At 38.0% G+C, this 57,671-nt stretch carries 47 protein-coding genes and 1 riboswitch; of the genes, 10 read left to right on the top strand and 37 right to left on the bottom strand.

Annotated features, from left to right (window positions below):
- Nucleotides 1-128 precede the first annotated feature (128 nt).
- Both FC19_RS06485 and FC19_RS06480 read right to left on the bottom strand, forming a co-directional pair.
- A complete protein-coding gene (locus FC19_RS06485) occupies nt 129-1,052 on the bottom strand; it encodes a CPBP family intramembrane glutamic endopeptidase (RefSeq protein ID WP_157061278.1) in 924 nt (307 codons plus the stop codon).
- A gap of 130 nt (nt 1,053-1,182) precedes the next feature.
- Nucleotides 1,183-1,917: a deoxynucleoside kinase gene (locus FC19_RS06480; protein ID WP_057876220.1), complete on the bottom strand. Its 735-nt coding sequence runs from the start codon at nt 1,915-1,917 to the stop codon at nt 1,183-1,185.
- 183 nt (nt 1,918-2,100) lie between these two features.
- Between FC19_RS06480 and FC19_RS06475 the strand changes: the two genes are divergently transcribed.
- The gene (locus FC19_RS06475; RefSeq protein WP_083488391.1) at nt 2,101-2,574 is read left to right on the top strand and encodes a nucleoside 2-deoxyribosyltransferase; all 474 of its coding nucleotides are present in this window, start codon (nt 2,101-2,103) and stop codon (nt 2,572-2,574) included.
- A 148-nt stretch (nt 2,575-2,722) separates the two neighbouring features.
- Here FC19_RS06475 and FC19_RS06470 read toward each other — a convergent pair whose 3' ends face one another.
- Nucleotides 2,723-4,852, bottom strand: a complete 2,130-nt coding sequence (locus tag FC19_RS06470) for a putative ornithine decarboxylase (RefSeq protein ID WP_057876173.1) — start codon at nt 4,850-4,852, stop codon at nt 2,723-2,725.
- A gap of 262 nt (nt 4,853-5,114) precedes the next feature.
- Here FC19_RS06470 and FC19_RS06465 point away from each other — a divergent pair, with 262 nt between their 5' ends.
- Complete coding sequence (locus tag FC19_RS06465; protein ID WP_057876172.1) at nt 5,115-6,560, top strand: APC family permease; 1,446 nt, start codon at nt 5,115-5,117, stop codon at nt 6,558-6,560.
- A gap of 370 nt (nt 6,561-6,930) precedes the next feature.
- The gene (locus tag FC19_RS11815) at nt 6,931-7,413 is read left to right on the top strand and encodes a PTS sugar transporter subunit IIB (protein WP_057876171.1); all 483 of its coding nucleotides are present in this window, start codon (nt 6,931-6,933) and stop codon (nt 7,411-7,413) included.
- Nucleotides 7,414-7,540: 127 nt separating this feature from the next.
- Here the strand turns inward: FC19_RS11815 and FC19_RS06455 are convergent, their stop codons facing one another.
- The 17 genes from FC19_RS06455 to FC19_RS06385 form a co-directional block, all read right to left on the bottom strand.
- A complete protein-coding gene (locus tag FC19_RS06455) occupies nt 7,541-8,662 on the bottom strand; it encodes a PQQ-dependent sugar dehydrogenase (RefSeq protein ID WP_057876170.1) in 1,122 nt (373 codons plus the stop codon).
- A gap of 528 nt (nt 8,663-9,190) precedes the next feature.
- The gene (locus FC19_RS06450) at nt 9,191-10,021 is read right to left on the bottom strand and encodes a hypothetical protein (RefSeq protein ID WP_235809336.1); all 831 of its coding nucleotides are present in this window, start codon (nt 10,019-10,021) and stop codon (nt 9,191-9,193) included.
- The gene (locus FC19_RS11810) at nt 10,002-10,325 is read right to left on the bottom strand and encodes a hypothetical protein (RefSeq protein WP_235809335.1); all 324 of its coding nucleotides are present in this window, start codon (nt 10,323-10,325) and stop codon (nt 10,002-10,004) included. The genes FC19_RS06450 and FC19_RS11810 overlap by 20 nt, the downstream gene beginning before the upstream one ends.
- A gap of 466 nt (nt 10,326-10,791) precedes the next feature.
- Nucleotides 10,792-11,793 carry an FAD:protein FMN transferase gene (locus FC19_RS06445; RefSeq protein ID WP_235809334.1) on the bottom strand — a complete coding sequence of 334 codons (1,002 nt, stop codon included), beginning with the start codon at nt 11,791-11,793 and terminating at the stop codon, nt 10,792-10,794.
- Entirely contained in the window at nt 11,744-12,874 is a 1,131-nt protein-coding gene (locus FC19_RS06440; RefSeq protein ID WP_057876169.1) for an NAD(P)H-dependent oxidoreductase, read from the bottom strand. Before FC19_RS06440 ends, FC19_RS06445 begins: the two co-directional genes overlap by 50 nt.
- A gap of 34 nt (nt 12,875-12,908) precedes the next feature.
- Nucleotides 12,909-15,317: an FAD-dependent oxidoreductase gene (locus tag FC19_RS06435; protein WP_057876168.1), complete on the bottom strand. Its 2,409-nt coding sequence runs from the start codon at nt 15,315-15,317 to the stop codon at nt 12,909-12,911.
- A gap of 492 nt (nt 15,318-15,809) precedes the next feature.
- The gene (ade, locus tag FC19_RS06430; protein ID WP_057876219.1) at nt 15,810-17,486 is read right to left on the bottom strand and encodes an adenine deaminase; all 1,677 of its coding nucleotides are present in this window, start codon (nt 17,484-17,486) and stop codon (nt 15,810-15,812) included.
- 172 nt (nt 17,487-17,658) lie between these two features.
- Nucleotides 17,659-18,081, bottom strand: a complete 423-nt coding sequence (locus FC19_RS11805; protein ID WP_235809333.1) for a solute carrier family 23 protein — start codon at nt 18,079-18,081, stop codon at nt 17,659-17,661.
- Nucleotides 17,987-18,367, bottom strand: a complete 381-nt coding sequence (locus FC19_RS11800; protein ID WP_235809332.1) for a hypothetical protein — start codon at nt 18,365-18,367, stop codon at nt 17,987-17,989. The genes FC19_RS11805 and FC19_RS11800 overlap by 95 nt, the downstream gene beginning before the upstream one ends.
- A 690-nt stretch (nt 18,368-19,057) precedes the next feature.
- The gene (locus tag FC19_RS06420; RefSeq protein ID WP_057876218.1) at nt 19,058-20,047 is read right to left on the bottom strand and encodes a LacI family DNA-binding transcriptional regulator; all 990 of its coding nucleotides are present in this window, start codon (nt 20,045-20,047) and stop codon (nt 19,058-19,060) included.
- 148 nt (nt 20,048-20,195) lie between these two features.
- Complete coding sequence (locus FC19_RS06415; RefSeq protein WP_057876167.1) at nt 20,196-20,438, bottom strand: hypothetical protein; 243 nt, start codon at nt 20,436-20,438, stop codon at nt 20,196-20,198.
- Nucleotides 20,439-20,472: 34 nt separating this feature from the next.
- Nucleotides 20,473-21,864 carry a glycoside-pentoside-hexuronide (GPH):cation symporter gene (locus FC19_RS06410; RefSeq protein ID WP_057876166.1) on the bottom strand — a complete coding sequence of 464 codons (1,392 nt, stop codon included), beginning with the start codon at nt 21,862-21,864 and terminating at the stop codon, nt 20,473-20,475.
- A gap of 89 nt (nt 21,865-21,953) precedes the next feature.
- Nucleotides 21,954-23,636: a glycoside hydrolase family 13 protein gene (locus FC19_RS06405; RefSeq protein ID WP_057876165.1), complete on the bottom strand. Its 1,683-nt coding sequence runs from the start codon at nt 23,634-23,636 to the stop codon at nt 21,954-21,956.
- Nucleotides 23,637-23,986: 350 nt separating this feature from the next.
- Nucleotides 23,987-24,862 carry a substrate-binding periplasmic protein gene (locus FC19_RS06400; RefSeq protein ID WP_057876164.1) on the bottom strand — a complete coding sequence of 292 codons (876 nt, stop codon included), beginning with the start codon at nt 24,860-24,862 and terminating at the stop codon, nt 23,987-23,989.
- 44 nt (nt 24,863-24,906) lie between these two features.
- Nucleotides 24,907-25,602 (bottom strand): amino acid ABC transporter permease, encoded by a 696-nt coding sequence (locus tag FC19_RS06395; RefSeq protein ID WP_057876163.1) that lies wholly within the window; start codon nt 25,600-25,602, stop codon nt 24,907-24,909.
- 16 nt (nt 25,603-25,618) lie between these two features.
- Nucleotides 25,619-26,362 carry an amino acid ABC transporter ATP-binding protein gene (locus FC19_RS06390; protein WP_275453145.1) on the bottom strand — a complete coding sequence of 248 codons (744 nt, stop codon included), beginning with the start codon at nt 26,360-26,362 and terminating at the stop codon, nt 25,619-25,621.
- A gap of 156 nt (nt 26,363-26,518) precedes the next feature.
- Entirely contained in the window at nt 26,519-27,874 is a 1,356-nt protein-coding gene (locus FC19_RS06385) for an aspartate aminotransferase family protein (protein WP_057876162.1), read from the bottom strand.
- Between the two features lie 85 nt (nt 27,875-27,959).
- On the opposite strand from FC19_RS06385, the gene FC19_RS06380 reads away from it, so the two are divergent.
- Nucleotides 27,960-29,126, top strand: coding sequence for a PucR family transcriptional regulator (locus FC19_RS06380; RefSeq protein ID WP_057876161.1), 1,167 nt, complete (start codon nt 27,960-27,962; stop codon nt 29,124-29,126).
- Between the two features lie 472 nt (nt 29,127-29,598).
- Here the strand turns inward: FC19_RS06380 and FC19_RS06375 are convergent, their stop codons facing one another.
- The 11 genes from FC19_RS06375 to FC19_RS06325 all read right to left on the bottom strand — a co-directional run bounded on the left by FC19_RS06375 (nt 29,599) and on the right by FC19_RS06325 (nt 44,658).
- On the bottom strand, nt 29,599-30,465 hold the full coding sequence (locus FC19_RS06375; RefSeq protein ID WP_235809331.1) for an alpha/beta hydrolase: 867 nt from the start codon (nt 30,463-30,465) through the stop codon (nt 29,599-29,601).
- Between the two features lie 507 nt (nt 30,466-30,972).
- Complete coding sequence (locus tag FC19_RS06370; protein ID WP_157061277.1) at nt 30,973-32,079, bottom strand: GGDEF domain-containing protein; 1,107 nt, start codon at nt 32,077-32,079, stop codon at nt 30,973-30,975.
- A 17-nt stretch (nt 32,080-32,096) separates the two neighbouring features.
- Nucleotides 32,097-32,837 (bottom strand): EAL domain-containing protein, encoded by a 741-nt coding sequence (locus FC19_RS06365; protein ID WP_057876159.1) that lies wholly within the window; start codon nt 32,835-32,837, stop codon nt 32,097-32,099.
- Between the two features lie 504 nt (nt 32,838-33,341).
- A complete protein-coding gene (locus tag FC19_RS06360) occupies nt 33,342-35,324 on the bottom strand; it encodes an ABC transporter ATP-binding protein/permease (RefSeq protein WP_057876158.1) in 1,983 nt (660 codons plus the stop codon).
- A 310-nt stretch (nt 35,325-35,634) separates the two neighbouring features.
- Nucleotides 35,635-36,099 (bottom strand): 6,7-dimethyl-8-ribityllumazine synthase, encoded by a 465-nt coding sequence (ribH, locus tag FC19_RS06355; protein WP_057876157.1) that lies wholly within the window; start codon nt 36,097-36,099, stop codon nt 35,635-35,637.
- Nucleotides 36,100-36,115: 16 nt separating this feature from the next.
- Nucleotides 36,116-37,318 carry a bifunctional 3,4-dihydroxy-2-butanone-4-phosphate synthase/GTP cyclohydrolase II gene (locus tag FC19_RS06350; protein WP_057876156.1) on the bottom strand — a complete coding sequence of 401 codons (1,203 nt, stop codon included), beginning with the start codon at nt 37,316-37,318 and terminating at the stop codon, nt 36,116-36,118.
- Nucleotides 37,319-37,332: 14 nt separating this feature from the next.
- Entirely contained in the window at nt 37,333-37,932 is a 600-nt protein-coding gene (locus FC19_RS06345; RefSeq protein ID WP_057876155.1) for a riboflavin synthase, read from the bottom strand.
- A 3-nt stretch (nt 37,933-37,935) separates the two neighbouring features.
- Nucleotides 37,936-38,976, bottom strand: coding sequence for a bifunctional diaminohydroxyphosphoribosylaminopyrimidine deaminase/5-amino-6-(5-phosphoribosylamino)uracil reductase RibD (gene ribD, locus FC19_RS06340; protein ID WP_057876154.1), 1,041 nt, complete (start codon nt 38,974-38,976; stop codon nt 37,936-37,938).
- 169 nt (nt 38,977-39,145) lie between these two features.
- A riboswitch (FMN riboswitch) is annotated at nt 39,146-39,281 on the bottom strand.
- Nucleotides 39,282-39,414: 133 nt separating this feature from the next.
- A complete protein-coding gene (ppdK, locus tag FC19_RS06335; protein ID WP_057876153.1) occupies nt 39,415-42,066 on the bottom strand; it encodes a pyruvate, phosphate dikinase in 2,652 nt (883 codons plus the stop codon).
- A 69-nt stretch (nt 42,067-42,135) separates the two neighbouring features.
- Nucleotides 42,136-43,308: an NAD(P)-dependent malic enzyme gene (locus tag FC19_RS06330; protein ID WP_057876152.1), complete on the bottom strand. Its 1,173-nt coding sequence runs from the start codon at nt 43,306-43,308 to the stop codon at nt 42,136-42,138.
- A gap of 21 nt (nt 43,309-43,329) precedes the next feature.
- Complete coding sequence (locus FC19_RS06325; protein WP_057876151.1) at nt 43,330-44,658, bottom strand: 2-hydroxycarboxylate transporter family protein; 1,329 nt, start codon at nt 44,656-44,658, stop codon at nt 43,330-43,332.
- A gap of 164 nt (nt 44,659-44,822) precedes the next feature.
- On the opposite strand from FC19_RS06325, the gene FC19_RS06320 reads away from it, so the two are divergent.
- Nucleotides 44,823-46,370 carry a Spo0B domain-containing protein gene (locus tag FC19_RS06320; protein ID WP_057876150.1) on the top strand — a complete coding sequence of 516 codons (1,548 nt, stop codon included), beginning with the start codon at nt 44,823-44,825 and terminating at the stop codon, nt 46,368-46,370.
- Nucleotides 46,348-47,019 carry a response regulator gene (locus FC19_RS06315; RefSeq protein WP_057876215.1) on the top strand — a complete coding sequence of 224 codons (672 nt, stop codon included), beginning with the start codon at nt 46,348-46,350 and terminating at the stop codon, nt 47,017-47,019. The genes FC19_RS06320 and FC19_RS06315 overlap by 23 nt, the downstream gene beginning before the upstream one ends.
- A gap of 72 nt (nt 47,020-47,091) precedes the next feature.
- On the opposite strand, the gene FC19_RS06310 is transcribed toward FC19_RS06315, so the two are convergent.
- Entirely contained in the window at nt 47,092-48,447 is a 1,356-nt protein-coding gene (locus tag FC19_RS06310) for a threonine/serine exporter family protein (protein ID WP_057876149.1), read from the bottom strand.
- Between the two features lie 268 nt (nt 48,448-48,715).
- Here FC19_RS06310 and FC19_RS06305 point away from each other — a divergent pair, with 268 nt between their 5' ends.
- Nucleotides 48,716-49,339: a Type 1 glutamine amidotransferase-like domain-containing protein gene (locus FC19_RS06305; RefSeq protein ID WP_057876148.1), complete on the top strand. Its 624-nt coding sequence runs from the start codon at nt 48,716-48,718 to the stop codon at nt 49,337-49,339.
- Nucleotides 49,340-49,440: 101 nt separating this feature from the next.
- Here the strand turns inward: FC19_RS06305 and FC19_RS06300 are convergent, their stop codons facing one another.
- From FC19_RS06300 to FC19_RS06290, 3 genes are all read right to left on the bottom strand, one after another.
- On the bottom strand, nt 49,441-49,686 hold the full coding sequence (locus tag FC19_RS06300; protein ID WP_057876147.1) for a hypothetical protein: 246 nt from the start codon (nt 49,684-49,686) through the stop codon (nt 49,441-49,443).
- Nucleotides 49,687-49,832: 146 nt separating this feature from the next.
- Complete coding sequence (locus FC19_RS06295) at nt 49,833-51,086, bottom strand: chloride channel protein (RefSeq protein ID WP_057876146.1); 1,254 nt, start codon at nt 51,084-51,086, stop codon at nt 49,833-49,835.
- A 176-nt stretch (nt 51,087-51,262) separates the two neighbouring features.
- Nucleotides 51,263-51,841: a TetR/AcrR family transcriptional regulator gene (locus FC19_RS06290; RefSeq protein WP_057876145.1), complete on the bottom strand. Its 579-nt coding sequence runs from the start codon at nt 51,839-51,841 to the stop codon at nt 51,263-51,265.
- Between the two features lie 163 nt (nt 51,842-52,004).
- On the opposite strand from FC19_RS06290, the gene FC19_RS06285 reads away from it, so the two are divergent.
- The 3 genes from FC19_RS06285 (at nt 52,005) to FC19_RS06275 (ending at nt 55,643) form a co-directional block, all read left to right on the top strand.
- Nucleotides 52,005-52,877 (top strand): carotenoid biosynthesis protein, encoded by an 873-nt coding sequence (locus FC19_RS06285; protein WP_057876144.1) that lies wholly within the window; start codon nt 52,005-52,007, stop codon nt 52,875-52,877.
- Nucleotides 52,878-53,590: 713 nt separating this feature from the next.
- Complete coding sequence (locus tag FC19_RS06280) at nt 53,591-54,499, top strand: AraC family transcriptional regulator (RefSeq protein ID WP_057876143.1); 909 nt, start codon at nt 53,591-53,593, stop codon at nt 54,497-54,499.
- A 253-nt stretch (nt 54,500-54,752) separates the two neighbouring features.
- Nucleotides 54,753-55,643 (top strand): SDR family oxidoreductase, encoded by an 891-nt coding sequence (locus tag FC19_RS06275; protein WP_057876142.1) that lies wholly within the window; start codon nt 54,753-54,755, stop codon nt 55,641-55,643.
- A gap of 526 nt (nt 55,644-56,169) precedes the next feature.
- Here the strand turns inward: FC19_RS06275 and FC19_RS06270 are convergent.
- Both FC19_RS06270 and FC19_RS11795 read right to left on the bottom strand, forming a co-directional pair.
- Nucleotides 56,170-56,871, bottom strand: a complete 702-nt coding sequence (locus FC19_RS06270; protein WP_057876141.1) for a CPBP family intramembrane glutamic endopeptidase — start codon at nt 56,869-56,871, stop codon at nt 56,170-56,172.
- Between the two features lie 436 nt (nt 56,872-57,307).
- The coding region (locus FC19_RS11795) for a DDE-type integrase/transposase/recombinase (RefSeq protein WP_235809330.1) at nt 57,308-57,671 on the bottom strand (364 nt) is incomplete at its 5' end.

Genomic DNA, 57,671 nt, shown 5'->3' with positions numbered 1-57,671 from the left:
CTAATCACCCCATCTTTTACAAACTAAAGACTTCCACGCTCACCGTTCTTCCAACAATGAAAGTGCCGCAATAAACAGCAAATAGCGCTTCCGTTTGTCTCTATTATAGCATTGAGACACTGACTGCTTCAAAGTTTTTCCAATCCCATACATGCTAAAACAAAGACCACCACAGTTATTACAACATTATATCGTCCAAAAAAGGTTCTCTTCAGATATGACTGATCTCCTTGCTGGGCTTTTAACCAAGCCTTGATTTCATTCCGCTTTTTCCATAATACCCACACGCCCATCAGGCCGCCAAAGAGAAGAATCATTCCGCTGATACTCTCGGCTTGATGGGTAGGTACATTACGTAATATATAAATCAAAAAATCTCCTAAAATAAAATTGTTAAAAACATGAAGTGCAAAGGACCACTTCAAACCGTAAGTCAGTGCCGTATATCCGAGCACGAGGCCTAGAAGAAAAGCAAATGGGCTTTGAATAAGGTTGGCATGGTATAAACCAAACATATAGGCTGAAATAATAATTGTAAACTTTTTCCCGTATGGTTCAAGACTTCTAAGCAAAAAGCCTCTAAAAACAATCTCCTCACTCAAAGGGCCAAGAAGGCTTGCATACATCAACATTGAAAAGGTCTGACTATGTGCAGTTGCCGCCTGCATTTGGGCGGTTGCACTGTATCCAAAAAGATTAAGGAAAGATTCAAGAGCCGACCCATACACACTCGAAACTATCTGCCCGCTCATCATAACCGCCAGTAAACACAGAAAAACACCTGTTGTCATCTTAATATTCGTTTCCATAAATATTTTTCTTTTCAATCGAGGTGAAGAAACAGCAACTATAACCAACATACCGCATGCAAGCGCAACAAAATATGGAACACCGCTTTTCTCTAATGCGGCAATTGAATAGCTAGACCCATTCTTGTGCAGCATCATCACGATACTGGCTGCCGTTGCCGTTATTTGAAATACGATAAAATAAATTGCTGTTATCACTAAAATTTTGCCGATTTTCTTATTAACTACTTTTCTTTCGCTCATTTTTTCCTTATCTCTGTTAAATAAATTCACACATTTCACCTCGAAGTTGTTTCCTCAAGTATACTTTGTTTGAAACAACCTTGTAAACAAGAGACCTCAGCACAAGCCTTCCATCAATGAGCTTACTTCATTAAAATGGCTGTGTGTGTCTTTTCTCTATCTCCGCAGCCTCGCTGGAAGTCAATTTATTTAATTCCAACAACCGTTCCTCAATCGTTTTAAGAACAGTAATCCGATCGTCCGCATTACCGATGAAGTCATATTTATCCCCATCAATAATCAATAGTGGCGAAACATCATACTGCTTCATCCACTCGTCATAATAGCCTAAGAGTTTCTTATAATAGTCTGCTAATGAAGGATCATTTTGAATCAGCTCATACTCGCGCCCACGTTTAGTAATTCGCTTAATCATCGTTTCGTACGAGACCTTGATCGTAATCATCAAGTCTGGTGATTTTTTCTTGGCAGCATAAGGCAACTCTTCCATCATGTTTTTCAACAAACTTTTATATATCTGATACTCAACTTGAGTTGCATTTCCCATGTCTGTGTTCATTTTCATGAATAGCTCGTCTTCATAGATCGATCGATCCAAAATGTTATTATCGTCTTTCATCGCTTCTTTTATCATTTTAAAGCGACGATTTAAAAAAAAGGTCTGCAGCAAGTATGCATAGGGATTAGTTGCCTCTTTGTCCCCTGCAGCTCTTTTATTTGCAGCAATTTCATTTCCCTTATAAAAAAGCGGTAAAACAGGGTTATCTTTAACTGGCTCAAAAAAAGCCTTAGTCCCCAGCTCATTTGCCAAAATTGCAGTTAAACTCGATTTCCCGGAACCGATAATACCTGATAATGTAATCAAAATAATCAATACACCCTTTCTCTGCCAATCAGTATTCCGACCATGCCAAATTAGTGACCACCAATCATCATACTCGGTCTCATCCTAAAAATAAAGGATTGCATTTACATAATATAGTGTATATCATGTAGATATCTACTGTATATTGTATCTATGCAGACTATAAAAAGCGAGGTCAAGCCATTGAACAAAGTCTATCTTGCAGCACCCTTTTTTAGTAACCATCAAAAAGAACGAATTCAAAAAGTTAAAGATACATTACTTTCCAATAACACCATTGATTCGCACAATATTTTTTTACCTCAAGAACATCAGTTCGAAGAAGAAAAATTTGGCAGTCGCGCTTGGCAGCAATATGTTTTTGCTTCAGACATCCGCCAAGTGCATCGTGCTGACATTCTAGTTGCTATCATGGACTACAAAGCTGAAGAAAGTGATAACGAACCTGATTCTGGAACAATGTTTGAGATCGGTGCTGCCTTCCAATCCGACATACCTATTGCAGTCGTCCAATTTGATCCTGCAAAAGAACTAAACTTGATGATTGCGCAAAGTTTAACAGCTTATTTTGATGCAAGTCGAAATGGCTTAGACGAATTAGCTAAATATGATTTTGATGAACTTAGATCTAAGCCATCGAAACGAAATGTTTTTTGATTTTTGTGTAAAATAACTGCTAAATAAAGACGGATGCTTGTCATTGGCAGACAAAACAAAGGGACAGATCAAAACATAAGTTTTGAATTGCCCCTTTTTGTGCAACCACTTCATTCATACATTCTCAAAATCACTTTTCTTAATTATATTATCTGTTCTGTGCGTAATTGGCGGCTAAAACTTCACCAGAAACAGAAAGTTTATGCAAGTCATTTTCTCGATAATATACACCTTGGATTTCGGGAACAAAACCTGCAAAACGCTCCATTGCTCCGATCAAGATTCCAAAATAATCACGATCAAGTTCACTCCACCGTTCACCAGGAGCGACAATGAAAATCCCTGGCGGATATGGCAAAGCACCTTCTAATGAAATTCTTCCAACAATATTATTCAGATTGCAAAGCTCTCCTTGATTGCGTCTAAAAGCTAGGTCTGCGTCTTGCGGTGTAAATTCGTAAGGCTGCATTTTTTCTTTTTCGAATAATCTCTGCTGTAATCTGAAAGTTTGTTTCTCTTTATAATATAGATGCATTTCTTGGCAAAGTTGTTTAAGAGTATAGCCGCTATAACGTTTTTCATAACGTCGATACAATCGTGGCAGGACCCGACTAAGGGGAGCATCTGTTAAATAATAGCTTTCAAACTCCAGTAAAGCAGATATTAAGATTTGCAGATCAGCATCAGTATCCCCTGGAGTAAGTAGAAACAGCAAGGAGTTTAAGTCAGCTTTCCCACGAATAATTCGTTTCTCAGTCAAAAACTCTGCTACGATTGGTCCTGGTATCCCCAACTGCTCATATTTACTATTTATAATATCGACACCAGGTGTGACGATTGTCAGTTTGAAAGGATCCAACAAAGCTTGCTGTTGCACAACCTTTTTAAAACCATGCCACTTATCGTTAGGAGTTAGATTCCAATATTTCGGATCTGTAGCTAACTTCTCAGTTGGAATATCTTGCCACAACGTGCCCTGAACAGTTTGAGGAACTAAGGGCTTGAACAGTTTAGCACTTCTCAAAAGCTGCTTGCGCCATTCAATACTGCGTTCAAGTAAACTCTGCCACCACAAATTTTTCCCTTTGCCAGAAACCAGATAAGCGTTAACTGCCAAAGATGCATACAAAGGATATGAATAACTGGACGTCACATATTTTAAGTATGCGTTATTAAAATGCTTATGATCAATATACCTTTTTTGACCTTTTAGATGCCGATCCTTTTTCAATATCTGCGAAACCTGACCTAAGCCGGCTTGTTGTTTATGGATCGACTGGGTTACAAGAATGCCTGGGTCATCTTTTTGATAAGTGTATGCAAGTGGTGAAAGGCTCTGCATTAGTGGGACAAACTGCTCATATCCTCCCCAAGCACAATCAAAGAGGATATAATCACAAAGCCCTCCAATCTTATCTAGAATCCAACGAGCATTGTAGAAAACACCATCATATGTTTCTAATTGTACAACCGCCAAACGAAAAGGCCGTTTCTCCTGCGCTTTCTCCGGTGAAACTCTGGCAACTTTCTTGCGCAGCTTTGCCTCCTCCAAATCCTTAGGATCCATCTCGCCTATCATTCCCAACGGGTTACGATCTGCCGAAACATATATTGGTTTTGCCCCGTTCATAACCAGTGCACTGTTATAAAGAGATTTATGATTGTTGCGATCAAACAACACAAGATCCCCGGGAGTCAATGCTGCACTAGCACAAATCGTGTTTGCACTAGTCGTTCCATTTGTACAAAAATATACCTTATCAGCATTGTAGGCTTTGGCTGCACGTTGTTCAGCCAGCAGCGGTGTGCCTTCATGCGTCATCGTATCTCCCAACTCTGCTACAGTGTCGCTCGTGTCCGCATATAACATGTTTGAACCAAAAAAACGGTTAAAGACAACTCCCGCTGGATGCTTTTCATAATATTGCCCATTATGATGTCCCGGAGTCGTGAAGCTTACTGGATGGGCATTAGCAAAATCAACTAAATCCGTTAAGAAAGGTGGAACGGTTTTTATCGTATACCTCTGAGCTTCTTCACCGATTTTCATTTTCACTGTTTCGACGTTATCATTCTGAGAAACTGTAATTACGGGAATCTCCAATCCCGAAACTGTGCATAGGCTCTCGGCAAGCTTTTTTTGAAAATCATCATTTTCACTGACCACAATCGCTGCTAATTCTGAGCTCTGCAAAGAGGTGTTCAATTCAACATGTCTCCACGTTGAAGGAAGATAAGCAAATAATTCTTTAGAAGCCGCTATTTTCAAAATTTTCATAATCATTATCCTTACTTTTTTACATTTTTAAATTAAGTCTAGTCAATATGCTACTTTTGTCTTACAATTATTTGGTGGATAAAAAGTTTGAAGCTCTTCTTGAATTCTCATTTTGTTTTAAATCTAACATTTCAATTATAATAATTATATGCTGAGGTACACGACAAGTGAAACGGTTAAGCTTAGGCTTCATTCATAAGCCTCCTAATTGGGTGTTTTTTATAATCTAAAACACTATTTTTAATTAACGAAGGAGAAAAAAATGAATGAATTAGAGCCTAAAAAACACTATATGCGTTGGCCGGTTATTGCCCTACTGGACTTCGTTACAATTATCAGTTTTGAAAATATCTTTTATCCTTTTCAAAACCAGGGGCTTTCTGTTGTTATTTCTTGGATTTTCTTACTTTTTGCTTATGTCATTCCCTATGAATTAATTGTCAGTCAAATGGGGCTGACCTTTCAAACTCAAAGTGGCGGTTTGGCCTCATGGGTCAGGCGCAGCAGTAATGATACGCTGGGTTACTGGACATCTTGGATGTATTGGATTCAAAGCATTCCCTATATCGTTGATGTTTCCAACTCTGTCATCGTTTCTTTCAGCTGGATGATTCTCGGTGACAATTCCTTAGGCTCCAGAATGTCAACCTTTCAATTTGGATTATTAACCTTCGGTATTATTTTAGCATTCATTCTTTTAGAAAATGTCTTCAAAAACTCACTTGAGATTCTTTCTCTCATTGGCGGCGGAGCAATGTTTATCATGTCAGCTCTCTTTATCCTGCTGGCAGGCTATGCCGTGATGCATGGAACACATATGGCAACACAACCTTTCAATTTTCATGCTTTCATGCCTAATTTCAGTCTGAAATATTTTTCAACGACTGGTTTATTGATTTTCGCCATGTCCGGAGCTGAATTAGCCGCACCTTATCTTGTCCAGATGCGTGATCCTAAACATGAATTTCCTAAAGCGATGTGGCTGCTTGCTATCATGACAGCTATCTTAACCGTCTTAGGCACCTTATCATTGGCTGTCTTCTTTGATGCTAATAATATACCACATGATTTCAAAATGAATGGTCCCTACTATGCCTTCCAGATGTTAGGACAGGAAATGGGACTTGGAAAAATTCTGATGTACCTCTTTGCCGTCGTTCAAGCAATTTTCATGATGGCCCAGCTAGCCGTCTTGCTTGATGCTTCAAGTCGTGTTTTTGCGGGCGATGTTGCTGATAGATTTATGCCGCACTGGATGACTAAAAAGAACAAAAACGGGCGTCCAATTCATTCTTATCTGATGACCACTGGATTAAGCTTGTTCCTGCTCCTGTTAACCGGCACGTTGCCTAATATCAACACAATTTATAATTGGCTGCTTAATATCAATGGAATCATTTCGCCCTACAAGACCTGCTGGGTTTTCTTCGCCTTTGTTGCTGTTCGCTGGCAGCAAAACAAATTTCAGTCTGATTATATCTTCATCAAGAATCGAATCGGTGCACTGCTCGTGGGAGGATGGTGTTTAGCTTTCACTTTCATCTGTGCAACACTTGGTTTTATTCCGCAAGAAGCTGAATTCGGCACCAGATCATTCAATCACCAATTATTACTCAATATCATTACTGTTTTCGTCTTATTCGGTTTAGGATTCGTTATGCCGATGCTACGTAAACATGAGCTACGTGAACAAGAATTGCGCAAATAGTTTCTTGCAGCTTTTGCATACTTTTGAGAATCTTCAGTTCTTTCTCTCAATTTACCTACGATTGCTAAAAATCTCATTATACAAAAAAACATCTTCTGAACTTGAATAAAGTTTAGGAGATTTTTTTCTATTCATCCACATAACGACTTTAGATAATAATATCGAGGCATTTAGAACAGACCCCTCTCAAAAAATCCCCCCAGTTTTCTTTTGCTCATTTTATTAGATAACTTATACGTCAGGGAAAATTCCCAGACTCATGGCGCTTTTCCCAAGAGTGGCATTGCACTTCCCCAAAGCCATGCTAACCATTGTAAACGTTTTATTGCAACCGTATACTTTTGTTATCAACTAACAAGGAGAGATTATTATGAGTTTGGTATTAGCACGTATTGATCAACGTTTGATTCACGGAATCGTCGTCACACAGTGGGCTGGACATACAAACGCAAAACGCTTAATGGTGGTTGATGATTTTGTCAGTAAAGAATTTGCCAATGACTTATTCATATCAGGACGAACAAATTTTTTAATCGCGGGAGAGTCCAATTTAAAAATTATTTCAAATAAACTTACTTCGCAAGATCTGGTAATAGTTACCTCGTTGAGCGGAAATACTCCTGGAATACGAGATGCTATAAAAACATTAAAAATTAGCAATGTCCCCATATGTTCTGTTACTTCATTCGGGACTAACTATTTGACTGAACATGCTGATTATTCTTTGTATTACGAAGCAGGTTTGTTGCCAAATGTTAACGGGCAAGAGCCTATCTATTCCATGACTTGTTTAAATTTGATTTTATCTATTTTAAGTAGAAAATATAAAGAATTCATTTTATTTGATGAATGATTATTATTCTAGCCGTACCACTTAAAGAAAGAAGAGCTTACCATCTTAATATGGCAAGCTCTTCTTTGTACCATAAAGACTTCTGGTTCTGAATCAATTCACCCTCGGGCTTTTCTTTATAGGCAAACTACTTTTTAATTGAAACTGACATCACACGATCATCTCTGGTCCCAGGGTTCCCTCGGCCATCTGTATTGTTGGTGATAAACCACAATTCATTTTTAGGTGAAATCACGACATCTCGAATACGTCCATATTTCCCTGAAAAATATTCAAGCGATTCTTGCAATGCAGAAGTCGCAACTGCACGCAAAACCGTCCCGCGTAGGTTTGCAATAAATAACACGTCGTTATAAAAAGCCATTCCACTAGGACTCGCTTCTGCGGGGGTCCACTGTTGTACTGGATCAACGAATCCCTGCGTATTGGCTTTTCCTTCATGTGTCGGCCAACCATAGTTACGTCCCGGTTTTATTTCATTCAACTCATCCCATTTGTTCTGCCCAAATTCGGTTGCATACATTGTTCCATTTGTAGACCAAGCAATTCCCTGAGGGTTACGGTGACCATAACTGTAAACAAGAGAATTTTGAAAGGGATTGTTTTTTGGAACACTGCCATCTGACATCATACGCAAAATTTTACCATTCAGTGAATTTCTATCCTGCGCGCTGGAAGAATCACCAGCATCACCCGTAGTCGCATATAACATGCCATCAGGTCCAAATGCGATTCGACCGCCGTTATGATTAGCAGCTTTGGATATCCCACTAAGTATCACCTCAGCTTTACCTAATTTAAGTGAACCTTTCTTACCATTTAAAACATAACGTACAATACGATTGTCTTCGGGCGTTGAATAGTAAACATATAGATATGGATCTTCACTTGAGGTATTCACTGCCATCCCCAGCAAGCCATCTTCACTAACATGTTCAATACCGGATATTTTGCCGACAAGCCGTGTTTTTTCGTTATCTAAAATTTCACGGATCTCTCCTTTATCACGCAAACTAACTAAAACGCTATCATTATAAAAGACAAGCGACCACGGTGCTTCTAGTCCGCTGGCTCTTACACGAGGTGTCCCAACCAATTCAGCTTTCTTATAAGAACCTGAGACACTTGTTGAATCAGACTCCTTTGTGTTACTGGTATTATTTTTATTCGGCGAAATTACCAAAAATGTGATCAAAGCTATGAAGATAACACTTGCCACTGCTCCTAATGCGATATATATTTTCTTCATACATCGTTCATTCCTTTCTCTCGTTTTCGGAGTTGCCGTTTTTCGGTTTGCTTTATCTATCTTTATAATACCTGTTGTTCTTCCAAAAAACATTTTTCATGCTGTCATCACAATCATTTTGGCTTTTGGCTAAATAAAAAGTCATCCGCATTCGTATCAAATTCAAAACCAAAACTCAAAATAAGATAGGCGGACGATCTAAATCGGAAAAATTTGAGTACTAATGCAAAATTACGAATATAGTGCGTTCTTTATTATGGCTAATTTGAAGTCAAACGGATAATTCTGAATTATGGAACACGTTTAGAAGGAATCAACAAATAGGCTGGGTCGAAAGTTAACTTTCGACCCAGCCTATCCTCATACTGATTCTTATCGGCACTGGTTGACAAAGAACTTCAAAAAACCAGCCCTTTTTTTCTCAATATAGTTGCTGCTAACCGTATTCCATTCATCAGAATTGTTTATATTTCCTTCTTGCCACCCTCTGCCGACTAGCTCTTTCTAAATTTATCAAGCACAAGAAACTTAATCAACTCCACTTTCCTCATCACTTGTGGTAACTTTGCCATTCTCAAGACTGACGACAGGGATATTACTAGTAATTTGCCCAGCATCTGGATCAGTCAGATATTTAATACTGCTGCTCATGCCGACGATCGCTGGACCGGCTTTGACTGTAATTATCGAAGCTGCTTCACCTGGATTTTTCTGATCCAGCTGTTCAAAAATCGTAATATCATCCTTCGGCAAGTCATTTGCTGCCACCAATGTGCTCGTTTTCTGATAAGTAGTAGTTTGTCCCAGCCCAATTCGAATCAATTTGTTTTCACTAACAAATATATAAAGATAACCCAGACTGTCACCACTAGCGACAGATTTTTGAGTTAATTGGTAGCCAGCTCTGGCCGCATTAGTTTTTTGTGAAGCATAAGTCGTGTTTTGATTTAATGAAATTAATGGGTACGAACTCAAACCCTGAATTGCGGAACGTTCATAACTATCATAGCGGTGCTGATATAGGTAACCATCTCTGACCATTATTTTTCCAGTGTCACTAGCACTAGTCGTCGTTTCAGGTGCAATCCACGTGCCATTTAATTTAGCTGGGGCAATTTGTCCGGTAGCTTTTTTTGTTCGCGTATCGGTAAACGCTTGGCCACGGTCAATAGTAATAGTTTGCTCGGCATCTGTATATTGGGGATTAATCGCGTATAAATGATAACCCTTGGCGACAAAAGCCTGACCCAGAGGCATATTATTAGTTTTTGTTTCCAAAAAAACTAAGTCTGACAATTTATTAATCTTAATGTCCGCGCCCAGTTTTTTAAGCACGGCATTAATCTGTGCAATCTTCATCCAATGGGACTTTGCTCTGTTCACTTTTAACCAACCTTTTCTGAGTATCAGACTGCCATTTTTTTAATGAAACCTGCTTATAATTGATAGGATATGCTATAAATTGATTTTTAGATGTCGTCCAATTTGAGATATCACCGATTTTTGCAACCACAGAAGTTGATAGGCCATTAGAAACACCAGTATTCTGGGTCTGCTTAGATGTAATCTTCTTGCTGAAAGTCCATGTTTTTGAGTCAGATTTCAAGACATTGTGTGTTGTTTTTTTGTGGCATTGTCTGCTTTTTGCTTCTGAATACCACACCCAGTTAAGATAACTATTGCTAAAATTATGCTGAAAATATTCAACTTGCGCATATAAGGCTGCTCCATTCTATGTTTGATTCACTCATTATAGCACTGTCAGAAAATAAGAGTTCTCAATTCTAAAGCTCTATAGTTTCCCTAAACACGTCGTTTTTAGATTGCTTAATTCTAAAGATATTAATATTTTGCTCGCTTTGATTGCAGTATAGGATGGTAGTCCACGTTTGTTACACACAAAAATGGTGTTGACGGAGTTTTATCCATCAACACCAAAAATCATAGAGCTCTTTTTCGAAGAATATTGGCATACTTTTCCTATCGCTACTCTGAAAAAATGCAATATGCTTTAATAGGTACACAAACACTTCTAGTTGGCGCGTAAACTCAACTATAGAATAGTTCATTTACGCTGACAATTTATTTCAAACCTTTTAATAATTAGGATCCTATTTTTTGGATACGACCTACTTTTGAAACCCATACTTATGGACACTGTGGTCACGATAAACAAACACCGCTCCATATAAATCAGAGCGTCCTTTTCCCCAATCATCAGGGATGCTGCCCGCGAAAAAAAGACGTGTGGACTCGATTTCACCTATAAGCGAATCTTGTGTAAAAACTGTAACACTTAGCAACTCTGTTCTTAAGGGGTTCCCTGTTCGTGAATCCAAAATATGATGATATTTTTTGCCTGCTATTTCAAAATAGCGCTCATAAACACCTGAAGTAACCGCGGAGCATGGTCCCATTTTCTCCAGCAAAAGTGGAGCTCCTCTTCTTTGCCATGGATTTTGAACTCCGATTCGCCATTTTTGGTCTTCATGCAGCGGACAGCTCCCGATCATCAAAAGATTACCACCCAGATTAATGATTCCCGCGCTGATCCCGCGTGAATCCCATAAGCTGCGAATACGATCAGCAATATATCCCTTAGCTATTCCACCCAAATCAAGTTCCATTCCAGCTTTTGATAAAAAAACTGTCAGATCTCTATCATTCAGCGTTATTCGAGCAGCATCGATCAGTGTCATTTTTTCACGAATCTGCTGCTTAGTAGGAATATTAGCTTCCTTAAAACCGATCCGCCACAACTTAACCAGCGGTCCAATAGCAGCATTAAAACCGCTATTTTCCCTACTAGTTTCTACAGCCTTTTTCACAAGCCGATAAACTCCTGTTGAAACTTGAACTGGATGTTTTCCAGCTGCATGATTGATTGCCATAATTTCGGAGTTGTCGCGATTGACCGTCAATTTATCTTCATAAGCAGTTATCAAATGATAGGCATCTTCCAGATCTTTTTCAGAAGCCGTTCCAAAAGCTGTCAGAGTGATAGTCGTACCAAGTGCGTAAAAAGATTTTTTCACGCTTTTTCGCGCCAGATCAATTATCCGGTCTGCCTCCAAGGGATCTTTATCCATGCATACTTCCTGATGATGAGGTGTCATCCCAGCTACCATCATGCTGGGAAGCGCCTGTGACTGCATCCGCCTCATTTTCTTTACTTTCTTTAGTGCTTTGGGAAGCTGCTTTTACCGAACCTGCCTCACTGCTAAAAGCACCTGTTTCCAACAAATTTTTGAGATGCTCTACGTTACTAGTAATCTCCAACGTTCCCAAATATTTATTACTACTATCGCGCACAGCCAAGTATTGAGTGTAAATCGGATGCCCCTGCGCTATGAAGCAACGCTCAACACGATCTTTTGCCCCAGATCTGAAATCAGAAAGAATCTTTAAAACTGCTGGGACAGCTTGCGGTGGGTGACAATCTTTAACCGGTTCTCCAAGATCGTCAACAGAGCGGACATGTTCCCGCTGAGCTTTGTCGGAAAACCATGCAAACTCATCATCTGCATCAATGAAATCCAGCTCAAACGGCAGTGTACTTAACAGTTGTTGGATTTCCAGCAATTTCAGCTTACCGGTTGGAAATTGAACTGTTGCATCACTAAAAAACGGATTTTTAACAGAGTTAAAACTTTTATCTTCTCGAGCATCTGCCTGCAAAATTCTTATATAACTCAGGAATTCATTAAAACAACTGTTCAACTGTTTAATCGCCTGTTGATCTCCAAGCTGCCCTTCTTTGTCAAAAACCTGGGCGACATTACCCAATAAAAATTCGTTTCCTGGCAGCACATTTGCATTAGCATCCGGAGACGCTAAAATTTGACGTAAATGTTGTTGTGCTCTTGATGAGCCTTGGGGACCATAGGAAGCCCCCACAATTAAAACCGGTTTTTGTTTCAAAGGATCGATCTCATACGAAAGCCATTCGATTGCACTTTTCAAGGGTGCTGGAATAGAATGATCATATTCAGGACAAGCAAAAACTACTCCATCCGCTTTTGTAATTTTATAGGCTAATTCCATAATTTTTGATTCTTTTTTGACAGGCAGATCCTCACAAAAAGGCGGTAACTCATTAATCTCGCATACCTCGATTTCTGCTATTTTTTCAAAATGCTGCTGCATATAATGCAGCAAGATCCGATTATAGGAAAAAGCGGCATTTGTTCCAACGATCGCGACTAATTTCATTTTAGTCTACTCCTTTCTAAAGTAACCATACTGTTTAGTTCTTTGCTTCAATCTGACTCAGGGCATCTTTAACAGCTGCTTTCAACCCCCTACTGGTTGCGGAAGCACCTGAGACTGCATCCACTTCATAGGTGTTGTGAGTCACCATTTCACGAGGAATTTTTTCAAGTGCTTCTGCACTGACATCCCCGCTTTCGCTTTGCTTCAATATTTCTACATCGCGCAAGTTCTGCTGTTCATCAACTGTTATCCGTACTAAAATCTCACCGCCAATTCCCGCGTTGCTGCGACCAAGATACTGATTTTCCCCAAGTTTGATCTCATCACTAGAAGCGGTTTGCAGATCACTAGCTATTGCAAAATCTGCTGTTGCAGTTGGTGCATCATCTTCAAGAGCAACGCTGGATTTATCTGACTTCGGAAGCGCTGCATTTTCACCAGCAATCTTTCCAAAGATCAAACATTCTGCTAAATTTCCACCACCATTATATTGGTTAGCATTAATTCCGCCAAATTCACCTGCACTATAGAGATGTGGAATTGGAGCGCCGCTTGCACTTATTACTTCAGCTTTTTCATTTCGCTGTGCTCCACCTTGTGTGTTTAACATAGCTGTCGCAAGTGGTGTTGCATAAAAGGGACCATTTCCAAAGGGTTGCATCGAATCTGCTGATCGACCAAAGATCGCATCTACACCCTTCTCTGCAGCCTCATTAAAATCCTTTACTGTTTTTTCTAAAATGACTGGATCAGCTTTGATCTTAGCAGCGAGCTCAGTCAGAGTGTCTGCCTTGATTGTTATATCAAAGAACTTCGGATAAGGCAGCTTTTGCTTCCCAATTTTATTGTATTGTGCTTCGTCAAAAATAAGGTGCGGATGTTCATACACAGTTGGATTATGCCAGCTGCCATGTTCGTATATATGTCCATGCCGCCCATGTTCATCCTCACGCAAGTAACGGCTGCCATCATCAGCCGCAACAAATATGCTGCCATGGGACAGATCTGCCCAAGGATCCAAGATGAACTTCCCGCGTTCTTCCTCAGAGTTTTCAAAGGTAAAACTAGTGTTGAACCCATAACCTTCATAACTTTTCATATGCCAAAAAGCAGCTCCCGCTTCCTGTGCCATTTGAATTCCATCACCCTTATTATACAAGGTACCGATTACTTTCAGCTTAGGCACACCGATAAAAGTTTGAATATAGTGCTGATTATTCTCAAAACCTCCGGTTGCCAAAACAACTCCATTACGGGCACGAATATTTACCAAACTATCACCGCGTTGAATTTGTACACCCAAAACAGCTTTTGAAACGGGATCTTGAATCAGATGTTTAGCTGGTGAAGCAAACCAGACATCAATTTGTTTGCCGCGATCGGTAACTTGCTTACGCAGATTTTTCCATAGCGACGCATCGAAATAACCATCGTGAACAGTCGTCAAATCGACTGTATCAGCTCCTTCAAACTCTGGATATTCAGGTGACAGTCCATTAGCAAAGGCTTGATAATCAGGATCCCGATGAATCCTGTTATAGCTTACCGGCTGTTCAACTCCCAAGTGCTTTTGGAAATATTCAGTCATGTGGACTATTCCATCGACATAAACGGACAATATCTTCTCATCAATTTCAATCGGCCCAAACAGCTGTTTAAAATATGCCATCATCTTATCGTAATCATACCCCGTCAAAACAACTTGGCCTGCATAACGAGTATTACCGCCTTCATGCCCTTCTGGTGCCGCATCAACCAAAAGCACTTTAGCCCCTTTATCTGCTGCAAAGCGTGCTGCAGTAGCACCTGCAGCGCCAAAACCTAAAACAAGTACATCGTATGCTTTATCCCAACGCACCCCACCATCTTCATGCTGTGTTCCCTTATTAGATGCTAGTGCGTTCTGATGAGCCTCTACGAAAGTCAAAAACTCATTAAAGCAATCTTCGAGAAATTTGATCGTTTGTTGATCTTTGATGACCCCATTATCATCAAAGGCTTCTTTAACATTGCCTAGCAAAAACTCATTTCCCGGCAGCACTTTGGCGTTTACCCCTGGAGTGTCCAAGATCTGACGCAAATGAAGTTGCGCACGCGAAGAGCCTTGCGGATGATACGAGGCCCCGACAATCATGACCGGTTTATTATTAAGCGGATGAACCCGATAAGAAAGCCACTCGATAACACTCTTTAATGGTGATGGAACCGAATGATTGTGCTCTGGGCAACCAATTATTACCCCATCACTATTTTCAATTTTAGCTGTTATTTGTTGAACGGACTTTGGATCTGTTTCTGGAACATTTTCATTAAACATCGGAATGTCTTTTATTTCACAAACCTCAATAGTAGCCTTGTCAGAAAAATGATTCTTGATGAATCGCAATAAAATACGGTTGTACGAAAACTTAGCATTCGTACCTACGATCGCAATAAAATGCATGGTCATTTCCTCCTTTTTGATACCGTTTACCAGATTATATCACTTGATCACAAAATTACATACTAGAGATTATAAATCAAAAGAGAATTTAATATTCTTTCGGAATTCATTAATTCAATCCATTTACTTTATTTTCATAGATAAAGACTTAGAATATCACTTGATGCCTATCCGAATTAAAAGGACAAGTTACGCCTAAAAGCTCTATACAAAAATGATCAATACAAGTTCGATGTTTGCATTGCATCGCCTGTCAAAACAAATGAACCGTTTGGCATTTATTGTTCTCGTGTATTTTTTTGTAAAAAAAAGCTGCGCAAAAAGTTTAGTTTTTGTCGCAGCATAGCCCTAGTTTTTGATCTTTTAATTAAGCTAAATCATTACACGTTTAGTACTTTTTAAATAGATTTATCATAATCATACTAATCCGCTTTAGTTTCTTCAAAGGGTATTTGAAGGTCTGTGTGCCTTTTTTCTTTAATCAGAACCGTCCTAATTCCCAGCAACTTCGACATCGATAAATGCACCTTGATCAAAATCGTATAAACCCTGATCTGTCAACTTCAAAGAAGGGATAACGGGTAAAGTTAGAAATGACAATGTGATAAAGGGATTAAAGCTGACTGTTTGTGGAGAACTGATTTTTTTATAAGCATCCATGATATCTTGGAGATCCTTTGCAGCTTGGTCATATGGTTTTTTAGACATTAAACCTGCAAGTGCTAAGGGCATGCACGCAATAATTTGTCCTTCAGAGGCAACTGCAATTCCACCACCACAAGCTGTAATTTCTTGAATTGCAGAATAGATGGATTCATCATCACTGCCAACAGCAACAATATTGTGCGAGTCATGCGCTACTGTAGTGGCAATAGCTCCTCTTTTAAGTGAAAAGCCATGGACCAGACCTATTCCAAATGTTCCTAAATTGTGATGACGTTCAACTACGACCATTTTAGAAATATCTTGTTGATCGTCATTAACAAAAATTCCTTGATCACAGCTGACCTTACACTTCAAATGTTCAGTTACGATATGATTGGGTTTTATTCCAATGACATTACAGTAAGGGGCAGATAACTGTAATTGAAGATCTGACAGTGTTAAATGCTGTTGAACTGTATTTTGATTAAATGCCAGCACCTCGCTTGCATTTTCCATGATCCATTGACCATTCTTCATTGTTTTCTCGACTTTTGCATCTTTCAGATCTGCTAAAATGAGCAGATCTGCTTTGTAGCCCGTACTCAAAGCTCCTGCCGTACTCAATTTATGCGCGCAAGCTGCATTATAGCTCGCCATCGTATAGGCAGTTTCAGGTCTTATCCCCTTTTTGATGGCTAAACGCACACAACGATCAATTGATCCTTCAGCTATAATGTCATCTATTAACTTATCATCCGTGCAAAAAGCAAAACGTTGGGCATTCCCTTCATTTACAATACCAATTGTATGCTGAAGATCCCGCTCAACAGAACCCTCTCTTAGAAAGACCCAAAAGCCAGCTGAAAGTCGTTCCTGAGCTTCTTCAAAACTTGTGCATTCATGGTCTGTATCAATGCCAACTTGACGATAAACATCCAATTGCGAACAATTCAATCCAGAGCCATGTCCATCAACATGGTAGCCCAAATTTTGTGCATCACGAATTTTCTGCATTATTCCAGCATCCCGTTTAGCTACTGCAGGATAATCCATTACTTCAGCTAATCCATTCACTTCCTTATATTGATAAAGTGGATACAGATCTTCCGCATCTAAAATTGCCCCATTATGTTCAAAGGGTGTGCAGGGAACTGAAGATGGAAGCATAAAAAAGATATCCAACGGCGTCTGAGCCGCGTCCTCTATCATGTACTTTATTCCCGTAACACCGCAAACATTAGCAATTTCGTGTGGATCGGTTACTATTGCTGTAACTCCTTTTTTTAGAAGAACTTTGCCCAACTCACTTGGGGCAACCATTGAGCTTTCAATATGAACATGCGCATCAATCATTCCTGGCACAATATAAGCATCATGCGCATCAAAATATTCAGCTGCTTTCAAATCAGCATTACCTGAGGCAACTATCATACCATGATCGATCCATAAAGACTTATTTTCAAATTGGCGACTAAACACGTTTAGCACACGTCCATTTTCTATACACTTTTCTACTTTTTTCATAGCAGATAAAAACCTCCTTAAATCATTTATAAAGATAAAATATGCGATAAACAGAAGCATCAAAACATACATTATAGGATGAACTTCTTTAGCCCTTTTTTTCAATATCATCGTAAGCGGATAAAGAATAAAACCAAGGGCAATCCTTCTGAAATACTGAAAGTCAAAATCATCATGATGATTGTAAAAAAGCTGGAACAGCTAATTCCATTTTATTCCAGTCAATATATTGAACATTACTCATCATTAAAATACCTACAATAACCAGTGCTGGAACAGTAACTGCTGATGTAACCACTGTTAACAATGGCACAAACATTGAAGACAATGCGAAAAGAAGCGCAGTCACAATTGCAGTTAAATCGGTTCGCCCGCCAGCCGCAATGCCCGAAGTTGATTCAGCATATGCCGTAGTCGTCGATGTTCCTAAAATAGCACCGATCGTCGTCGCCACAGCTCCAGTAATGAGCGCTCTGCCTCCTCCGAGAACATGCTGATTTTTATCGATCAAACCTCCTTGAGTAACAACTCCCATAACTGTTCCAGCAGTATAAAAAATTACCACAAAAAAGAAGGTTAGGATTACCACTATCATTTGTATCGAAAAAACGTCTGATAGCCTGAAAAGTCTTTGCGCAAAAAGCGGCTGCAAACTGGGAAGTTTCCCCAACAATACTGTGGGAGATGGCTATCACTCCAAAAATAATTCCGATAATAGTCGTTATCACCATCCCAATAAAGATTCCGCCTAAAACCTCACGGATAACTAAAACCAAAGTAATTAGAATTCCAATTACTGCCAATAATACAACTGGATTATGCAAATTTCCAAGTGCAACACCATTAGTCTTATTTGGAACAATAATTTTAGCATTTAGCAATCCAGAACAACAGTATAAGTAAAAAAAACATTCAACCAGGGGCAAGTGCAATTGGAAGATTAGCAAAAAATCCCATAATCAATGTTCCCACCACAGAAGCCAAAACAGTAGCCGTAAAAACAGCTGTTTTACTCATTCCTGCGCTTCCCAAAATTTCAGGATTAACAGCAAGTATTGTAAGCCATCGAAAGAAAAGTGGTCACTCCTGCAAGTATTTCTTTCTTTATATTGGTTTTCCTGATAGTTAAATGAAAAAAATTATCAAGCAAATTACTTTTTGTAACATAATTATAGCCCCTCTAAAAATGCGAACGTTCATGTTATTCTCGAATTATGTAATATTTTATTATGTAAATTAATTTTAATCAACATATTTTTTCGTTAATAAAAGCAAATAAAATTTCTAATGTTATAAAATATTACATTAGTTTTGACTTTTATGCTACTGTCTTAGAAAGATTGGGTTTCTACACATTTCAAATTAGTGTCCATTTCCTGCGGTAAGCTTTCCCAAAATAAAATGGCCTTATCCTCAAAAGAATAAGACCCCTAACTTTTTTATCCGCAATAATTCAAACTGGTCGAAAACTGCCCAGAGCTTCGAGACCTTAACCGACAGATAAATACACCAACCACGTTAAATGAATAGACAAGTAGTTTTTTGAAGATACACTGCAAGATCTAAATGATTCATTTCAACTCTTTGGTTGTTTGTCCTTGTATAAAAGAAACAGGCAGTACTAGTGGCTGATAAAGTTTCTTGTGAGAATTATCAGCTTCAGCTAGTTGCCCTTTCAGTCCTTTTACCGCCTGTTTAGCAATTTCAGCAACCGGTTGCCTAATTGATGAAATTGCAATTTTTTGCCGAGGATAGACTCTAGCTGCATCAAAACCAATGATCTGAACTTCTTCAGGCACTGCAATTTTTTGTCTTAACAGCAAATACCAGAAATCGCTGGCATATTCATCAGAATCAGAGAAAACACCATCATACCTAAACTTTTTTTCTGTCATATTAGCCTTGATAAAGTCATGAAAGTCATCTACAAAAGTTACTTTATTTTCGGCAACAAAGCATGTACATTCGATGTCATTTTTCATACAGTAATCCTTAAATCCCTTTTCTCTAGCCAGAGAAACATTTTTTACAGGTGCTCTAGAAATAAAAAGCAATCTCTTTGCCCCTAAAGTATGCAGCTTCTCAGCTGCCAAAATACCTCCGCGATAATTATCTGAAATAATCAGGGGGAAGAAATCAGCGACTTTATTTTCAAGTGCTACTAAAGGAATATCAGGAGGAACTAGCTTCCTGATGTCCGCATATGACATCGTAATGATTCCTGCCACTTTTTGTTTTTTTGCCATTTGAATGTATTCAATCTCTTCTTGCGGACGATTATTAGAATTGCAAAGAATCATCTTATAACCGTTTTCCTTTAGAATCAATTGCATACGATAGCTTAGCTCAGAGAAAAAAGGTGTGTTAACCATTGGTATGATAAGAACAACATAATTTGATCGATTTGTTTTTAATGTACGTGCGGCAGCGTTTGGAACGTAGTTTAATTCTTTAATCGCTTTTTCGATTCTCATTTGGGCAGCAGATCGTACCTTAAGACCATTTATATAATTTGATACCGTACCACGCGAAACGCCAGCTAAGCGTGAAACATCATTCATATTTACCATTTTTCAGCCTCTAGCAGGAAAAGTAATTAAGCCAGTATGCTTGCAGTTAAAAAGCAGGTGTTGTACCAGTTTCTTCGACAGAATTAATTTGTCTTTCTTTTTTTAAACACACTCAACTATGCTACAATCCCTTATTGTATTAAGGATTAAATCTCCTTATCAACATTTTATCAAATAATTCAGAGATTTGCTTATCTTTCATCGTCTCAAATTGACTAGTTTCTAAATTATTGAAATCCTTAATTAAATAATACGACTCTAAATACAATGTCAACTGTTCTTTTATAAAACGTTGGTTTGTAACCTCTGGCTGTTTGACCATACCCTTAATAAGATTCATTGCAAATTCGTTCGGATCAATCTCTAATTTATTTTTCAGCATTCCTGATCTACCCCTTTCGCCGAATTAAAATTATCTATTCTTCGTTTCTTTCACGAAAATGTTTTTTAGTTAAATATGTGGACATTTCCCTTTCCTTGTCCGGAGTCAGCTTGTAAAACAAGATCAAAACAAACGAAAGGATCAGTGCAATCATTGGAACCCAAATATAATTTGCTTCGATCGCAAAAAGTGCTGATGCAGATTGAGTTTTGTTGGGAACATAGTGCCCCCATGATAATAACAAACCGCTAATCGCACCACCTATTCCCATTCCAAACTTCGCGGTAAAACTCGAAGCAGACGTCACAATTCCTTCAGCTCGAACTCCGTTTTTCCACTCGCCATAATCAACTGCATCTGCTAAAAGTACCGCAATCAAAGCGCCCACAAAACCATTACCAAAGTTACCCACAATGGTTCCGATAATGATGATGGGAACATTCAGTAAACTTGCCCCCAGACCCATAAGCAATTGCCCTGCAACACTTATTGTAAGCCCTGCCAAAAGTGTGTTCTTTTTTCCAATCTTTATAACAACACGTGGTGTTAAGAAAACTGAAATCAAGCCTATTGCATTGAATAGCAATGCAAAGGACACTAATCCTGGACGACCGAGATTATATTTGAAAAAATAAATCGTAACCTGTCCTTTAGCCTGCATTCCCAACCAATATACAAAATTTAAAACAATTACAATTACCCAAGGCCAGTTCTTTTTTAAAGCCTTCAATGATTCTTTGATTGGTAAGGCCTTTTGTGATTGCTTGGTCTGTACTCTTTCTTTCAGATTTGAAAAAACAATTAGATAGATAACGAAAAAGACTGTTGCTGCCATCAGTGCCAACAAAAAGAATCCACGCCGATTGTTCCCACCTCCGAAAAAAGCTACCAAAGGCAGCGCAATTACAGAGATCAACGTACCGCCTAAATTAGAAAATAGCGATCGAATTGTCGATAAAACCACTCGTTCATCCGAATTTTCAGTCATGCTTGGCAAAATTGAAGTTAATGGAATATTGACAGCTGAATACAAAACATCAATTCCGATATATGTCACGTAAGCCCATACAATTTTCCAAAACATCGGTAAATTAGGAGTTGTAAAACAAAGCACTGTGAAAATCGCAAACGGAGCATTAAACCATAATAAAAAAGGCCGGCTTTTTCCCCATTTTGTATGCGTGTGATCAATCATTATCCCCCAGAATGGCCCATCAAAAGCATCAACAACTCGCGCGACCAGCATCAAGGTCCCGACTGCCGCCGCTGTGATTCCAAATACATCCGTATAAAAATACATTAAGTAAGTTCCGATTAGACTAAAAGTAAAACTGCACGCAAAATCACTCGCACCATAACTAAGGCGCTCATTCCAAGGCAGTGCTCCTTCAGCTTTTTTCTTCTCAACCTTTGCATTTCTTGCCATTTTTAACCCTCCTAATGATTCTTAAAAACACATTATTTTGAAATTGCATATCTGTTATAAGCTATTTTTCTAATTTATAAGCAAAACCATTAGTACATATATACCTTTACTTCATAGGGCCGTAGATAATTATCCTTATCCTCGTCATAATTTTGGATCAACATTTTCCTTGTTTGCGGTACATCATAGTTGCGTTTAACCTCATTTGCCGTGAAGTTAGCCACAACCAGTAGTGTTTGTTGCTCCAACTTACGCGTATACGCAAAGACAAACTCATCCTTTTCATTTCCTGAAACAAGTTCAAATTCACCCTCTGTAATAATTGGAAGTTTGTGCCTTAAATTAATCAAACGTTGGTAGAAGTAGAATATTGAGCATGGATCATCCAGAGCATTTTCAGCATTAATCTCCTTGTAATTCGAATTAACTTTTATCCAAGGTGTGTGCTCGCTGAAACCAGCATTCGAACTGTTATTCCACTGCATCGGCGTGCGTGCATTATCTCGCGAACGAGCGCGAAGATACTTAAGCATCATTTCCTTGTCTACAAGTTTTGTCTGCTCAACTAACTCATGATAAGCATTAAAAGATTCAACATCACGATAGTCTTTTAGATCTTGAAAACCTGCGTTGGTCATTCCTAGTTCTTCGCCTTGATAGACATAAGGCGTTCCTTGCATAAAATGCAGGACTGCCGCCAGCATCTTAGCTGAAAGCACGCGATATTTAGGAGCATCATTCCCGAAACGAGAAACAACCCGCGGCTGGTCATGGTTATTCCAGTACAAACTATTCCATGCCTTTTTATTTAAAGCTCTCTGCCACTTTACGAGATTCTCGCGTAATTCAGGTAATGAAACATGGTGGTCATCCCACTTACCCAGCGCTGGGTTCCGATTTCCATCAAGCCCCATATGTTCAAATTGAAACACCATGTTCAATTCCGAGCCGTTCAGATTAGCATATTTCAGGGCTTCATCCACTGTTACACCTGCTGTTTCACCCACAGTGATCCAGTCATACTTACTTAAAACCTGTTGATTCATTTCACGAAGATATTCATGAACGTGTGGCCCATTGGCAACAAGATCTCCAGCATTCCCATAGAGTGCATTATCATCCTTAGGAGCATCTGAAAGACCCTCAGGCTTAGATATGAGCGAAATGACATCCATTCGAAATCCATCTATGCCTTTATTTGCCCACCAATTCATCATTTCAAAAATTGAATGACGCAGATTGGGATTGTCCCAGTTTAAATCTGGTTGTTCTTTAGCGAACAAGTGTAAGTAATATTGACCAGATGCTTGATCGTATGTCCATGCCGGACCGGAAAAAAATGAGCCCCAGTTATTTGGCGCGTGCCCTTCGATCGGATCACACCAAATATAATAATCACGATAAGGATTATCTTTTTCTTTTACTAAGCTTTTTTTAAACCACTCATGTTCAAAGGAACTGTGATTAACTACCAAATCCATCATAACCTTTAAGCCTAGTGTGTGAGCTCTGTTTAAAAGTTCTTCAAAATCTGCCATATTCCCAAAAGTTGGATTAAGTGCCTGATAATCTGAAATATCATAACCACCATCGATATTTGAAGTTTTATAAATCGGGTTGAGCCAAATAACATCAACTCCTAATTTCTTGATATAATCCAATCTCTTTGTTATGCCATTTAAATCACCAACGCCGTCATTATCACTATCTTGAAAACTCTTCGGATAAACTTGATAGACGACCGCTTTTTGCCACCATTTACTATTTGCCATTTAAACTCCTCCATGTTCAATTAGTTGGAACGTTCCAAGTTTTTCAACACCAAAAGTATAAATCCTTCCTAAGGATATTGCAAGCGTTTTCTTAATTAAAAAACATACTTTCATTTCATCCTTGAACTAAAGTCCGACCATAACTGCCTTCGATCATTAGTTTAGTGAAAAACAAATAGGGATATCCTGTGGCAAAAAATCTTGTCACAGAATATCCCTGAATTGTTCATGACCGAAATGATTTCAGTCCCAACGTTCTATACCTCAATATTGCCGATTTCTATTGCGGTTTTCTTCTTCGTTTGATCATAGGTGAGCTAGAATGCAACGACCACTAGCATTCGCATTTATCACTGGATGTTTTTAGTGATGCCGTCCTTAACATCCACAAAATAACTATCATCCAAGTTGTACTTTTCTAAAATCTTTTTCAGTGTTCCATCTTTCTTCATGGCATTTAATTGCTTATTAACTTCCTTCAAGAGACTCTTATCACCGGACCTGACTGCCGCACCGATCTTCCCAGTTTCTTCAGCTTTATAAGGTGTTAAGATCTTCAAATCAAGTGAGGGATCCTTAGATAATGTGTAATTTGCAACAATTCCATCAGTTACACAAGCAGCAATCTTGCCGGTATTGACGGCTAACATTAGATCTGTTTGTTTTCCAAAAATTTGAACATCTTTGACTTTACCTTCTTTTTTCCACTTCTCAGCAATGTCCAAGAAAGCTGTTCCTTTTTGTGCTCCGACTACTTTGTTAGAAAGATCATCAATTGACTTGACTGAACTGTTCTTAGGAATAACTACAGCTTCTCCTTCTTTATACCAAACATCAGTAAAAGCCGCTTTTTGCAAACGATCCTTACGAATGTACATTGCGTCAGTGACCATGTCAATTGAACCCTTGTTCAATTCAACTATTAAGTTTTCAAATGGTACCTGTTTCATTTCTACTTTTTTGACTCCCATTCGCTTGGCAATTTCTTTGATGATATCCGCATCGACCCCAGAAAACTTCTTTGTTTTAGTATCAATATATGCAAAAGGTGCATCATTTGATGAACCGACTGTTAAAATCCCTGATTTCTTAACTTTTTGCAATGTTGTTCCACTTGATTTGCTACTCTCAGTACCCGAACTCTTACTTGATTGACAGGCAGTTAAGAAAAGCATAGCAACAAACGCCAACAAACCAACCTTAAGCATCAATTTTGTTTTTTTCATACTAGACTTCCTCCTCAGGATAGGGTGTATCTTCATAAATAGCATTAGTTTTCTACATGAAACTTTTTCTCAATCATTTTCATAATATGTGCTAGTGGAAGACTTAAGATAAGATAAACAACCGCTAAAATAGTATACGACTCAATCGTCTGAAATGTCTGTGATGCATATGTCTGTGTTCTAAGAAGCAATTCACTTACTGAAATAACTGCCAGCAAGGAAGTATCTTTGATCATCATTACCAAATAATTGCCCAAAACAGGAATACTATTGCGCAACGCTTGTGGAATTACAATCTTTCGCAAAACTTGCAATTGTGTAAAGCCAAGCGCCAATCCAGATTCTTTTTGACCCGTATCAATTGACAGAATTGCCGAGCGGAAAACCTCGGAAATGTAGGCTCCGTAATTGATAGTCATTCCTGCAATACCCGCTGACAGTGCAGTGAATTGGATGTTAGGCTGGGTTCCTCCAGAGGCTAAAAGATGATTCAAGAGCAACGGAACGACATAATAAATATAAAACAATTGGACCAGCAGCGGTGTTCCACGAATAATCTCGACAAAAACAACAAAAACTCCACGAATAACTTTCCACTTACTGAGCCGGCACATCGCAATCAACAAACCCACAAGAGCAGCTAATATAAAACTGATAATTGTGGCTTGTAAAACAACGACAACGCCTTGCAATAACGAAGGCCCCAATCCATCAATAGCTTCTGACCATTTTAAATCCATCTAAAAACTCCTTTCTTTAAAGAACACGGGCAAGAAATTCGCGCGTTCTTTCATTCTTCGGATTTCCGAAAATCTCTTCAGGAGCTCCTTCTTCAACAATGTAGCCACCTTCCATGAAAATAACTCGATTAGCTACCTCACGGGCAAAGCCCATCTCATGCGTCACTACAACCATAGTCATACCTTCTTCGGCAAGTCCCTTCATAACTCTTAGAACTTCCCCAACAAGTTCGGGATCAAGTGCTGACGTTGGTTCATCAAACAACAATAGTTCAGGATGCATTGCTAACGCACGGGCAATTGCCACCCGTTGTTTCTGACCTCCCGAAAGCGATGCCGGATATACATCATCCTTATCGGCCAATCCGACTTTTTTCAAGAGTTCAAGAGCTTCGACCTCGGCTTCAGCCTTATTTTTATTTTTTAACGTTCGCGGTGCCATCGTGATATTATCAATGACTTTTTTAAAGGGAAACAAATAATAGCCTTGAAAAACCATTCCAACATGCTGTCGATATTCATTAGTCTTCCATTTACCATCTAAGACATCATTGTCTTGATAAAAAATACTGCCTGAAGACGGTCGCTCTAATAAATTGATACACCTTAGGAAAGTACTTTTCCCCGAGCCTGATGGTCCGATAATGCAAACAACTTCTCCTTTTTTTACATTCAAGTTCACCTTTTTCAAAACATGGTTTTTCCCATAATACTTAGAAAGTTTAGTGATCGTTAGCATACTCTGCTTAGTTTCTGACATTCATTTCACTCCTCTTTACAAATCCATCGCAAATACAATAACCTAGTAGCGGCTTTTTACTACTTGCAAAATCTTTTAAAAACTCAGACTAGTAAAAGAACAGACTATGCTCGAGGTCACCAGTAATTTTTTGCCCTCAGTTTAGACATACTGTACTTAACTTAATTCTTGAATTGCCTCTTCCAAGATGGATAAACCAACCGTCAATTGTTCATCAGTAATCACAAGTGGCGCTAAGAAGCGAATTACGTTGCCGTAAACACCTGCACTTTCAATGATCAATCCTTTTTTTACACAAGTCTGGATAAGATTTTTCACAAAGATAGTTGCCGGTTTTTTGGTTTCTCGGTCTTCAACAAACTCAATCCCGATCATCGCTCCTAATCCACGAACATCACCGATAACTGCATATTTTTTCTGCCAAGCTTTGAATTCCTTTGTACAACGAATTCCAATCTCCAGTGATCGTTCCACCAACTTTTCATCTTTAATAATTTTCAGAACCTCTAATCCAGCGGCACAAGCAACAGCATTACCCCCAAATGTCCCACCAATAACTCCAACTGGCGCACTATCCATTATTTTTCTGTCAGCAACTACAGCCCCCAGAGGCAGTCCGTCTGCAATAGACTTAGCTATAGTGATAATGTCTGGAGCCGCATCGACTTCTTTCCAATATTCAGTAGCGAACATTTTCCCCGTACGGCCGAAACCAGTTTGCACTTCATCTGCAATAAGTAAAATTCCTTTTTCATCACAGATTTTGCGAATTGCTTTGACCCAAGGTAAAGGAGCAGGCACGAATCCCCCTTCTCCTTGAAGAGGTTCAACCACTAAAGCTGCAATTTCTTCAGCAGGCGCACATTCTTCAAAAATTTTATTAATTTTTTCAAGATAATACTCCAGTTCGTTTTCTTTTCCAATTCCCTTGGGTGTTCGATAGCTGTATGGAAAATCTGCTCTGAAAACACCATTTGCTAAAGGTCCTGTTCCTTTTGCATAAGCTTTTTTTGAGGTCATCGACATTGTCAACAATGTTCTGCCATGAAATGCTCCAGAGAAAACGATAATGTTTGAGCGTCCTGTATAGGTTTTCGCGATCTTGACTGCATTCTCATTAACTTCTGCCCCACTGTTCGCAAAAAAAACTTTTGCTTTGTCCTTTTTTCTTACCGGCACAAGTTCACTCAATTTTTCCGCTAGTTCAACATACCCCTTGTGTGTAACAATATTGAACATCCCATGCAAATACTTTTCACTTTGCTTTTTTACTGTTTCAACAACACGTGGATGCGCATGACCGACATTTAAAACACCAACTCCTCCGACCCAATCCAAAAATAAATTGCCGTCAGGATCTTGAATCATTGCCCCCTTTGCATTCTCGATCACTACTGGATAAGCAGAAGCAACTCCCTTCGGCACATAGTCCCTTCTTTTCTGTAAAACCGCATTTGCTTTTGTTCCTGGCAGCGTTGGTGTAATAATTTTCGGCAACTCTTTACTTAACATTTGGACTCCTTCTTTCGTTGACTATTAAAAAATACAATTTATAATGATTAATAATTAAAAATTAAATGTTTCAGAGGGTGAAGCAATGGCTATCAAACTACGCACAGTTTATTATGCAACTAAAGAAAAGTATCATATGAATCTACTAGCTGGTAGTGAAGGGCTTGATCAATTATTCAGTTGGATCCATATCTTGGAAAATATCGATACAATGGAGTACCTCCATGGGAATGAGATCGTTATCACAACAGGTATAGGAATGGACTCTCCCACCTGGTTTGCTGAATACGTTGACAAAGTTATTCATTCAGGTGCCACGGCCTTGATAGTAAATACAGGTAAGTTCATTACCGAGGTTCCCCAAGAAATCGTCGACAAATGCAGTATGTTGCATTTTCCGCTAATTACTGTTCCTTGGAAAGTTCATCTGATCGATATTATCCGTGACTATTGCAATCGTATTTTTTTAACTGAACAATTATCCTACAGCTTGATGGGAGGTATTAAAAACGCGATCTTTCGGCCAAATAATCCCGAACTTTATGAAACTCAACTTGAAAGAAATAATTTCAGTTTAGACGCAAACTACGCTGTTGTTGCAATCAATGGCACAAACTTCAATATTCAAAAAATGGATACTAAGTTTTATGGTCAACTGCATTTGAACATTGAAATCATTCTTAATAATTACGGATTGGATAATTGCATTTTTGATTATGATGAAGCTCTCTTTATCGTAATCAACCGCGTTTATGCCACTCAACTCGAAAAATTTGCTCATACAATTGACACTACGTTGAGAAAACGTTTTGGTAAGTTTGGGTTTGAAACCAGTGTCAGTGAAACAGTAAAATCTGTTAAAGATCTTCATAAAGCCTACAAACAAGTCAAATACATCATGGATCACATCCAGAAAAAGAGTCCATCTTCCGTTTGTTTTTTCAAAAAGAACGGAATTAATGAACTAGTTCTTTCCATCAACAATCTCGAGATTCTCAAAGAGAATTCTCAACAAACACTGGAGCCCTTGTTGCAATATGATGAAGAACACGATACAAACTACGTTGCTTTGCTCAAACTTTACCTGCAACAAAATTGTAGTATTAAAGCTGTTGCCGAATTAACGTATACACATAGAAACACAATCAACTACCGCATAAGAAAGGCCAAAGAGATTCTTGGATCTCAGTTGGACTCAAATGAAGAACGTTTTCGTCTCATGCTTGCTTTTTATATTCGCGATGCATTATAATCTTTTACTCACTTGTTTCTAACCTTTGTTTAATTTTTGTTGAAATAAAAGTACCACATTCTTTTTGTCATTAATATGTTTCTAAGCCTAAACATTTTTTAGTGCTTTAGTGCTCCAGCACTAATACTTATGACATGAGACTGTTAATTAGTCTTATCAGATAATGTTTTTGTGCTCTTAAACAATAAATTTTACTTTTATTCAGCGCTATTTAAACGATTTTTTTAGAATAGTTATTACACTTCAAAAAGTCTAAATAGATAACATTATAAAAATCATTGTATTTCAAGTTTTTCATAACAATGAACACTGATTGTTGAAAAAAGTTCTATCATATTCAAAAAAATAAAACAGGGCTAGACCAAAACTCGCGGTTTTGGTCTAGCCCTGTTTTTTTATCCTACAATAAATAACCCATTCCAAGAACTATACTCTTACTTTACTTCCGGTTTAAACTACTTTTGTTTTAAAATCAAGACTTTTCTTGACCCCAAAGAAAATCTCCAACTATTTTATTTACCTGATTATTTTCATGCAACTTACTATGCTGAGCATGTGGTCCTCTAATCTCAATTTCCTGATAGGTCTTATATCGACCACGCAATAAATACTTAAGTGATCTTGCCGATACTCGAGTAACATCACCATCAGAGTTGCTTCCGTTTTCTAAATTCCCAAAGATATTCAAAACGTCAACCTGATTTTTTGGAAAATTTTCTCGATGAGCCAGCAAATACCGATAGTATTTATTTAAAAATTCTGGTTTTCCGTTTTTCAGAAGCTTATTTCGATTAGCTTTGTCATCGATTCCGATAATTCCATTAAAATGTCCTGCAATATCAACTTCTTTTCTAAGTTGGGGTAACTCTTTATTCTTACCATAATTCAACTCATAGTACACAAGTGTCAAATTTCCCATTGAATGAGCCACGACATTAAAACTCTTTATCTGAAAACGTTCCTTCAAAAGCACCACTAAATTTTTAAGCCACTTGCTAGTGGTTTCGTAATTATTCACTTTATTACCTCTAAAGACAATCTGGACTAGCGGTTTTTTCTCTCTTTGCCTCCACTTTCCAAAAAGCTTCACATTACCTTTTTTTGAAACAACCGCTGTCAGAACCTTCTTAGCATGCTCGTGTTTTTCTGCATATGAAATCATACTATTCGTCGACCGCCCAGACGCACCCCATCCATGCAAGTAAAGCGTTGGAACACTTTTTGGCCTATTGTTACTTCTAGGGTATAGGTATTTAAAGCCTGCATATCCTCCTATGCACAAAGCAACTACTATTATTACAATACTCAAAATCATTTTTTTCGTTAATTTAATTTTCAAAACACCACCCCGTTTTTGTTTTTTATTCTGGTTTCATTAAACGCTCCTGCTTAAATTTTTGTTAACCAAAATTTAAAAATGGGTATTTAAAAAGACCATTACTAATCCCTTCTATCAGTTTCAATCGTAGATCCTATACAAAAGTATAAACCTGTCTCGTTTTTTAGAAAAGGCACTCTAATTTTAATCTAAAAAAAATTTAAAAAGCATTTCTTAACATAATGCAATACTAAAGTCGCCGCGATGCAAAAAAGTCCTATGTACTTCTTCCGTTCCGCACTTTCTAAACTGTTTCATGTGAAACTTTTTGCATCCCAGCTATCTTTTGTCTTAAAACATTAGCGTAAACTATTACTGTTATCTAAAAAAAGCGACCTTCTTCCTAAACGGAATAAGATCGCTACCCACTATTTCTATGATCAAAACACAACGTTAACTGTTCGCAATAATCTAAGCTAAGTAAATCTATTATGATCGTATATACTACAAACTAGCGATTTCATAAAATCAGAAATGGCAACTTGGGCATACAGTTCTTCCCTTACCGCTCCTTTTAGCTATATACAACGCAGCATCCGCGTTTCTAACCATCAGAAGAACATCTTGCTCACTATCTTCAGTGGAGGCCAGTCCGGCAGAAAATGAAAGCCTTAGTTTCTGACCATTCTTGGTAAAGAATGGTTCTGCCTGCAACAATTCTTGAAATTTATCCATTTTTTCAAAACATTTTTCAGCTGGATAATCCTTGACAAGCAGGCAGAATTCTTCTCCCCCGAAACGAAATAAACTGGACTCTCCCCCAATATTTTGGTCAACAAAATTCTCCAGACCCTGCGCAAAAAACTTTAAAGCTCTATTTCCATCTAAGTGTCCATAAGTATCATTAACACTTTTAAAATAGTCCAAGTCAATCATTACGGTAAGCCAATCCCCACGAGGATCAAAGTTTATTTTCTCAATAAACCTGCTGTATGCATTATAGTTATACAAACCCGTCAGTTTATCATGCGACTCTCTTCGTTCAATACTGGCCAGCTTTTTCTGTTCAGCTTCAACACTCCGTGTATATAAACCAATAAGAACATCTATCAAGCAACTCCCCATAATAACTAAGCACATGTCAATAATTGAATATGGTCTCTCCGGATACAAGTTTCCAAAGAGCCAGGGAATAAACGCGTTGATTAAAATATTTGTAAAAGAGAATCCCACGAGAATATGTTTGGTTGACACTTTTTCAATAATACTAGCTGTCAATAATACACCTAGCGAAATTATCATTGCGATAAGCAGACGTGATAGATTAGTACTACTATTGACTGCCAAATAAACATTCACCGTAAATGCAGAGAGGAACATTAATGCTGTCCCATACTTCTTATCTATATAATAAGCTGCTATCGCTAGAACATATTGATAGCAGACAAAACCAACATTATTCATTGCAAAAGAAACAATAAAATACTGATGTGTAATAAACAACAAAACAACCATGATGAGAAAAACTGGCCGACTAAGCTTATTGAAAATTTTAGCGTAAAAAACATACTTAGCAAACAAGAGACTAACCAGCATAATCGGCATTATTAAAACTAAAAAAATAAACTTATCCACTACACCCACAGCTTTTTCTAATTCAAACTATCTATTCCTTCCGGCAACTGCCAGTAGAATCCTTGTTGCAAACAATAGCATTGATCATCCACAAGGCTGGCTGACATTTCCTTTGTTTCGATACCTTCAACGACAATTTCCAATTGATATGCCTTTGATAGTTTGATCCAAGATTTCAAAAAATTAAGCTCGATTTGATTCTTAACATTCTTGAAACAAACCATCGAAAACTTAAGGCGATGTATATTTTGATGATTTTTAACAACCTCACCTAAGCTATTTTGACCGCTCCCTATATCATCCAAAGCGACCTTATAGCCTAGACCCTTGATCTTGCTCAAAGAGCCTCCTAGAATTATAGCATTTTTAGAAGGGTAGTCAAAATAAGAAGGTGTTCTTTCCGTAATTTCGATAGTAAGTTGAGTGCTGTAAGAACTTAGATAAGTCAAAAAATCCCATGTATTTTGATAGAACAATTGTTGCGGTTCGATATTTATATCAAATCTCTTTTGTGGAAAACGTCCCATCAATTGAGTTACTCGTTCAGCAAACCAGTCTAGAAAAATACCGTTCTGTTCCTCGTTTTTAATGATATCCCGAAATCTATCTTTCGGAAAGCGATGGTCCGCTGCACGCAACAGAATTTCGTAGTCTGCAACTTGGGAGGAACCCGATGGATATACTTTGAAGATCGGCTGGAAAACCAAATAAAAACCTTCAATTAATCTATGCTCATTTGTTATTATTTTTTCAATCATGTTTTTGTTTCCCTCCTTATCCCTCGTTTTTATTCTTAATACGGTTCCATCTTTCTTAATTGATAAGCTCAGAGTAAAAACTAGCTTTCTTATCTGCCTTCGAAAAAATCTTGCTACAATCACTTCAATGAAAGTAAAGCGCTACCTATTTCAGTTATATTGTAACTCTACACTAGTTTTATCCTAAAAAATAGTGCTTAGTTTATTATGATAGTGTGCTTGCCGGAAACCCAGTTGATCTATAATTACATATAATCTCTTGCTTTTCTAATTCTCGAATTTACTTCTAAAATATTCAGCCAGAATTTTTTCATGGTTAGCTACGTTTTCTCCGCCTCCTTCTTAAATCGGTCTATTGAGCAGCAAAGTTAACATTGGCTGTAATAATTAGCGCATGAAAAAATCCCACGAATGAAGAAAACAAACTCCATTCGTGGGATAATACATAGTTACAAAAAAGGATTTATTCAATTAGTTTTTCTAATGGTAAAATACGCATGTTTTTTAATCAGCCGCTAAAGCATCGATCGTATTTAGTTTTGCAGCTTTTCTAGATGGTACAAAGCTGGCCACTAATGCAATAACCAAACTAATAACAATCGCAAAAAGAACATTTCCAAATGAGATCTGTACGATATTATACTTAATTAGGCCATGAAGCGCCGTATTCATTAAAAATTGTCCACCATACGCAGCTGCTAGACCTGCTATAGCCGAGATCATGCCAATCATTAGGCTCTCACTTGTAAATAGCTTGCGAATATCTTTTGAACGTGCCCCTAGTGCACGCAACACCCCGATTTCTTTCGTCCGTTCAGAAACAGACATGTAAGTTGTAACGATAATCATAATCGCTGACACAATCAGTGAAATACCAGCGATAGCAGCTAACACATATGAAGCCAGGCTTGTGATCGTATTAATTGTATCCAATACATCCCCTATTGAAACTCCGATGAAGGCCCGTTTTCCATCTATTTTTATCGAATTAACTTTTTGGACAGCAGCCTTAACATTCTCTGCTTTATCCACCGCAATCGATGCTGTGTTAGCTTCTGTTATAGCTCCTGCCTTAGCCAAACTTTCTTTTGCAGTCTGATAATCAGTGCTGAACAGTGCGCCCGCTTGACCGCCGTCAGCAACCCCAGATATCTTCAAAGTTTTGGTAACTTGAACAGGTGTATTATTGTCATTGAATGCCATAAAATTAAGTGTCACTTTTTTACCAATAACTGATTTCCAATTGCTATCAATTTTTTTAGCAAAGGTTTTGTCGATCAGCACTTCATTTTCGCCCGGCTTATGTCCAGCTTTAATTGTCTTTTCTGAAATTGCTGGAGTCCAGGTTTGTAGCTGCGCCCCTTGAACACTGGTTTTCCCATGTGTAAACGAAGCATTGCTGAATTGATAACCTTTTATAACTCTTTTTACATGAGCAACATTGTTAATTTTTTCTAAGGCTTTGTCAGATAAAGTTGTTGACTTATAATCGGTCGCCATTTTTTGCGTTGTTTCCTGCACTCGTTCAGTATTGGAGGCCTTACTGTCAGTTGTCACATTTTTCATTACTGTTGGATATTTTGGATTGGCTAGTTGATTGACCTGATCATTGATATAACCCTTTATTCCATTACCTAAACCCAGAAAAAGAATCACAGAGAAAACTCCAATTGCAGATCCCAGCGTGATCAGAAAATTACGCAATTTATTGAAACGAACATGATCAAAAGCCATATTCCAAATAGTACTTGCAGCTAGTGGCTTAGAGAGGATCTCATCCGTTCTCTGTTCATTTGAAAACTTGTCTTTCAGTGTTTTTTCTTCATCGATTTTTCCGTCTGACATATGCAAGATTCGTGTACCATAATCAGCGACTTCTTGTGAATGAGTCACAACGATTACTAATTTCCCATCTTTTGCAATACTTTCAAGAATTTCCAGAACTTCTTTAGTATTAACAGAATCCAATGCTCCCGTAGGTTCATCTGCAATGATGACATCTGGTGACGATGCGAGTGCACGTGCAATCGCTACACGCTGTTTCTGTCCCCCAGATAATTGGTTAGGATACTTATCCATATGCTCCTTCAGGCCTACCCGAGCTAGCAACTCAATCGCACGCTGCTTACGTTCCGCACCTGATAAGGCTGTCATATTCAAACTTGTCATAACATTTTCCAAATTACTTTGGTAGTTGATCAAATTAAAACTTTGAAAAATATAACCGATCGTTTTTCGACGGTAAAGATCCAGTCTTTTTTCCTGCTTATGATCAAGAACTTCTCCATCGACTGCGACAGCTCCTTCAAAATCCCGATCTAAGCCTCCGATAATATTCATCAAAGTCGATTTACCTCCACCTGATTCTCCCAAGATAGAAACAAATTCACCTTTGTCAAAACTAAGATTGATCCCATTTAAAACTGGAAATTCTTCTTTACCTAAAAAATATGACTTATGAATATTCTTTAATTCCAAAAATGCCATTATTAACCTTCTTCCCTCTATACTGAGCGCCATCAAATACAATAGTTAAATATCTGGTAGTTGCCAGATATTGCTGCTTCTCATATCATTTCGTTGCTGAAAGGCTGCGTCTCAACTGCAATTCCATTACATGTTGCAACTTTTAGGGATTACCTCTTTGCTTTTTTATCAATTAATTTAGACATAGTCGGCTTAGAGATGATGTTTCTCCCATTTAAAATGACATATTCTTTAGAATATATCTAATATCTTCTGCTAGCAAGTTTTTCACACCAAACAATGCTGGAAAAACTTAACACTAACATAAATATTAGCTTAATTCTTTCCTGAGATTTATCAATTCCAGAATATCATTAGCGACCTCGCTTCCCTTATTACCAGCTTTCCCACCAGCACGCTGTAAAGCCTGTTCAATTGTCTCGGTCGTCAAAACACCAAAAACAAGCGGTGTTTTCCCATTCAGCGCCAACGTTCCAATTCCTTTTGACACCTCATTGCAGACATAATCATAGTGACTGGTCTCACCACGAACAACAGCGCCTAAGGTTATAATTCCATCATATTTTTTTGACTCATCAAGCAGCTTAACAATAGCTGGAATTTCAAAGGCTCCTGGGACCCAAACTACATCAACATCCTCCCTAGAAACACCGTGCCGCGTTAAAGCATCTAATGCGCCGCCTAATAATTTATTTGTTACTAATTCATTGAAACGTGCCACAACGATTGCTACTTTTGCTTTCTTAATGGTTAAATTCCCAACATATGTTGTCATAATATTAATTTCCTTTCTAAATTAGATGCAGTGCATGATGAAATTTGTCTTTCTTGGTTCTCAAATACTTTATATTTTCGGCTTGCGGTTCTGTTTCGAGCGGTACCTGTTCTACAACTTCAATGCCATACTCTGTCAGTGCCTTAACCTTTGCTGGATTATTAGTCATCAAACGGACCCTTTTAATTTTCTGGTCGCATAAAATAGCTGCTGCGATGCCATAACTTCGTTCATCAGGTGCAAAACCAAGCTTGGTGTTGGCATCGTATGTATCATAACCGTTTTCTTGCAGTTTATAGGCTTTAAGTTTATTCAGAAGTCCGATACCGCGCCCTTCTTGGCGCAAATACAAAACAGCTCCTCGACCTTCTTCTTGAATTTTTTGCATAGATTTATGCAGCTGTTCACCGCAATCACAGCGCTTTGAGCCCAGAATATCACCAGTGAAACATTCAGAATGCAACCGTAAAAGCAGGGGCTGCTCAGATGATAAAACGCCCTTGCCCAGCAATAACTGTGTTTGATCATCAGTAGTCGAAACGTAACCTGTTAAAGAAAAATCACCTTCTTTCGTTGGCATCTTTACAGGATCAATTGCAGTAACTGCCTTCTGATTAAGACTGTAGCGGTAAGCAATTATTTCCTGAATAGTGATCAACGTCAAATCAAGTTGTTGAGCTATTTCTTTTAATTGCGGCAGCCGTGCCATTGTCCCATCAGCATTCAGTGTTTCACAAATATAGGCAACTGGTTCGCTGTCCGCCATAAATGCCAAGTCAACTGCTGCTTCCGTATGACCTTGACGTTTTAATACACCGCCTTTTTCAGCAATCAACGGGAAAATATGACCTGGATGTTCAAAATCATCTGGCTTAGAGTCAGGATCACATAAAGACGTGATCGTCTTAGCCCTATCAAATGCCGAGATTCCAGTAGTGGTCGTTTTGTGATCCACACTGATAGTAAAAGCTGTTTTAAAACTTTCGGTATTATGTGCAGTCATCAAATCTAAATTTAAACGTTCGGCCACGCTCTGTGCCATAGGTGCACATACCAATCCACGTCCATAAGTGACCATCATATTCAGTGTTTCACTGGTCGCACATTCTGCCAAACCAAGAAAATCCCCCTCTGCTTCCCGGTCTTGATCATCAACTACTAAAATTAGTTTTCCTTTTTTTAAATCACTGATCGCTTTTTTGACTAGCCTATTATTCATAATTAACACCCCACTCAAAATTTGCTTATTTGCATTTGTTTTTCAATATATTTTGCTAGAACATCCGTCTCCAGATTGACGACATTACCGATTCTTTTATCTGCCAATGTTGCTTCCTGCTGGGAATGGGGAATCAATCCCACTTTAAATTCACGCTTATCTGCATGAATGATCGTTAGGCTGATTCCATCAATTGCAATCGAGCCCTTAGTAACTATTTGTTTTTGCAATTTGAAGGGCATTTTGAATACCATTATTAAAGCAGTTTGATCTTGATACCGCCGCAAAATATTCGTTGTTTGATCCACATGTCCTAATACAAAATGACCGTTAAAACGCCCGTCTATGGGGATCGCTCTTTCTAAATTGACAGCATCATCTTTTTTCAATTTAGCTAGATTAGTAATCCGAAAAGTTTCTGGCATAACATCAGCTGTAAAGCTGCTTGCTTTTTTAGCAGTAATCGTTAGACAAACACCATTAACTGCAATACTGGCACCCACTTGACTAGCCTGTAAGTCTATTTTATTTGCAGTAATATTCAATTGGATCGTTTCCTTTTTTTGCTTGATGCTCTGCACAGTTCCGATATCTTCAATGATTCCAGTAAACATTTTTTACCTCCTTAACGAGATCCTTAGCGCATTTCCAACTCGTTTTGTTTCTATCAACTTTAAAGTAATCAGTTCTTGAACATCGCGTTCAGATTGAAATGCAGACAAGCTATTTCCACCAGCCAACTGATCAGTCTGATAGATAATCAATTGCTCCATCAGCGTAGTCTTTAAAAAAGCATCTTGAATTACTGCTCCACCCTCAACCAAAAGGGACTGTATCCCCTCTTGAGCAAGTTGCTGCATAATCTCTTTGAGTGTCCATTTAATTTTGAAGAACACCTTGACTGGGCTATCAGCAAAACGCACTACCATTTTTTCATTTTCTGTGAATACCCATGTGGGCGCCTGATCATTCATGATTCTAAACTTGCTCGTAGTTCTACCACGCCTATCCAAGACTACACGGACCGGTGAATATTTTAGTTTCATAATTCTAACCGTAAGCAGCGGATCGTCCGCAAGCACCGTCCCGCTCCCAACCATAATTGCTTGATAATCCGCACGCAGTTTTTGAACATCTTCAAAAACCTTGTCATCGGTCAGATACGTTCTGTGGGACGGTGCTAGGCTGATGCGCCCATCTAAAGTTTGGGCAACTTTTAAAGTCACAAAAGGCAACTTATTCTGATAGAAATAATTGTAAAATTCATTTAACTTTCGGGATGTTGCTTCTCTTGCTCCTACATGAACCTTAACCCCATGCTCTTTTAGGTAGTTAATTCCACGACCAGCAACTAGCGGGTTAGGATCTGTCTGGGCGATATAGATTTCTTTCACACCTTTTTTTACAATTTCGCGACAGCATGGAGGTGTTTTACCAAAGTGGGAACAAGGTTCCAAAGTGACAAACATCGTTGCATCTCGAATATTTTTTTGTTTAGAAACATTATTAAAGGCGTTGATTTCAGCATGCTCATATCCAAATCCTAGATGATGCCCTAAGCCAAGGATCCGATTATTTTTTACTATGACTGCACCAACCATAGGATTGTTATATGTCAAATAACGTCCTTTCTTAGCCTCCGCCAACGCCATTTCCATAAAAAATTCAGGTGTTTTGATAACCGCTCACACTCCTTTAGACAATAAAAAAATGCCCCGCAAATGCGGGGCATTAGGAATTATCCATTATTTAAGATATACTGCTCTTTATTATTTTCTCAATACAAAGCAGTATCCATCTAAAGCAACTCAAATAAGCTATCGTTGCTTTTTTCTTCTCCCATCCAGACTTTAACTGTCGGTTCTAGACTCTCACTAGATCCACCGCAAAAAGCGGGTCACGGACTTCAAGCTCTAAGCTTGTTACCGTCGGTCGGGAATTGCACCCTGCCCCGAAGAATATATTCAATTTTACACCCGTTATTATGTCTTTTTTTTGACAAATTGTCAATTACTTTTATTTTTTCAGTTGCATTTTTTTAAGGTATTGTCCTTTTTACCTGCTGTCATGCTTTCAAACACCATTTTGTTCGCTATCTATTTTTTGATTTGTGTATCTATGCTATTATCTCTTTTTCTCTTGTCTAAATGTTCTTGCGCCATTCTTAATAAAACCAATGGAACTCGATAAGGAGAACACGAAAGATATGTGATATTATTTCGTTCAAAAAAAGCCGTGGCGCGTGGGTCGCCGCCAACCTCTCCGCAAACTCCAATCGGTAAAGCCGTGTTGTTTTTTCGACCTTGGGCGATTGCTAATTTTATTAGGCGACCTACCCCCTCCGTATCAAGTACTTGAAAAGGATCATCTGGAAGAATTTTCTTGTTAAGATACTCAGGCACAAAAGCTCCGATATCATCGCGCGAGTACCCAAATGTAAGTTGCGTTAAATCATTAGTCCCAAAGCTGAAGAAATCAGCTTTATCCGCAATCTGATCGGCTATAAGACATGCACGCGGAGTTTCTATCATCGTGCCTATTTTATAATTTAGAATTACATTATTTTTCTCGAATAGTTTATTAACTTTTTTGTCAAGCAGGTCTCTCATCCAATCCATTTCCTGTGCCAGACTGACCAACGGAAGCATAATATGTGGTACCGTTCGCACTCCTTCAGCATTCGCTTTTAAAGCTGCCAGAATAATGGCCTCTACTTGCATCTCATAAATCTCAGGAAAGCTAACTGCCAGACGGCATCCGCGATGTCCCATCATTGGATTAGTTTCTTTCAACTCCGCGATGCGCGCCTGAATATATCCTTTACTTCTACCATTCTGAGCAGCAATCAAAGCTATCTCGGGCTCCGTCGTTGGTAGGAATTCATGCAGCGGAGCATCCAGAAGACGAATCGTTACCGTTTTCCCCTTAGCGACCTTATATAATTTATAAAAATCTTCTTGCTGCATCTCTGCTAATCTCTGCAGTGGAACATCACGCTCCTTAGCATTTTGTGCCAATATCAAGGCACGAAGCTGGTGTAAACGTTGAGCTTTAAAAAACATGTGCTCGGTCCGCACTAAACCGATTCCCTCAGCCCCAAAATTGAGTGCTGCTTTAAGATCAGTCGTTGTGTCAGCATTGGCATAAATCTCTACCTTAGCAGCTGTTTTGGCCCACCTAAGAAATTGTGAAAACTCTTTGTTTACAGTTGCTCTAACTGTTCGGACCTTCCCTACATAAAGCTTTCCTGTTGTTCCGTCAGCCGACAACCACTCACCCTCACGCAGAACAGTCTGATTAATACGAATTATTTTCTTCTGCTCATCAATCTCAAGTTCATTCACACCAACAACAGCAACTATCCCTAACCCTCGGGCAACAACGGCCGCATGTGAGGTCATTCCGCCACGAGCGGTCACGAGCCCTTCACTAACAACCATGCCTTCAATATCATCAGCCGCTGTATTTTGACGCACCAAGATAACTTCTTGCCCTTTTTCATATGCTTTTTTTGCTGCGGCAGCTGTAAAATAAACTCTGCCGCTAGCTGCTCCCGGCGAAGCTGGTCGTCCTGTTGCTAATACTACTTCTTTTTGCAGTTCTTTTTGATCGAAATCAGGATGAAGCATCTGTTCAAGCGTTTCGGGTGATACTCGCAAAAGTCCTTCTTCCTTCTCGATAATACCTTCATTTACAAGATCAACAGCAATTTTGATTGCTGCAGCAGATGTTCTTTTGCCAGCCCGAGCCTGTAATAAATAGATTTCACCACGTTCAATTGTGAACTCGATATCCTGCATGTCATGGTAATGCTGTTCCAATTTATTCGACATCGCTGCTAGTTTTGCATAAACCTTCGGCATGCTTCTTTTTAATCTTTCTAGCGCTACAGGTGTCCTTCCACCGGCAACAATGTCTTCTCCCTGAGCATTTGCCAAATATTCTCCATACATTCCCCGTGCTCCAGTTGACGGGCTTCTTGAGAAAATAACACCTGTTCCAGAAAACTCCCCTGCATTCCCAAATACCATTTCCTGCACGTTAACAGCAGTTCCCAACTTATCAGAAATACCATTCTTTTTCCGATAAATTTTAGCACGTTTATTATTCCAAGAAAGAAAAACTGCATTGATTGCTGCGCTTAGTTGCTCTTGCGGATCTTGCGGAAAAGTCCGCTTGCGCTCCAATAGATATATTTGCTTAAATTTTTCAATAACCATTTTGAGATCATCAACCGTAAGAGAAAGATCCGTATTGTAATTTTTAATTTTTTTAATATCACATAAAACTCGTTCAAATTTTTTTTCTGGAATACCATAAACAACATTACCGAACATCTGTAGCAAACGCCTATAGCTATCATAAGCAAAACGTTCGTCGTTTGTTAATTTACCCAATGCCTCCACAGTCTGGTCATTCAATCCAATATTCAAAACCGTGTCCATCATGCCTGGCATGGAAACTGGGGCACCTGAACGGACAGAAATCAGCAAAGGTGCTTTAATATTACCAAAGCTTTTATTTACCTCTTTTTCCATATTGCTAAGTGTATTTATTATCTCCTGCATAAGATTTTGAGCAATTTTATTACCATTTTTTTCAAAGGCCAGATACGCCGCTGTTGTTATTGTAAATCCCTTTGGAACTGGCAATCCCAATTTAGTCATTTCAGCCAAACCTGCACCTTTTCCGCCCAAAAGCTGATGCATTTCTTTATTGCCCTCAGAAAACATAAGCACTCTCTTCATTTGAATAGCACTCCTTTAGAAAACACCCTTACTTTGATTTTGCGGCTAACAGACTTATTTCTGGCTGAGTCAAGCTCTTGAAAAAACAGACTTTTTAACACTATCTGCAACAATGCGCGCAACATTTTTTTGGAAAGCACTCGGAATTATATTTGTTGGGCTCAGTTCATCTTGTGATATCAAACTGGCAATCCCTTTTGCTGCAGCTATCTGCATTTCGATCGTAATATTTTTTGCCCTGGCATCGAGTGCTCCGCGGAAGATCCCTGGGAAAGCTAAAACATTGTTTATTTGATTTGGATAATCACTGCGCCCCGTTCCAACAATATATGCTCCTCCAGCCAAAGCCTGTTCTGGATAAATTTCAGGAACTGGGTTAGCCATTGCAAAAACAACTGGTTTGTCTGCCATTTCCCGAATCCATTCCTTCTTCAGTGCTCCTGGGCCAGAAACTCCTACAAAAACATCCGCGTCTTGTAATGCATCTTGTAGTGTTCCCGTCAGCTTCTGCCTATTTGTCAACCGTGAAATATGAGCATGATGTTCAGGAAGGTCCGCGATCTCAGACTCGGAAATAATGCCTTTCTTATCTACAACAATGATATTTTTCACACCCGCTGCCAGAAATTTTTGGGTCACTGATAAGCCTGCTGAGCCACCGCCATTAACAACTACTTTTACTTCAGAAACAGTTTTTTTAATTAATTTCAAACTGTTAAAAAAAGCTGCTAAAACAACGATTGCAGTGCCATGCTGGTCATCATGAAATATTGGTATATCTGTTTCTGCGATCAGTCTCTTTTCGATTTCAAAACAACGTGGAGCACTAATATCTTCCAAATTAACTCCGCCAAAAGTTGGAGCAATCTGCTTGATCGTCTGGATAATTTTCTCTGTGTCTTGTGTATCCAGTGCAATCGGTATTGCATCTACATTAGCAAATCGTTTAAAGAGGACAGCTTTGCCTTCCAAAACCGGCATAGCAGCAACTGCACCAATATTGCCCAACCCTAGAACTGCCGAACCATCACTGATCACAGCTACCGTATTTTTCTTAGTTGTCATCTTATATGCTAATTCAGGTTCATCTTTGATTGCAGAAGAAACTGCTGCAACACCTGGCGTATAAGCTATACTCAAATCCAAAAGATTATCAACGGGAACCTTGGAGATAATTTCGAACTTTCCCCCATTTTCTTCTGCCTGCTCCAATGCCAATTTTTTTGTATCAAGCTCTTTCATAATTATTTTTCCTCCTATCTGTTAGAAAATCATTCTTAAAATTGCTGTCATTACAATAACTGTTATTGCTCCACCAAGTCTGGTTGCTACTTGTGCAAAAGGCATCAGATTCATTCTTGAAGCCGTACTTAAAATAGCAACATCACCGGTCCCACCCATTCCACTTTGGCAAGCTGAAACAATGGCAGCTTCAACAGGATTCATATTCAAGAAACGTGCTACAAAAAAGCCGGTTGAAATAACTGTGAACACTACACTAATGACAACAATAAAATACTGCCAATTCAGTATACCGACCACATCTTTAAGAGGTATATACAGCAGACCTAGCCCTGCCATCAAAGGAAAAGTAAAATTTCCAGAAATAAACTTGTATAGTTGCTTAGCACCTGTTTGTATTTCTACTGGAACAACATTTATATATTTCAAAAATGCAGCAGCAATAATCATCAACACTGGTCCTGGAAATCCTGTCAATGCTTGCAAGAGACTGCCAGTAATAAAGAGCGTGCATGCCGTCAATACCCCCGCTCCCATTTTTTTCAAATCCAGCGGCACTGTCTCTTCCTTAAGAGCGTCACCCAAGTCATCGCCTTTGCTTAATTTAATAAGCTGCCCTTGTCCAGACAAATGGGGCTTTTTTTCTCCTAATCTGTTCAGAACTCCAGAACACATAATTGCAAAAAAGTTCCCAATAATAGTAGCTGGAATCAGCTGCGCAACAAGTTGCCCACTATCAACCCCCGTGATCGCACTATACCCTAAGGACAATGGCAAAATACCTTCACCTATGCCTCCTGCAAGAATCGGGGTCACAATATAAAACAAAGTATGGTCCCATTTAAGTCCTAATAAAACACCAACTAGCGTTCCAACCCCCAGCGCTAAGATCATACCTGCCATCATCGGAATGATCATACGCATAAGTCCCTGAACTAGTATTCTTCGGTTCATCCCCAAAATACTTCCACAAACTAGGCAAGCAATATAGAAATATAGAAAATTTGCTTGTTTCATTAGAATATCCGCACTTTTAAGAACATTCTGATTGATTAAATTGAAAAAAACTAAAATTGATGGTACCAGTAACGAAAAAATAGCGGGTCCCCCAAAGTTTTTCACGATCGGAATGCTAGCTCCGATCGTTCCCAGCAACCATCCTAACGACAAAATCACCGCAAATCCGCCTAACATGTTAACAGGAAGTTGTTCTAACAAAGCAGTAATCATAATAACTGCTGACATCACACAATACACTGGCAGCGAAACAGATCCTATTTTAGATCTCTGTACATAACCGAAAAAATTGTTTCTTAGAGAAGAAGTGCTTTTCTCAGCTTTACTATCCATTACATTTCCTCCTATCTTTTGATTAAGCTTACTTTAAGACTGTTTTTTTATCTGTAATATATTATTTAATTAATTTAATTAAATTAAATGGGACAAACTGGAAAAACATACAGTCTTTCATTCCTTATGCGTGTTATAATCAGATTTGAAATGGAGGAATGTCTATGCGCAGGAACTTAAGTCTGTGGTTTCTTCTATCGACTGCTGTTGTTGCATCATTAATTGTAACCGTTTCCATTTTTTACGCTTTCATAATCCACCAGACAATTAGACAAACACGTAATAATGAAGAACATTTGATTCTCGCGATCGGTCAGCAAGTTGCTTCCGAACCGCGGGTCAAAAAAGCTCTTCTTGCTGATGAGCCCAGTACTTCCATTCAAAACTACAGCTTAAAAATCTCTAGACTATATCATCTCGATTTTGTTGTTTTAATGGATATGTCCTCCATAAGATTGACGCATCCTGACCAGTCAGAAATCGGCAAACGTTTTATAGGCGGCGATGAAAAGAAAGCTTTAAGAGGCAAAATTGCTTTATCAGTAAGCCATGGAACATTGGGAAAATCTCTAAGAGGATTCATTCCTGTCTATTATCATAAGAAACAAATAGGTGTTATTGCTTTAGGTATCAAAGTCACTTCTCTAAGCAATTTAGTTGCTCAGTCTAGGCAACAATACATCGCTGCTCTTGTCATCAGTAGTTTATTCGGCCTTTTGATTGCCTTAAACTTAGCTTTTTATTTAAAAAAACAATTGCATGATCTTGAACCACAGGAAATTGCAAGGCTATTAGAAGAAAGAGATGCCATGTTGGAACAATCAAAAGATGCAATAGCCATCATTGACTCGAACCAAAGGATCCTCTTAGCGAATATTGAAGCTAAAAAAATATACTCTAGAGAAGGGTATGATGTTTCAACACTCGTTGGCCAACAAATTGATGTACTGATAGCCCACAAGGAACAAATTAATTTTAATAAAAAACGAGAACAATTTTATCAGCAAAACGGTCAAGATTATCTTTTTTCAGCAACTCCCATCATTGTCAGAGGAAACCAAACAGGGTATGCAGTTTTCCTTAGAAATGCAACAGAAGCCTTATTTGTTGCAGATCAGCTAGCCAATACTACCGCTTATGCGTCCGCACTTCAAAGTCAATCACATGAATTTATGAATAAATTGCACATAATTTATGGTCTAGCTGATCTAAAGGCTTACGATGAACTAAAAATATACTTACAAGATATTATTCGACCTGAAAAAGAATTCGCTCACAAACTAGCACTTTTGGTTCGAAATCCCGTGATTGCTAGTTTTTTTATAGGTGAACGTGAAAAATTCACTGAGAAAAAAACACAACTTAAGATTGAATTTTTGACTGAAATACCTGCAAACGAGTCAAAAAAAGAGACAACAGCCTTCATTGAGTTATGCCGTTATCTCGACCACTATTTATTACAATCGGAACTTCCTGATGAATTTAATTTAGTTCTGCAATTTCAAGATCGCGATCTCATTGCTGTCTACTCGCTAACTCACACTTCTGCTCTTTTAAATATCCTCGAAAACGCCTTGGGATCCTTTTATTTTAAACAATTGCTTAAAGAAAACCATGCTTCCATCAGCTTGGATCAAAGACATAGTATTTTGGAGATAAACTTAAAAAGCCCTTATGGAAAGGATGAACATCATGAATGTGCTGATAGTTGAAGACGATCCTATGGTCCAATTCATTCACCGTAACTATATCGAAAAATTGAATGCTTTTAACGATATCTATTCTTGCATGACTGTTCCTGATGCTGAACATCTGATCAGCTCAAAGAAAATTGAACTGATCTTGCTAGACATTAACTTGAAGATTGGAAATGGTTTTGATTTTCTATGCAATCTTCGAAAAGACAAAAACAGCATCGAAATTATCTTGATTACTGCTTACAGTGATTCCAAACTCGTTGGCAACTGTCTGCACATGGGTATCCTTGATTACTTAATCAAGCCCTTTACTTTCGAGCGATTTAAGGAGAGCATATCCCTTTTTCAACAGAAAAAAGTCGAATTATCTGCTCAAGAAATTAGCCAAACAGCCCTTGACCGACTTCTGCTCCCCTTTGAAAAGAATCCGCTACAAGCTGACACACTCGATAAAGGTATGACTGAAGCAACCCTCGATCTTGTTTACAAAACGCTTAAGAGGTTCGATCATCCCTTTACTATTCAAGAGCTCGTACAAGCAAGCGGGCTTTCACATGTATCTGTAAGAAAATATGTTTCTTTTCTTGAGAAAAGAAGTATTATTTCAAGCCAAATCGTCTATTTGAATATTGGCAGGCCATATAAAAAATATTTGCTTAATTAGACTTCTTTAACTTCAGTCGGTATTCATCTTGAGACACAGTTTGATTATCGTTGTTATCACAAATAAATGTTTCTAGTTGAAATTCCGCCAATCTTTATCTAGTAAAACACGCGCTACAAAAAGTCCTAGCGGAAGGAAAATGATAATCATAACCGCCTTAGTTAACCAAAGGGCCCCCACACCGATCGCATTAGAACCGATGTTGTAGACCGCACGATATATATACAAGCCCGGGACCATTATAACTATCGAGGGAACTGTCAGTGAAATTCGCGGATAACCATTATAATGATTAACTGCTGAGGCAATCAACCCTGCAACCAATGCTCCAACAAAAGCCGCAGCACTTGGCGGTATTGCTGTTAGGTCTACAAGCTCAAGCCTTAATGTATTGGCAACTGCACCAATGCACCCTGCTGCAGTTGCCATTTTACGTGAACTATTAAACATAATTGAAAAACCAAAAACTCCGCAAAAACTAGCCGGTATTCTAAGAAGAAAAATCATTATTGGTGATAGACCGAGTGTCAAAAAATTTCCTGGTCTGAGATGAACCATCAAAGCTACCAGCCAACCAATCAATGCGGCTACTAGTGTGATCATAATTGCGTACGCCAACCGTTCAAGACCTGATCGCATGTCCAACTTTGAAATATCAAGTATACTTGTAATAAATGGGAACCCAGGAATCACGAACAACATTGCTCCGATGTAACCAGCTTCATGCTGTATCAATATCTGGAAAAATTCTTTAAAAAAGGTGAAAACACATAGATATGCTAAACAAGAAATTGCCACACTCACTGCAATACTAATGAGCGTTGTAACATGTTTCGCATTCATCTTGCTGCGTGTCCAATTTCCTATACCTGCACCCACAAAGGAGCAAATCATTTCTGGGATACCGCCGCCTAACAAGAAAATAAAGGAACTGCAAGCTAATGCAGCTGCAAGTCCCGCAATCATGGGAGAGTAGTTGCCGGATTTTCTTTGAATGTTATCAAGTGCTAGGTGTACTTGTTTCACACTTAAAGAAACGCATTCAACTTCAAAGTTGTTTACGAAGTGCTCCATATCGTTTAATTTATCGGTGTTTACACCCGTATTAGGAAGTGATAGTACCTGGGTATAGCTTTGCTCATCATCAAAACAAGTAAATTCAAGCGAAATCAGTCCAATGTCTGCAGAACAAGTTAATTTCAGCGCTCTTGAGACCTTATTCATTGCCTCGCGAACCCGCCAAGCACCTGTTCCGCAAGAAAGCATCAATGTGCCTACACGCCCTACAATTGAAGAACGCTCTTTCAAGCTCGCATCTTTGACAAGAACATTTTCATTGATGATAAAATCTTTCCAATGAATCGTCATATGATGCCGCTGTGATATTCTATATTTTTTTATCGTCCCAGTCTCATTTAAATTTTTCATAATTCCTCCACCATTGTTAGTTATTTTCTGTATCACAAAATCCAACAGTACTGCTGCAAATCTTCTGTCTTACCTTAATTTTCTTTATCTATTTATGATCCAACTATCTAAATTTAATTTACTTTTTATATCTATATTTACCAATAAAAGATAATTTTTCCCTCGCGATAATTACTTTGGGCTTGCCAACTTGGAACGCCTACCCATTGAAAATTGCCAAGAAACTTTTCAACAGTTATGATATGTAAAAAAGAAGGGTAGTGACTATATGAAAAAAGTTTTTTTGACATCTTATTTCGCAGGAACTGCAGCTTTGTTCAAAGAATTCATCAATTCTAACAAAATCATTAGCAAAAAAGTTCTTTATATTTCAACTGCAAGCAAAGTTGAAGAATACACAGGCTACATCGATGAAGGCAAACAGGCCCTAAAAAAACTAGGCTTTAAGATTGAAGACCTTGACATTGCCAAGAATAGTGAAAGTATCGTTCTTGCTAAAATAGCGAAAGCAGAGCTCTTATTTATAGCCGGTGGCAATACTTTCTATCTGCTGCAAGAGCTAAAGAACAAGCACTTGCTTCAGCTAGTACGTGAAAGAATAAACAAAGGTTTACCTTATATCGGTGAGTCTGCGGGAGCCATTATCTTAACACCCGATATTGAGTACAATAAAATTATGGATAGTCCTAATGTAGCACCCGTCCTTACAGATTATAGTGCTTTAAATATCATTAACTTTTACGTACTGCCGCATTATATAGAAGAACCCTTTATAGAAACTGTACAAGAAACCTTTAAAACTTACAAGAACAAGTTAGACTTAATTCCTATCAATAATAATGAAGCTATTATCGTGACAGATACAGGATTCCGCATCATGGGCCGGGAATGATATCATTATTTTCTTTTTATACTGTAATTGAAAACATAAAGAGCGTGGAACTGAGATTCACAGCTTCACGCTCTTTAATTCATCTTAGTTTTTTCTTTAGGCTATGCAAAAAAAAGCTGCACTTTGTCCTCATCGTTGCCATCAAAGACAGCATTATCATTAGGATCATTTGTAAAATCTATACTGGATGTTCTCACCAAATCGCTAATGTTTGTCTTACGGATATTAAACCTGATACCGCCTTTGTATTTTTCTGAATTGCTCGTCGTTCCAGACACATAATACTTGCCTTTGTCATCCCAAAAAGTTGTGTCAAAAGAAGATACTTTTAATTTTATCGTATACATAATAATAATCTCCTTTCCATTCAAACTGTGTACGTTTTCATTATAACATTAATACCTGCATTTAGATTCTGCCGCCTACTCGTCATGCAAACATCGGTTGTTTCAGCAAAAATGAACATAATCAACTAATTCGTTTCTAGTAAAACTTATTTCATCATTTTTGCTAAAACAGCCTTAGACGCTCCGACAGATAGTACTACACCTAACGCAAGTGCTAGAAATGAAGAATATCCTAGATGGCTAATTTCAACAATCATTAGCAATGCCATCAATGGCGCCTGCTGAGAAGCAGCTAGCAGGCTGCAAGCACCTAACAACGCACACTGCCAAATGATAATACTTGGCATAAATAGCTGAAAAACCAGTCCCAGTATCGTCCCAACTGCGGCTCCAATTGCAATCGATGGTGTCAAGGTGCCGCCAGCAGCCCCAGCTCTGATTGTAAAAACAGTTACTACAGCTTTGAGCAGTGCTGCAAGCAAAAGTACCCAAACAAATTTTGGGTCTAGATTGTCAATCGACAATTGCGCTAATGCCCGTCCATTCCCCATAATTTGTGGAAATGAAATTGAAATCACACCCGTTATCAAAGCCATTATTGGTAGCTGCCAGAGAATTTTTTTACCCTTTGTTTGATTCTTTTCGGCCCATTTAAACGTTATACGGAAAAGTGAACCAATTATTCCGCATAATGGTGAGACCATCACTGCAAAAATCAAAAAAGACAACGGGAAGCTTTGGTTTCCGACTAGATAGTATGGTTCAAAACCTTTAGCAAGCATGCCGATCAACGTTGCAATTGTCGACATGGCTAAACTAACAACAACCGTTCTCTTGTTTACTTTTTTCAACAAAACTTCGACACAAAAAAACATACCCGTCAAGGGTGCAATATAAATTCCAGCGAATCCTGCTCCAGCAGCCGCAGCGAGTAGTAGCTTTTGATCAGCAGTTGATAATTCCCAGTGAAATTTTTTTAATAAACGATTCCATCTTTGCGCAAGCATTGCCCCTGCCTCTCGCGGTGCGAGTTCGCGTCCTATTGATCCACCGGTACCGACATAGAAAATCTGTGTCATAACATGAATTGCTGTCTGAATTGGTGGCATCTGGTCGCCCGAGAGTGCTTTATTGATCGAAACTGTTTTTTTAAACCTGGTCCGTAATACCCACCAGATAAGTGCTGCGATTATTCCCCCGATAAAAACTGAAGAAAAACGATGTAACGGTAAAATTTCAAGCGAGGCTGGATTTGCAGCGCTTTCTTGAAAACCAAGGAAAATCCACTCTACTCCATCTAACAATAAGCTTAGCATTAATGAACTGACTCCGACTATTACGCCTAAAATCACAGTCGAAAAGATCAGAACATAGAAATTTTTTTTGTTTGATTTATCCACACAACACACAACCTAACCAACATTTATAAATTCGCTTAATTATATCATTAAGAATGTTTCTATTATCAAAAGACAATTTCTAGAATACCGCACTTCCTTATTTTTTTCTATAAAACAATTCATTCGCTAACATCTAGAGGGATCTTTTACTGGATAAAACTAATACGCTTTAAAAATCAATCATTGCCATCATGGAAATAATTCGCTGCGCTAATGGTTTCTAACATATTAGCCATTTTATCAACCGGTGTTTTCATCTTCCTATTGACCCATTCGGCAGTTATAAAAATAGCTCCTCCAACTTGATACATGATTTGATATTTTTTAAGGTGTTCTGGAAAAGCATCTGATCTTTTAGGCAAATTATTTTGCTTTAGAAAACCTGCGAAAATATCTAGATACTTGCTGAATGTTTTATAAATCACTTCAGAATCATAAAATTGGGTTAATTCAATTAATGACTGCTGGTACTTTTTTAATGTATCAAAATAACACTTGCACATATCTAGTGATTTTATCTTACCATCAAGATGTTTTACAAAATCTGAGAAAATAATGTCAACATATTTTTGTACAATATCATTTTTATCAACGTAATTTCGATAAAACGTCTGACGCGCAATTCCTGCCTTGTTGGTTATTTCTTTAATAGTAATTTTATCAAACTCTTTTTCTTTTAAAAGAAGCATAAGTGCTTCGAAGGTCCACTCGTAAGTACGGCGAACTTGTGGATTTATTTTGCTAGATATTAACATGCAACATTTACCTTTCTTTTGTCCATTGTTACGTTTTCAATATTGACGGGCTTAAGCAAAAACAGTATTCTCTGGTTTGTGAGCTACAAATGTAACATTATAGTCATTTGTAACATCTTAGCTAAGAGTAGCACAAAATATAAATGCAAGGAAGGTCAAAAAAATGTTTCAGGGTCGTCGCAAGTCTTTAATGATTACTTGGTTGTTGGTATTTATGATTTTAATTATTGCTGTTATAACAGGACTTAGTTCTAAAGGTGAAATAGCCACAAGCGGAGCCGCCTTAGCAACATTACTATCAGTCATTTTTGCTTTGTTGCAAGGAACGAGGAGATATACTTGGAAAGGAACACTAATTTTTTTACTTATAACTTTTGTCTTTGGGAACTTTTATGAAAATCTTAGCATTGCAACAGGATTCCCATTTGGAAACTATTATTATACATCCGCCTTAGGACCTAAGTTCATATATACCCCCTTGTTTATCAATATTGCCTATTTTCAAATGGCACTTATTGCATGGAACTTGAGCGGCCCACTCATCGATCACTACAGCAACCAAACCAATAGTCACTTATTAATTATTCAACCTCTTGTTGCCTCTTTCATAATGGTCATGTGGGACATGGTAATTGATCCTTGGAGTTCAACCGTGAGCCATGCTTGGCGGTGGAAAGACGGCGGTGCCTACTTCGGTGTCCCATTTTCCAATTATTTAGGCTGGTTTTTATGCGTCTTTTCCATTTTTTTTGTCTTTTCTCTGTACACTAAATATTTCCAAAAAGATACAATTTCTAATGTAATCAAAAAGCGCAGTTATTGGATCCAGATGATTATAGTTTATTATTCATGGGTGATTTTATTAATGTTGAAAGCATCAAATACTCCATTTGCTCAAACCGTAACTGACCTAGCTGGGCAGAATTGGCATCTGCAGCAAATTTACCAAGTTGGGGGCTTAGTTGGTTTATATTCAGTTATTCCAATCGGTCTATTAACTTTAATAAAAGTTTTCAGGCGTTTTCCTCTAAGCTAGTCAGTTGTAAAACACTTTGAAAAAATATCTGCAAACAAATATTATCACTCAAAACGAGAAGAGGAACCACTAAGTAACCTTTAAAAGACGCGGTCGCTAATGATGAATCATTGGCAGCCGCGTCTTTTAATTCTAGCCCGCTCATATCTAGCATAACTGCAGCGCTTTTTCTATGCTATATGGCTTTTTACTGCACAATTTATTTTGGGATCGTTTAGAAATAATTTTTTGCTGAAAAGCTAGACTTTTGAGCCAAATAGCAAGACATTTTGCGTTATTATTTTAACAGCATTGTCTGCTGTTGTTTTCCAGCTACTCCATCCCCGACTCTAGCTCTAAATCACTCCGAGCAAGTGATCTTAAAAAAACAATAATTTTATCTAAATACATGGGCTTGTAAATCTTAGCAACACTTAAAATTCGACATATCGGCTAATTATTTCTCATTTAAATCAAAATTCGTTAAGATTAGGATGTAGAGAAAAGCTCATCCAATTATTATAAACAACCAAAAAACTTTTCTGTTCTTTTACACAAAGCTTCTTATTAAAATTTTGTAGTTACTATAAAACAGCTTCATCCTCCCCATCTCCTTAAGTACAAACTTCTAAGAATAAGAAAAACTGATATAAATTAATAAGGGTCCATATGGTCCTCCTCCAACAATTAGAAGACTAAAAGCTTTAAATCTAACATAAAAGGAGTGCATCAAAATGCAGAGAGCTCTCTCTTACCAACAAGATTTAGCCCAGTTAACAGCATTGATCCAACAATGCAGTTCAGGTGAAGGAACACAGTCTCAAAAAAAACTGGATATTTATACTAATTATTATACTAAGATTGATAGTGAATGGATAAAGGCTTTTTATACTCCTTCTGTCCTGTTTGTTGCTCAAGGAGAAAAAAAGCTGTTGATCGGACAGGACGCTTTTAGCATAGGAGCTATGCAAATGGCTGTTTTCCCTGTCGCACTTCCCTTAGAAATAAAAATCACTCGGGCCACTACAGTAAAACCGTTTCTAGGAGTAGGCTTAACGATTACGCCAGAAAAAATTGCAGAATTCGTCCCTAAGGTTTATCCGACCGGTCTTCCCGCATTAAAAAAGCAAGAAAAAGTCTATGTTACAAAAATTGATCCCAAAATATTGAATGCTATTTTCAGAATGATGAATAGCTCGACAAATCAGCAAGAGCTAGATTTAATACTCCCTTTAATCAAAGATGAAATCCTAATTAGGTTGCTCCAATCACCGCTTGGTGTTCCACTAGCTGAGTTAGGTTTTACAAATTCCAAAACACAGCAAATTACAGCTGCGATTAACTGGCTCAAAGAGAACTTCAATCAGCCTGTATTAGTATCCGATTTAGCAAAGATCGCGCATATGAGCATCTCATCTTTCCACTCTCATTTCAAAAAAACTACAGGTATGAGTCCATTGAACTATCAAAAAATCATTCGGTTACAAACTTCTCGTAGAATTATGCTATCAAAACATCTTGATGCTCAAGAAGCTGGTTACTTGGTCGGTTATTTAAGTCCCTCTCAGTTCAGCAGAGACTATAAAAAATATTTTGGAAATTCTCCTAAAAAAGATGCCTTAATTCTCCAAACAAAAATGTAAATTTTTTACTTTAAGAGAATTGTGCTAGAATGCTCTTCAAATAGATAAGGATCCATAATCATTTTCCGTTATACTGTATTTGTAGTTGCTAGTGTCGCAAAGAGTGTACCGTAGTACTAGTAAGCGTAAAACTTTTTGGGATAACACTTGTGTTTACTCAGAAATGAAAATTCAAATGCAATTTCACTCTGTCTTTTTCTTACGAAACTTGACTCAAGTAGCAAACTTTGTATTTTAATGGAGGGAAATAATTATGCGTATTTTTATAACAGGAGCTACTGGATTTATTGGATCCGCAGTAACTGCAAATTTATTAAAATCAGGTCACGAAGTCGTTGGGTTGGCACGCTCAGATCGTTCCGCCGAATCTCTTACTGCCCTAGGCGCAAAGGTTCATCGGGGAAGTTTAGAAGATTTAGATAGTTTGAAAAGTGGTGCAGCTGCGTCGGATGGAGTTATTCACCTTGCCTTTGATAATGGGTTTAGTGATTTTGAAGGTACTATTGCTAACGATTTTCGTGCCATCACTGCCATTGGTGAAGCACTTTCCGGATCAGGGAAGCCCTTTGTAGCTGCATCAGTAACAACAATGCTTAACTCACATCAGGCACCTGCAACGGAAGATCTGCAGGGAACAGAAAACACACCTGGTTTTCCAAGATATGCAGCTGAAAAAAATATTATCGACCTTTCTAAAAAGGGTGTTCGTTCATCAGTTGTAAGACTGCCACCTTGTGTCCATGATGAAACAAGACAAGGATTTGCGACTGCTTTGAAATACCTCGCACAAGAAAAAGGAATATCAGCTTATGTTGCTAAAGGTGATAATCGCTGGCCAGCAGTCCATCGATCAGATGCCGCCCGTCTGTTTCAATTGGCACTAGAGTCAGCTCCAGCTGGAACAGTATTGCACGGTGTAGGTGAGACGGGAATCGAATTTTCAAAAATTGCTGAAGTAATTGGTCGACATTCAAACATTCAAACAACAAGCATCTCAAAAGAAAAAACAGGAGAGCATTTTGCTTGGTTGTCACCTTTCGTCACGTTTGATAATCCTGCATCAAGCCTTTATACTCAACAATTATTAAATTGGGAACCAAAAGGACCTACTCTTCTTCATGATATTGAACATCAAAAACCATAACTTTATACTCAAAAAAGCAGTAACTCTTGTTAGTTACTGTAATTTAATTTGTGAAATAGAGATCTGAAATGCTCTGCTATTTTTTGAAGTACCACAGGAAGATCGGGTAAATAGAGTTAGATAGCTTTTGTATTAATTCAAACAATGTGACCAAATTTCGATCAGTCACATAACTAAATATAATGATTTTATAGGCGGTTTGAGCCCTTATTTTGGGCGTCAAGCCGTTTTTTCACTTGTTCTGTGATAACGTTCATGACACCCTCACTTTGTTACTGATTGGAGGATATCCCCTCTCGTGAAATCGAAAAAATTTTCGATTGAAATATTATCAATTCTCGTCTATTCTTTTGCTCTATTTAATTTACATAACGAAGTTCAAGAACATTGAAGTAGCAAACACTAATTTTGACCTATATGTGCTAACAACATAATAATGCATAAATTAGCTTGGCTTACCCTACATAGAAAACAGTTCGATGCATTGACATAAAAACACTCTAAATAATCATGCTTGCTAGTCACTCTAAAAAAACAAGGTAATAATGGTATTGCCAACTATATGAACAAATATACTAGTTTTTACATCTCCATCGTTTAAGACATAACAACTAGCCAATGTAATCCCAATTAATGAATAGTATATAAATGGAACAAGATTACACCCACTATGTAAAAAAGCAAAAAAAACTCCATTAATCAGAACCGTTAATATCACCCAATATTTACTCAAATATTGCTCAAAGTTAACAAATGAAAAGAAACAATACCGATAGAGCATTTCCTCACATATCGGACCGAACAACACTACAGAGCTTAAAAATAAAATAGATCCAGACTGATTATACTTACTAAAAACTCGATCATTACTAGTTTCTGGGATATTCATCCAAACATTTATGTGTTGGTATATAAATGCCACTGCTAACGCAATTAGTAGGCATATGCAAATAATAATCCATGTTCTCTTATTTCTGAAATTTTCCATCTTGTCAATTGGACTTGACCATTTACTGCTTCTCTCTTTTTTTATCCAATTCCCAAATATATATAGTCCAATAATCTCAAATACATAAAAAATAACACCTAGTAATATCCTAAAAATAGAATTTTTTATCCCTGGGAAAGCTATAGGAAATTCCATAAACAGTCCGATAAACCACGTAATAAAAATAACAGTAAAAATATTCTTAAAAAAAATCATAGTTTTTCTAATTCTTAATTTCACTATTGTACCTCAATTCCCAATATATAATTTAAAAAAATTCAGTCACAATGAAATAAATATTATGCCAATCATAAAATTCATTTCATCAAAATTGAACATAAAAAAATACAATTGATTAATGTCCCTGGTTGTTTCCACGCTTAAATTCCGTCACAAAATCCAAACTATAAGCTAAATCCATATTGACGCCTCATCTAACTAAAGCATTTTTATCCGCACTATAGCTTTAACCATTTATTCATTCTATAAAGAAATATACTGACCTTTTGTTTTTTTCGTAGCTTTATACACCTCCCTTCAATGTAAAAAATAATGATCTTATTAATGATAGCATAGACCATTTTTATGGTGTACCTTTCAAATATAATAATTATTAGAAGAGGCTTTTTATGCCAAAATCATATTGCTCCTAAGTCAACATTTGACACATGTTTTTCTAGACACTTGTTCTGATTCTTTCAGTATTGAACCAATTAATATAATTTGAGGTTCTGAGAATTAAGTCCTCAAAGCTTGAGAAGTGCGTTTGAAAAATAAATTCTCGTTTTAATAACGAATGAAAAGCTTCTACTTGGCCATTATCGTAAGGATATCCTTGCTTAGAATATGAATGGAAGATTTGATGTCGTCTAAGCAAATTTTCAACATCACAGCTCGTATATTGTGAACCCATATCTGAATGAAAATATGCTGGCCTTTTATGATGTTCAAGTGCTTGGTTAACTGTATCTACTACTAGTTTCGCATTCATCTGTCGTCCTATTTTATATGCGAGTATTTTATGAACCTTTGGCTCATAC

Source organism: Liquorilactobacillus aquaticus DSM 21051 (genome assembly GCF_001436755.1).
Classification (GTDB): domain Bacteria; phylum Bacillota; class Bacilli; order Lactobacillales; family Lactobacillaceae; genus Liquorilactobacillus; species Liquorilactobacillus aquaticus.
This window is presented reverse-complemented; position numbering and strand designations above follow the sequence as displayed.

Coding starts and splice junctions, on each gene's coding strand:
- FC19_RS06485 (WP_157061278.1), bottom strand. CDS start 1,052: ATGAGCGAAAGAAAAGTAGTTAATAAGAAAATCGGCAAAATTTTAGTG.
- FC19_RS06470 (WP_057876173.1), bottom strand. CDS start 4,852: ATGAAAATTTTGAAAATAGCGGCTTCTAAAGAATTATTTGCTTATCTT.
- FC19_RS06465 (WP_057876172.1), top strand. CDS start 5,115: ATGAATGAATTAGAGCCTAAAAAACACTATATGCGTTGGCCGGTTATT.
- FC19_RS11815 (WP_057876171.1), top strand. CDS start 6,931: ATGAGTTTGGTATTAGCACGTATTGATCAACGTTTGATTCACGGAATC.
- FC19_RS06455 (WP_057876170.1), bottom strand. CDS start 8,662: ATGAAGAAAATATATATCGCATTAGGAGCAGTGGCAAGTGTTATCTTC.
- FC19_RS06450 (WP_235809336.1), bottom strand. CDS start 10,021: ATGAAGATTGCACAGATTAATGCCGTGCTTAAAAAACTGGGCGCGGAC.
- FC19_RS06445 (WP_235809334.1), bottom strand. CDS start 11,793: ATGATGGTAGCTGGGATGACACCTCATCATCAGGAAGTATGCATGGAT.
- FC19_RS06440 (WP_057876169.1), bottom strand. CDS start 12,874: ATGAAATTAGTCGCGATCGTTGGAACAAATGCCGCTTTTTCCTATAAT.
- FC19_RS06435 (WP_057876168.1), bottom strand. CDS start 15,317: ATGCATTTTATTGCGATCGTAGGTACGAATGCTAAGTTTTCGTACAAC.
- ade (WP_057876219.1), bottom strand. CDS start 17,486: ATGAAAAAAGTAGAAAAGTGTATAGAAAATGGACGTGTGCTAAACGTG.
- FC19_RS11805 (WP_235809333.1), bottom strand. CDS start 18,081: ATGATAGTGGTAATCCTAACCTTCTTTTTTGTGGTAATTTTTTATACT.
- FC19_RS06420 (WP_057876218.1), bottom strand. CDS start 20,047: ATGAATGATGTTTCACGCTTAGCTGGCGTTTCGCGTGGTACGGTATCA.
- FC19_RS06415 (WP_057876167.1), bottom strand. CDS start 20,438: ATGCTGAAAAATAAATTAGAGATTGATCCGAACGAATTTGCAATGAAT.
- FC19_RS06410 (WP_057876166.1), bottom strand. CDS start 21,864: ATGGCAAGAAATGCAAAGGTTGAGAAGAAAAAAGCTGAAGGAGCACTG.
- FC19_RS06405 (WP_057876165.1), bottom strand. CDS start 23,636: ATGGCAAATAGTAAATGGTGGCAAAAAGCGGTCGTCTATCAAGTTTAT.
- FC19_RS06400 (WP_057876164.1), bottom strand. CDS start 24,862: ATGAAAAAAACAAAATTGATGCTTAAGGTTGGTTTGTTGGCGTTTGTT.
- FC19_RS06395 (WP_057876163.1), bottom strand. CDS start 25,602: ATGGATTTAAAATGGTCAGAAGCTATTGATGGATTGGGGCCTTCGTTA.
- FC19_RS06390 (WP_275453145.1), bottom strand. CDS start 26,362: ATGTCAGAAACTAAGCAGAGTATGCTAACGATCACTAAACTTTCTAAG.
- FC19_RS06385 (WP_057876162.1), bottom strand. CDS start 27,874: ATGTTAAGTAAAGAGTTGCCGAAAATTATTACACCAACGCTGCCAGGA.
- FC19_RS06380 (WP_057876161.1), top strand. CDS start 27,960: ATGGCTATCAAACTACGCACAGTTTATTATGCAACTAAAGAAAAGTAT.
- FC19_RS06365 (WP_057876159.1), bottom strand. CDS start 32,837: ATGATTGAAAAAATAATAACAAATGAGCATAGATTAATTGAAGGTTTT.
- FC19_RS06360 (WP_057876158.1), bottom strand. CDS start 35,324: ATGGCATTTTTGGAATTAAAGAATATTCATAAGTCATATTTTTTAGGT.
- ribH (WP_057876157.1), bottom strand. CDS start 36,099: ATGACAACATATGTTGGGAATTTAACCATTAAGAAAGCAAAAGTAGCA.
- FC19_RS06350 (WP_057876156.1), bottom strand. CDS start 37,318: ATGAATAATAGGCTAGTCAAAAAAGCGATCAGTGATTTAAAAAAAGGA.
- FC19_RS06345 (WP_057876155.1), bottom strand. CDS start 37,932: ATGTTTACTGGAATCATTGAAGATATCGGAACTGTGCAGAGCATCAAG.
- ribD (WP_057876154.1), bottom strand. CDS start 38,976: ATGGAAATGGCGTTGGCGGAGGCTAAGAAAGGACGTTATTTGACATAT.
- ppdK (WP_057876153.1), bottom strand. CDS start 42,066: ATGAAGAGAGTGCTTATGTTTTCTGAGGGCAATAAAGAAATGCATCAG.
- FC19_RS06330 (WP_057876152.1), bottom strand. CDS start 43,308: ATGAAAGAGCTTGATACAAAAAAATTGGCATTGGAGCAGGCAGAAGAA.
- FC19_RS06325 (WP_057876151.1), bottom strand. CDS start 44,658: ATGGATAGTAAAGCTGAGAAAAGCACTTCTTCTCTAAGAAACAATTTT.
- FC19_RS06320 (WP_057876150.1), top strand. CDS start 44,823: ATGCGCAGGAACTTAAGTCTGTGGTTTCTTCTATCGACTGCTGTTGTT.
- FC19_RS06310 (WP_057876149.1), bottom strand. CDS start 48,447: ATGAAAAATTTAAATGAGACTGGGACGATAAAAAAATATAGAATATCA.
- FC19_RS06305 (WP_057876148.1), top strand. CDS start 48,716: ATGAAAAAAGTTTTTTTGACATCTTATTTCGCAGGAACTGCAGCTTTG.
- FC19_RS06300 (WP_057876147.1), bottom strand. CDS start 49,686: ATGTATACGATAAAATTAAAAGTATCTTCTTTTGACACAACTTTTTGG.
- FC19_RS06290 (WP_057876145.1), bottom strand. CDS start 51,841: ATGTTAATATCTAGCAAAATAAATCCACAAGTTCGCCGTACTTACGAG.
- FC19_RS06285 (WP_057876144.1), top strand. CDS start 52,005: ATGTTTCAGGGTCGTCGCAAGTCTTTAATGATTACTTGGTTGTTGGTA.
- FC19_RS06280 (WP_057876143.1), top strand. CDS start 53,591: ATGCAGAGAGCTCTCTCTTACCAACAAGATTTAGCCCAGTTAACAGCA.
- FC19_RS06275 (WP_057876142.1), top strand. CDS start 54,753: ATGCGTATTTTTATAACAGGAGCTACTGGATTTATTGGATCCGCAGTA.